General features: G+C 47.6%; 50 protein-coding genes and 1 pseudogene (2 of these 51 cut by a window edge). 17 read left to right on the plus strand and 34 right to left on the minus strand.

Annotation, left to right across the window (positions count from 1 at the left end; genetic code table 11):
• Positions 1-116: the final stretch of a DUF2164 domain-containing protein gene (locus MNQ98_RS27645; protein ID WP_241931037.1), read on the plus strand. Its footprint begins 139 nt before the window's first position; the window shows 116 of its 255 coding nt (coding positions 140-255); its start codon lies off the left edge, out of view; its stop codon occupies positions 114-116.
• A 169-nt stretch (positions 117-285) separates the two neighbouring features.
• On the plus strand, positions 286-834 hold the full coding sequence (locus tag MNQ98_RS27650; RefSeq protein ID WP_241931038.1) for a GNAT family N-acetyltransferase: 549 nt from the start codon (positions 286-288) through the stop codon (positions 832-834).
• Between the two features lie 161 nt (positions 835-995).
• Here MNQ98_RS27650 and MNQ98_RS27655 read toward each other — a convergent pair whose 3' ends face one another.
• The 15 genes from MNQ98_RS27655 to MNQ98_RS27725 all read right to left on the minus strand — a co-directional run bounded on the left by MNQ98_RS27655 (position 996) and on the right by MNQ98_RS27725 (position 22220).
• Positions 996-1649 (minus strand): MOSC domain-containing protein, encoded by a 654-nt coding sequence (locus MNQ98_RS27655; RefSeq protein WP_241931039.1) that lies wholly within the window; start codon positions 1647-1649, stop codon positions 996-998.
• A gap of 177 nt (positions 1650-1826) precedes the next feature.
• Entirely contained in the window at positions 1827-2321 is a 495-nt protein-coding gene (locus MNQ98_RS27660; RefSeq protein ID WP_241931040.1) for a GNAT family N-acetyltransferase, read from the minus strand.
• Positions 2322-2392: 71 nt separating this feature from the next.
• Positions 2393-5770, minus strand: coding sequence for a GH36-type glycosyl hydrolase domain-containing protein (locus tag MNQ98_RS27665; protein ID WP_241931041.1), 3378 nt, complete (start codon positions 5768-5770; stop codon positions 2393-2395).
• Positions 5771-5809: 39 nt separating this feature from the next.
• Positions 5810-7975, minus strand: coding sequence for a beta-glucosidase BglX (gene bglX / locus MNQ98_RS27670; RefSeq protein ID WP_241931042.1), 2166 nt, complete (start codon positions 7973-7975; stop codon positions 5810-5812).
• A 203-nt stretch (positions 7976-8178) separates the two neighbouring features.
• Positions 8179-8940, minus strand: a complete 762-nt coding sequence (locus tag MNQ98_RS27675; RefSeq protein ID WP_241931043.1) for an alpha/beta hydrolase — start codon at positions 8938-8940, stop codon at positions 8179-8181.
• 39 nt (positions 8941-8979) lie between these two features.
• Positions 8980-9969, minus strand: a complete 990-nt coding sequence (locus tag MNQ98_RS27680; protein WP_241931044.1) for a LacI family DNA-binding transcriptional regulator — start codon at positions 9967-9969, stop codon at positions 8980-8982.
• Between the two features lie 42 nt (positions 9970-10011).
• A complete protein-coding gene (locus MNQ98_RS27685) occupies positions 10012-10830 on the minus strand; it encodes a carbohydrate ABC transporter permease (protein WP_208917416.1) in 819 nt (272 codons plus the stop codon).
• A gap of 44 nt (positions 10831-10874) precedes the next feature.
• Entirely contained in the window at positions 10875-11762 is an 888-nt protein-coding gene (locus tag MNQ98_RS27690; protein ID WP_481856797.1) for a carbohydrate ABC transporter permease, read from the minus strand.
• Positions 11763-11885: 123 nt separating this feature from the next.
• Positions 11886-13139, minus strand: a complete 1254-nt coding sequence (locus MNQ98_RS27695) for a sugar ABC transporter substrate-binding protein (protein WP_241931046.1) — start codon at positions 13137-13139, stop codon at positions 11886-11888.
• A 458-nt stretch (positions 13140-13597) separates the two neighbouring features.
• The gene (locus MNQ98_RS27700; protein ID WP_241931047.1) at positions 13598-14830 is read right to left on the minus strand and encodes an MFS transporter; all 1233 of its coding nucleotides are present in this window, start codon (positions 14828-14830) and stop codon (positions 13598-13600) included.
• Positions 14831-15026: 196 nt separating this feature from the next.
• Positions 15027-16796, minus strand: coding sequence for a sensor histidine kinase (locus MNQ98_RS27705; protein WP_241931048.1), 1770 nt, complete (start codon positions 16794-16796; stop codon positions 15027-15029).
• The gene (locus tag MNQ98_RS27710; protein ID WP_241931049.1) at positions 16793-18367 is read right to left on the minus strand and encodes a response regulator; all 1575 of its coding nucleotides are present in this window, start codon (positions 18365-18367) and stop codon (positions 16793-16795) included. Before MNQ98_RS27710 ends, MNQ98_RS27705 begins: the two co-directional genes overlap by 4 nt.
• Before the next feature lie 183 nt (positions 18368-18550).
• On the minus strand, positions 18551-20248 hold the full coding sequence (locus MNQ98_RS27715) for an extracellular solute-binding protein (RefSeq protein WP_241931050.1): 1698 nt from the start codon (positions 20246-20248) through the stop codon (positions 18551-18553).
• A gap of 66 nt (positions 20249-20314) precedes the next feature.
• Positions 20315-21214 (minus strand): carbohydrate ABC transporter permease, encoded by a 900-nt coding sequence (locus MNQ98_RS27720; protein ID WP_241931051.1) that lies wholly within the window; start codon positions 21212-21214, stop codon positions 20315-20317.
• A gap of 28 nt (positions 21215-21242) precedes the next feature.
• A complete protein-coding gene (locus MNQ98_RS27725) occupies positions 21243-22220 on the minus strand; it encodes an ABC transporter permease (RefSeq protein ID WP_241931052.1) in 978 nt (325 codons plus the stop codon).
• A gap of 467 nt (positions 22221-22687) precedes the next feature.
• Here MNQ98_RS27725 and MNQ98_RS27730 point away from each other — a divergent pair, with 467 nt between their 5' ends.
• Positions 22688-23605: an aldo/keto reductase gene (locus MNQ98_RS27730; RefSeq protein ID WP_241931053.1), complete on the plus strand. Its 918-nt coding sequence runs from the start codon at positions 22688-22690 to the stop codon at positions 23603-23605.
• 105 nt (positions 23606-23710) lie between these two features.
• On the opposite strand, the gene MNQ98_RS27735 is transcribed toward MNQ98_RS27730, so the two are convergent.
• Both MNQ98_RS27735 and MNQ98_RS27740 read right to left on the minus strand, forming a co-directional pair.
• On the minus strand, positions 23711-25777 hold the full coding sequence (locus tag MNQ98_RS27735) for a molybdopterin-containing oxidoreductase family protein (protein ID WP_241931054.1): 2067 nt from the start codon (positions 25775-25777) through the stop codon (positions 23711-23713).
• Between the two features lie 283 nt (positions 25778-26060).
• Entirely contained in the window at positions 26061-26906 is an 846-nt protein-coding gene (locus MNQ98_RS27740; protein WP_241931055.1) for a formate/nitrite transporter family protein, read from the minus strand.
• Positions 26907-27137: 231 nt separating this feature from the next.
• Between MNQ98_RS27740 and MNQ98_RS27745 the strand changes: the two genes are divergently transcribed.
• A complete protein-coding gene (locus MNQ98_RS27745) occupies positions 27138-28544 on the plus strand; it encodes an amino acid permease (RefSeq protein WP_241931056.1) in 1407 nt (468 codons plus the stop codon).
• Between the two features lie 93 nt (positions 28545-28637).
• Here the strand turns inward: MNQ98_RS27745 and MNQ98_RS27750 are convergent, their stop codons facing one another.
• From MNQ98_RS27750 to MNQ98_RS27780, 7 genes are all read right to left on the minus strand, one after another.
• A complete protein-coding gene (locus MNQ98_RS27750) occupies positions 28638-29873 on the minus strand; it encodes an MFS transporter (RefSeq protein WP_241931057.1) in 1236 nt (411 codons plus the stop codon).
• Between the two features lie 137 nt (positions 29874-30010).
• The gene (locus tag MNQ98_RS27755; RefSeq protein ID WP_241931058.1) at positions 30011-30607 is read right to left on the minus strand and encodes a TetR/AcrR family transcriptional regulator; all 597 of its coding nucleotides are present in this window, start codon (positions 30605-30607) and stop codon (positions 30011-30013) included.
• A 255-nt stretch (positions 30608-30862) separates the two neighbouring features.
• Positions 30863-31477 (minus strand): DUF4352 domain-containing protein, encoded by a 615-nt coding sequence (locus tag MNQ98_RS27760; protein WP_241931059.1) that lies wholly within the window; start codon positions 31475-31477, stop codon positions 30863-30865.
• A gap of 154 nt (positions 31478-31631) precedes the next feature.
• A complete protein-coding gene (locus tag MNQ98_RS27765; protein ID WP_241931060.1) occupies positions 31632-32993 on the minus strand; it encodes an FAD-dependent oxidoreductase in 1362 nt (453 codons plus the stop codon).
• A 416-nt stretch (positions 32994-33409) separates the two neighbouring features.
• Positions 33410-33889 (minus strand): glutathione peroxidase, encoded by a 480-nt coding sequence (locus tag MNQ98_RS27770; RefSeq protein WP_241931061.1) that lies wholly within the window; start codon positions 33887-33889, stop codon positions 33410-33412.
• A 229-nt stretch (positions 33890-34118) separates the two neighbouring features.
• Positions 34119-34469 carry a DUF3243 domain-containing protein gene (locus MNQ98_RS27775; protein WP_241931062.1) on the minus strand — a complete coding sequence of 117 codons (351 nt, stop codon included), beginning with the start codon at positions 34467-34469 and terminating at the stop codon, positions 34119-34121.
• A gap of 93 nt (positions 34470-34562) precedes the next feature.
• Positions 34563-36257: a DEAD/DEAH box helicase gene (locus MNQ98_RS27780; protein WP_241931063.1), complete on the minus strand. Its 1695-nt coding sequence runs from the start codon at positions 36255-36257 to the stop codon at positions 34563-34565.
• Between the two features lie 137 nt (positions 36258-36394).
• Between MNQ98_RS27780 and MNQ98_RS27785 the strand changes: the two genes are divergently transcribed.
• A complete protein-coding gene (locus MNQ98_RS27785) occupies positions 36395-37012 on the plus strand; it encodes a hypothetical protein (RefSeq protein ID WP_241931064.1) in 618 nt (205 codons plus the stop codon).
• Here MNQ98_RS27785 and MNQ98_RS27790 read toward each other — a convergent pair.
• The 6 genes from MNQ98_RS27790 to MNQ98_RS27815 all read right to left on the minus strand — a co-directional run bounded on the left by MNQ98_RS27790 (position 36959) and on the right by MNQ98_RS27815 (position 42009).
• Positions 36959-38629: an ABC1 kinase family protein gene (locus MNQ98_RS27790; protein WP_241931065.1), complete on the minus strand. Its 1671-nt coding sequence runs from the start codon at positions 38627-38629 to the stop codon at positions 36959-36961. The genes MNQ98_RS27785 and MNQ98_RS27790 overlap by 54 nt on opposite strands.
• On the minus strand, positions 38630-38947 hold the full coding sequence (locus MNQ98_RS27795) for a phasin family protein (RefSeq protein WP_208917396.1): 318 nt from the start codon (positions 38945-38947) through the stop codon (positions 38630-38632).
• Between the two features lie 126 nt (positions 38948-39073).
• Positions 39074-39712 (minus strand): ThuA domain-containing protein, encoded by a 639-nt coding sequence (locus MNQ98_RS27800; protein ID WP_241931066.1) that lies wholly within the window; start codon positions 39710-39712, stop codon positions 39074-39076.
• Between the two features lie 126 nt (positions 39713-39838).
• Positions 39839-40660, minus strand: a complete 822-nt coding sequence (locus MNQ98_RS27805; RefSeq protein WP_241931067.1) for a uroporphyrinogen-III synthase — start codon at positions 40658-40660, stop codon at positions 39839-39841.
• A 147-nt stretch (positions 40661-40807) separates the two neighbouring features.
• Complete coding sequence (locus MNQ98_RS27810) at positions 40808-41638, minus strand: winged helix-turn-helix domain-containing protein (protein WP_241931068.1); 831 nt, start codon at positions 41636-41638, stop codon at positions 40808-40810.
• A complete protein-coding gene (locus tag MNQ98_RS27815) occupies positions 41614-42009 on the minus strand; it encodes a Fur family transcriptional regulator (RefSeq protein ID WP_241931069.1) in 396 nt (131 codons plus the stop codon). The genes MNQ98_RS27810 and MNQ98_RS27815 overlap by 25 nt, the downstream gene beginning before the upstream one ends.
• Before the next feature lie 183 nt (positions 42010-42192).
• Between MNQ98_RS27815 and MNQ98_RS27820 the strand changes: the two genes are divergently transcribed.
• The 5 genes and pseudogenes from MNQ98_RS27820 to MNQ98_RS29975 all read left to right on the plus strand — a co-directional run.
• Positions 42193-43188, plus strand: coding sequence for a D-alanyl-D-alanine carboxypeptidase family protein (locus MNQ98_RS27820; RefSeq protein WP_241931070.1), 996 nt, complete (start codon positions 42193-42195; stop codon positions 43186-43188).
• 52 nt (positions 43189-43240) lie between these two features.
• Positions 43241-43936 carry a response regulator transcription factor gene (locus MNQ98_RS27825; RefSeq protein ID WP_241931071.1) on the plus strand — a complete coding sequence of 232 codons (696 nt, stop codon included), beginning with the start codon at positions 43241-43243 and terminating at the stop codon, positions 43934-43936.
• On the plus strand, positions 43929-45032 hold the full coding sequence (locus MNQ98_RS27830) for a sensor histidine kinase (RefSeq protein ID WP_241931072.1): 1104 nt from the start codon (positions 43929-43931) through the stop codon (positions 45030-45032). The genes MNQ98_RS27825 and MNQ98_RS27830 overlap by 8 nt, the downstream gene beginning before the upstream one ends.
• A 134-nt stretch (positions 45033-45166) precedes the next feature.
• Positions 45167-46285 (plus strand): GGDEF domain-containing protein, encoded by a 1119-nt coding sequence (locus MNQ98_RS27835; protein WP_241931073.1) that lies wholly within the window; start codon positions 45167-45169, stop codon positions 46283-46285.
• 262 nt (positions 46286-46547) lie between these two features.
• Positions 46548-46750, plus strand: a pseudogene (locus MNQ98_RS29975) (transposase); the annotation flags it as partial.
• A gap of 57 nt (positions 46751-46807) precedes the next feature.
• Here MNQ98_RS29975 and MNQ98_RS27840 read toward each other — a convergent pair.
• A complete protein-coding gene (locus MNQ98_RS27840) occupies positions 46808-47749 on the minus strand; it encodes an aldo/keto reductase family protein (protein ID WP_241931074.1) in 942 nt (313 codons plus the stop codon).
• Between the two features lie 270 nt (positions 47750-48019).
• Here MNQ98_RS27840 and MNQ98_RS27845 point away from each other — a divergent pair, with 270 nt between their 5' ends.
• On the plus strand, positions 48020-49579 hold the full coding sequence (locus tag MNQ98_RS27845) for an FAD-dependent oxidoreductase (protein WP_241931075.1): 1560 nt from the start codon (positions 48020-48022) through the stop codon (positions 49577-49579).
• 104 nt (positions 49580-49683) lie between these two features.
• Here MNQ98_RS27845 and MNQ98_RS27850 read toward each other — a convergent pair whose 3' ends face one another.
• Entirely contained in the window at positions 49684-50982 is a 1299-nt protein-coding gene (locus tag MNQ98_RS27850; RefSeq protein ID WP_241931076.1) for an NCS2 family permease, read from the minus strand.
• Positions 50983-51174: 192 nt separating this feature from the next.
• Here MNQ98_RS27850 and MNQ98_RS27855 point away from each other — a divergent pair, with 192 nt between their 5' ends.
• The 6 genes from MNQ98_RS27855 (at position 51175) to ccmA (ending at position 56203) form a co-directional block, all read left to right on the plus strand.
• A complete protein-coding gene (locus tag MNQ98_RS27855; protein ID WP_241931077.1) occupies positions 51175-52038 on the plus strand; it encodes a sensor histidine kinase in 864 nt (287 codons plus the stop codon).
• Entirely contained in the window at positions 52007-52648 is a 642-nt protein-coding gene (locus tag MNQ98_RS27860) for a response regulator (RefSeq protein ID WP_241931078.1), read from the plus strand. The genes MNQ98_RS27855 and MNQ98_RS27860 overlap by 32 nt, the downstream gene beginning before the upstream one ends.
• A 78-nt stretch (positions 52649-52726) precedes the next feature.
• Positions 52727-54070, plus strand: a complete 1344-nt coding sequence (locus MNQ98_RS27865; protein ID WP_241931079.1) for a right-handed parallel beta-helix repeat-containing protein — start codon at positions 52727-52729, stop codon at positions 54068-54070.
• On the plus strand, positions 54067-54648 hold the full coding sequence (locus MNQ98_RS27870) for a nitrous oxide reductase accessory protein NosL (protein ID WP_241931080.1): 582 nt from the start codon (positions 54067-54069) through the stop codon (positions 54646-54648). The genes MNQ98_RS27865 and MNQ98_RS27870 overlap by 4 nt, the downstream gene beginning before the upstream one ends.
• Before the next feature lie 18 nt (positions 54649-54666).
• A complete protein-coding gene (locus MNQ98_RS27875) occupies positions 54667-55488 on the plus strand; it encodes an ABC transporter permease (protein WP_241931081.1) in 822 nt (273 codons plus the stop codon).
• Positions 55481-56203, plus strand: coding sequence for a heme ABC exporter ATP-binding protein CcmA (ccmA, locus tag MNQ98_RS27880; protein WP_241931082.1), 723 nt, complete (start codon positions 55481-55483; stop codon positions 56201-56203). Before MNQ98_RS27875 ends, ccmA begins: the two co-directional genes overlap by 8 nt.
• Before the next feature lie 214 nt (positions 56204-56417).
• Here ccmA and MNQ98_RS27885 read toward each other — a convergent pair whose 3' ends face one another.
• Together MNQ98_RS27885 and rsgA are read right to left on the minus strand one after the other, a co-directional pair.
• Entirely contained in the window at positions 56418-56990 is a 573-nt protein-coding gene (locus MNQ98_RS27885) for a MarR family winged helix-turn-helix transcriptional regulator (RefSeq protein ID WP_241931083.1), read from the minus strand.
• A 100-nt stretch (positions 56991-57090) separates the two neighbouring features.
• Positions 57091-57671, minus strand: partial view of a ribosome small subunit-dependent GTPase A gene (rsgA, locus tag MNQ98_RS27890; RefSeq protein WP_481856798.1) — the 3' portion only. The gene runs 478 nt beyond the window's last position; the window shows 581 of its 1059 coding nt (coding positions 479-1059); the start codon falls outside the window, past its right edge; it ends in the stop codon at positions 57091-57093.

A 57671-nucleotide genomic window follows, 5' to 3' on the forward strand; every position in this document is an offset into this window, starting at 1 on the left:
GTCCATACATATACAACCATGCCCTGGAAGACTGCAGACAGTTGGTCACCCAGCGGATGGTCTCATTGGAGGAGGATATCTACGCCCTCGAACAACAAGTGAAGCCTGTGCGCTGAGCTAAAGCTTCCCCCTTCAAGTCCATGTTCAAAAAGTCGGGTTTTCAGCACCGAGAAGGTGAACACAAGATTCGATGTCGAATCCACTTCTTGAATTGCTTCGTGATCAAAAGACGACTTTTTGAACTACCTCTTCAATCAACATTCTCAGAGATAAAGGAGTTGTATCATGTTTACCTATTCCTTGGATGATCATGTGGAACTGCGGCCGCTTGTACCTGAGCATGCACGCGCCCTCTTTGAACTTACAGATCGGTCACGTGACCGTCTGCGCCAATGGCTTCCATGGGTGGATTCCGTTACGGAAGTGGACCATACCACCAACTATATCAAGGGAGCCATGAAGCAGGCTGCGGATAACGGCGGATTCTCCGCCGGCATTTGGGTACGTGAAGAACTGACAGGAACGATATCGTTTCACGAGATCGATTGGCACAACCGGTCGGTCGGCATTGGCTATTGGCTGGATAAGCAGTTTCAAGGACAAGGTCTTATGACAAGCGCCTGCCGGGCTTTAACCGACCATGCCCTGATGCGTATGGGTCTGAACCGCGTGGAAATCCGCTGTGCTACGACCAATCGCCGCAGCCGAGCCATTCCGGAACGGCTCGGATTCGTCCTTGAAGGCGTTATCCGTGAGGCGGAGAAGCTTCCGCAGGGATTTGTCAATCATGCGGTGTACGGCATGATTCGAAGCGAATGGAAGCGGATGAGATAACAAAGTGCTTATATATACTGAAAAAGGCTTACATCTGCAATTGCCGCGTAATCATCATGAATTCTAATTAACTTATTGACCGAAACCGTCCTTCTTCCGCGATCCAGCCGAGGGACGGTTTCTTCACTTTTTATTATCAACGATAAGTGAAAGTACCACTGCTATTGCAGCTTTTCGATCCAACCTTCAAACTTGTGACGTACTTTTTCGGCTAACGCCTCAATTTCCACCATCCGCCGCAGTCCCGTTTCATCCTGTCTTCCGTTCGTTAGCAGTTTTAGAACCTCAAGAACGGTTACTTGCGCGGGATGGGATTCCAGCTGCACAAGCTGCGAATCCGCAGACACATGCCCCTCTTCCAGTACCCGCAAATAAAACCCGCTGTAGCCCGTTGTCAGAACCTGAGCAGGCATATCCTTTACTCCATGCTTCTGAGAGAGCTTGAAGCAAGGATAGCGCGGCTGGCTCACCTGCACAACTGCATCCCCGACCTTAAACACATCTCCGATACATACAGTATCTTCCAGCAAGCCTCTTACCGTCAGGTTTTCACCGAACGATGCATGTTCCATCTTCTTCCCCAAAACTTCCTCCCAGTAGGCATAGTGTTCAAAAGGATACACACACACCGCCTTATCCGGACCTCCGTGATTCACAAGATCAGCCTGTCCATCTCCAGTAAAATTAGCAGAACCCAAATACAGCGGCCCTTGAACCGGCTGCTTGTAGATGCCTGTCGACAAGTCTTTGCCGAGATAATCAACGGTTACAGGCTTGCCCACATTCAAGGACACAATGCCAATGCCTGCTGTCATAGAATAATCCCTCCGTCTTTTTCTTTTGATTAACTATAGTGCAGACACAAAGGCATTGTCTAGCCACAATGGAGGAAGAGAACAGACCGGTATTCAGCAGCAACCGTCCCTTAGTGACAGTGCATGATCGATGCATAGGAAAAAGCCCGGCAATATGCCGGGCAATTCTCAGAAATATTATATGAAGTAACTCATTAATATATCGTCCACGTAACGTCCATCCACGAAAAATTCCTGAACCAATCGGCCCTCTTCCTGAAATCCGCACGCTTTGTAAAAGGCGACCGCGCCCGGGTTGCAGGAAAGCACCCGCAGTCTGAGCTTAGTCTTGCCCTCCAGCCGGGCCATATCCTGGACTGCTTGTATAAGCCGGCGCCCAATCCCGCTTCGCTGATACGAAGGATGTATGGCAATATTCAGCTCGTACACATGGCTGTTACTCTCAAGCCCGGTCGGTGAACAGAATCCGACATATCCACATACGTCATCACCGCTGACAGCCAGGAGCTGAGATCCAGGCGGACAGTGCAGCAAGTAGTTATCCCTTGAGGTCCAGTGCAGCGGCTCAGGTGCCGTATTCCTGTCCCATACCAGATCGTCCAGCTCCATAAGATGAGCCGCATCCTTCATTTCGGAGAATCGGATCGTCACGGTTTGTAGACTGATACTCATCGTCTCATCCCCTCGTTTCGATAACAATCCTCCTTATTATATCAGCTAGTTTCAACTACATAATGAATTATTTATTTTTGAGGCAACCCGCAGTAAATTTCCACGGTGCAACCACTTCCGCTGTCTCCAGCCAGCCGCTTGAAGTCGTCTCTTGAAATGCGCACGCCTCCTGTACGGTAACGGTTCTGAAGCGTATCGGTATGCACATCTTGTCCGTTAATCGTAACGCGGGACGGTTCCACACCATCCACATGATAGCTGAACGTTACTGGAGCTCCAGCATATTGGAACTGGAACTGAAGACCATGCAGTGATTGAGGCAGAACCGGATCAATAACCAAATCCCCTCCCGCTTCACGGATACCAAGGGCATTCGAGATCAGCTGGTTCATGTAGATCCCTGGGCCGCTGGAGTAAATTCTCCATCCCCCTTTAACAGGAACACGACCGCTCCGCAGTTCACCAAAAGACTCTTGAGCTTCATAACGGGTGTTAAACTTCCCGTCCGAGCTGCTGAAGTAAGCATTGCTCTGACGCAGCTCCGCATTTGGCACAACCTCGGTAATACCGATCGGGTTAATACGCTCAAGCCCGCTCCATACCTCACTGCTCTTGCCGAGCTTTGCCATCGCCTCAACAAAACGGATGTGTGCATGAACGTATTGCAGACCGACTTCCCGGCCGAAATTCGCTGCCTGCTCCGCCCGCTTAAAGTGTGTGCTGACTCCACCCGCATACACGGCAGGACGATTCATCAGCCTTACCCCATCCGGGCAGAACAGTTGTTCACGGATGATCTCATAATGGCTCTCCGCCTGCTCAGGCGTTAACAGCTCACTAATCATGCTGCGCGTCATTGGCAGCAGACGGTACTGGATTCCCGTCTCCTGGTCTGTCGGATGAAGCAGTAACTTGCTCTGCTCCGGACTTTCCATATACACAAAACCAGGAATAACTTCCGACTTGAGTATATAACGGTTGAAATCACGCTGTATTCCTTCCGTCAGGCTTCGTACATGCTGGGCCATTGCCGGGTCGGCATTCTCCATGACACGAGAGAACTGATTCAAGGTCTGGTATGTCAAAGCTACAGTCCAACTGCTGACCATGTACTGTTTCAGCTGGGCATTGGCTGGCTGAAGCGTGTCGTCCCAGTCTCCGTCCCCATAAGAGGACAGATGTGTATCATGTAGGAAATGATTTTGAATGTATGCAAGTTGCTTCTTCACATGCTCAAGTACGGTATACCGTTCCTCCGTGAAATCGAAGCTATGTTTTCTAGTATAAGGAACAGTCAACTCCAGAACGCTGTAATCATTAGTAACTGCCAAATAATCGCCGAGCACCTTCAGCGGCCATACGATGATGTCTCCGTGACTCTCTTCCTGCTGAATAGCGGCGTATTTGTCAAACATGAACCACTGCGGCCAGTTGCCGTCATCTTCATATTGGTGGGAATACACCTCAAACAGAATATCCCGTACCTGTTCGTATTTATGAGTAGCCATAAAATATTCCACAGGTCCCTGGCACACATCACGTGTTCCCCAAGCCGCGCCGCCGTATTGCTCCAGACCGTGCGGAACGGAGTAATGAACGAACATATTGTGGGTATACCACCAGGCCAGAGCATTCACTTTGAACAAGCTGTCATCATGACCATCCTTAAAGCTCAGGTTGAATCCGTTCATTACGGAAGTGTAGAACGCGCGGTAGCTTGTTATTTCTTCTTCGGCTTGACGTACCTGCAAAGGAGCCACATCTTTATCAAGGCTGCCCTGAATAGTCATTGTCCAGTCGGCGCTTTCGCTGAGTTCTAATACGCTTAAGGAAGCACTGCCCGGTACGACGTTGCTTGCCAGACGGGTCTCGTCTGTAACATGCATATCGGTTCCCATCACCTGAAGGCGGTAATGAAGATCCGGGTACACGGATGCGCTGAGCGAAGTATGATCTGCTCGGAACGTAAGCACATCGTCTTCCTGGACCATATGATAAGGAACCTCATATTCATTGACATGCATCGTCATCTGATGGGTCACCAGATAACGGTAGGCTCTTCCGCTTTCGGAACGGACTTGCAATGTCACCTCAGGTGCTGCCGCAGCCGTAAAGTTCGTAATAATTAGCATGTCATCTTCCGTCTTATAGTACCACCGCACATAGTTAAAGCCGATCTCGAACAGTGATGGCATACTCAGCAGACGATATTTCCCATCGATCTCGATGTAGATCCGCTGTCCGGACGTTTTGGGCACGTTAAGCGAGTTCCGGGCGTTGCTCATCATTTTGTTGAAATTGGTGTTGCCGATAACCAGCTGTGAATTAAACAAGCCATACATATATGAAGTTGTCGTTATCGCAGAGCTGCCGAGTGACACGTTATTGCCACTCATCAGGATATGACCGTGCGGGCGTTCAACGCGAAGCTCTTTTTCCTTCAAGACGATATGTTCATAGGTATCCGTGAAAAATGAAAGCAGTTCCTCCCCAACCCACTCCTCCTGTCGGCGCACAGGGAACAAGACCTTCAGCTCATCTTCCGTCATTGGCAATGTACGCAAGTGATCTCCCAAGATTGATGAATACTCCACACGCGGGAGCTTCTCCCCAGCCTCTGTGATACGCTGTGATTCAACCTGCTGCCATACGGCCTGAAGCTCATCCTGGAATTCCAGAGATGTGACAGCATCCGGGTGATTGTCTTTATACATCCCGTAAAATACGAACCGGGCCGAGCCATCAAGCTTCACGCACGGTGACTGCAGGGCGGTATAAGCGAATTCATATTGATACACTTCATTCGCTAAGCTTTCCTTGTACAGAGCTTCTGGTGTATTCGTCTCTTTGTAAGAAAGACCGAAAAACTGAAAGCCATCTGTTGCATAACCGATCGCCTGAGTAAGCGAGCCTTGCTGGAGGTATGGGAATACACCGCCCTGCGGCTGATTTTGACGGGAACAGATGACGTATCCGTTCTTTTCCTGTTCAAACACGGCATGGTCGATATATTGGGATAAATATGCCTCGTTGGTCCGAACTACGCCTGGATGTGCGATCCCGATATCCTGCCCATACATAAGGTCGGCCTGAATCCCTTCCCCTTGAAGCTCAACATCCCAGAACCATATACCGCTGTCCGTTGGGGTGAACAAAACCTTGTAAGTAACACCACTAGCGCTTCCTTCCCACATCATCCGGTTATCCAGACGAGTGACAAGGCTTTTCGAATGCACACCCAGAAGCGGAACGGCCTCAATGCCGTTCGGGGTATGAATTCTTAAAAATAAATTGCTTACGGCACCGTCAATCGGATTCGTGAGCAGCTGGTTAATCATCATGTTGCCGTAAGTCGCTTGATAAAGATCACCACTTGGCAAAAACGAAAACGTCAAATCTCCGGCCTGGAGAACTACTTTTGAATCTCTCTTTTCAATCTTGGTTGTCATCGTTTCACTTCCTATCTGTAAAAATATATACCTTTATTTCTATTTCCGTAGTTTAAAATGTCGTGTCTCTGTGTCCTGGCTGTTCCTTCCAACCATGATACAGAACTGTCCTGCATCACTTTCGAAGGATAGATCGGAATGGTGATATCGAAGCTGTTCTTCCGGCAGAGTAAAGGTAACATCCTGTTGTTCACCCGGCTGCAGTAGCAACTTGCGGAAAGCCTTCAACTCCTTGAGTGGTCTTACAACCTCGCCTGACATATCACGGATGTACAGTTGTACCACCTCTTCACCAGCCATATCTCCGGCGTTCGTAACAGAGACTGTAATTTCAAGAGGCTCATCGGGTGACATTTCCTCAGCCGACAACTTCATTTTCCCGTAACTAAAATCCGTATAGCTGAGTCCGAATCCAAACGGCAGCAGCGGTTCATTCGGGATGTCCAAATACTGCGATACATAGCGTTCTTGCGCGTCTGGTGCGTCTTTCGGACGTCCGGTGTTAAAGTGGTTATAATACACCGGCACCTGTCCAACCGAATAAGGGAAAGACATGCTGAGACGGCCAGACGGATTCACTTCCCCTGTCAAAAGTTCAGCTACAGCCGCTCCGCCTTCACTTCCCGGATACCAGGCTTCCAGTACCGCATCCGCCTTATCCAGCACACCGTTAAGGTCCAGTGGTCGGCCATTGAACAGGACGACAACCATCGGCTTCTGCAGCGGTTTGAGACGCCTAATCAGCTCAAGCTGTGGTTCCGGCAGCGTAATGAATGCTCGGCTGCCCGCTTCTCCACTCATCTCGGAATCCTCACCCAGCGCAAGCACGATAACATCGGCTTCCTTTGCGGCCTTCAACGCCTCCTCCAGCTGCTGCTCGGTCATAGAGCTCACTCCGCAGCCTTCGGCTGTTATGAGCCTTCCTGAAGACAGTTTGAACCGAAGTCCTTGTTCCACTGTCACCGCGTCTTCTTTCGAGCCCGTCCATGACCATGGGCCCAGAATATCTCCGCTTGCAGCAAAAGGACCAATCAGCGCGACACGCTGCTCAGACTGCAGCGGCAGAACCGAGTTATTTTTCAGCAGAACACAGGATTTGGCTGCAGCCTCACGTGCTGCATGTCGATGCTCATCGCAGAATACGAGCTCCCGCTCAGCTTCAGGATCCGCCCCTCTCATCGGACGCTCAAACAGCCCGAGTCGCTTTTTCAAGGACAGGATACGCAGGACGGCTTCATCGATAAGACTCTCATCTACCCTTCCTGCACTTACAAGCTCCGGCAAATGGTGAATATAGCAAGATGTCATCATTTCAATGTCCACACCCGCCTGAATCGCCTTAAGTGCTGCCTCTGCCTCGTCTTCGGCTACCCCGTGGGGGATCAGCTCTTTCACCGCTCCCCAATCAGAGATCAGCACACCGTCAAAGCCCCATTCGCTGCGCAGCAAGTCACGCATCAATCGTTTATTGCCTGTAGCCGGAACCCCGTGCACTGTATTAAAGGCTGTCATCACCATCTCGCAGCCCTCATCCAGCGCTGCCTTGTAAGCAGGCAAGTAATACTCCCGCAGCTGCCGTTCCGACATGTCCACCGTATTGTAATCACGACCGCCTTCGCCTGCTCCGTAAGCGGCAAAATGCTTCACGCAAGCCGCAAGCCGGTGTACATCACCACTGAGGTTGTTTCCTTGAAATCCACGAACAAAAGCTCGGGCAAATTCGCTGTTCAAATACGGATCTTCACCGGTGGATTCCATCACACGTCCCCAACGGGGATCACGTACCAGGTCAACCATCGGCGCAAATGTTACATGAAGACCGGATACCGAAGCTTCAAGGGCAGCAATTTCTGCACTCCGCTCTGCCAGTCCGGGGTCCCAAGAGCACCCCATGGCCAACGGCACAGGAAAGATGGTCTTAAAACCGTGAACGATATCCGCCATGATCAGCAGCGGTATACCCAGTCTGTTGTTACGTAGATAAGCCTCCTGAACGGCTATGACCTTCTCCGCACCCGCCAAACCGAGCACAGAGCCGCTATTTCGCACGACTTCATCCGTTATGCCGAGCGATTCCATCGGTCCTGTAATCTGCCCGGATTCTTCAGCTCCTTCAAAAAAAGGAACGGCCAGCTGCATAAGCTGTGCAATCTTCTCCTCTAGCGTCATTCGCTCTACAAGAGAAAACAGTTGTTGATCTGCCATTCCCCATCCTCCTTTTGTCCTTGTCGGACACTGCAATGTAATATTCGAAACGTTTTGATTAAATACCTTCAACTCCGAAAAATCCAAAATTATATTGATTTTAAAGCATTATACCTCTTAAAACACCTATCAATAATCCGGTTAAGAAAGGGCCAATAACGCCTCCTTAATCGAAACGTTTCACAAAATAGGGACGCAAAAAATCAGGGCAGGGGCAGCCAATCCAGCACACGCTGGATTTTATAGTCCCAGTATCCCCATTCATGTTCACCCGGTTCTTCCTCATAAGTCACTTCGATCCCCAGGTTCTCCGCATATTGACGGAAGGTTTGATTGTCTTGATACAAAAAATCTTCCGTTCCGCAGCACTGATACAACCTTGGTTTATTCCCTTCATATGCCGCGAATTTCTCGGCCAAGAATAACAGATCGTCCCGGCTACCTTTCAACCTGTCCACATTACCAAAGAGCGCGCGGATTTCGGACTCCTGAAAGGCCGGTCCAGCAGCACGACTGGCAAGATCGAGCCCACCTGACAGGCTTGCGCCAGCTGCAAAACGCTCCGGATAACTCATAGCCAGCTTGAACGCACCATACCCGCCCATCGAAATTCCTGCCACAAAGGTGTCTTCTCTTCGGTCTGATATCGGAAAAAACGACTTAACAAGCTGAGGAAGCTCCTCGCTAAGAAACGTAAAGTATGGCAATCCGTTAGCCATATCCATATAATAGCTTCGTCCCACACCTGGCATAACCAATGCGATGCCCTTACTCTCAGCATACCGCTCAATAGACGAATTCCGCATCCACTCTGTGTGATCAGCTCCCCGGCCGTGCAGTAAGTATAGCACCGGTAGCTTGGAAGAATGGCTGGTTGGATCTAAGCCTGACTGCGGTAAAGATACAAGTATACTCGTAGAAAGTTCAAGCGTCTCTGCATAAAAATCACATGTAATCCATGCCATACTTCTTCACCTCCCTGTCCGGTACTTCGTTTATCAGAACTATTTTTTGCCTACGGATTCGCGCTCCATCATTTCGGTTGTCAGCATGTACTCCTTGTTCACTTCTTCACCACCCAGGATCTGAAAGAGCAAGTGTGCAGCAAGTGAACCCGCCTCACTCTTTGGCTGACGAATCGTCGTTAACGGCGGATTCACATACTCGGCAATTTGAATGTCGTCAAATCCGATGACGGATACATCTCCCGGCACGGATATCCCACTTTCCTCAAATGCCTTCAGTCCCCCGATCGCCATCTCGTCATTACCGTAAAACACCGCTGACGGAAGTGATCCCTGCATAATCATCATTTTAGTGGCATTATAGCCACCCTCACGCACGAAATTGCCACTGAGCCGCCATTTCGACTGTTCCTCTAAACCAGCCTCCGACAGCGCCCGCAAATATCCCTGATAGCGAAGCTGGCTGTCGTACGAGTCATTCGGACCGCTTATATAAGCAACACTTCTATGACCGGCGTCAATCAGGTGGCGGGTAGCGGTATAACCACCCTGCACACCGTCTACAAGGACATTAACCAAATATTCGCTCGATATTTCCCGATCCATCACAACAATCGGAAAGCGGGGTCCAGATGTCTCAATTAACACTTCGTCACGAATGTTAGGCGCGAGTATGATTGCACCGTCTGCCCGCTTCTCCTGCAAAAATTTGACTGCCGTGGAATCTCTACCGCCCATAGAACTGCAGGCAATCAGGTCATAACCATTGGTCAGTGCCACCTCTTGTACACTGCGGATCAGCTCTGAGTAATACGGTCCGGAAAGATCGGTCAAAATGAGGGCGATTGTCTTTGTGCGGCTACGCTTCAAATCCATGGCAAATCCGTTCTTGCGATAATTCAACTGCCTTGCCGCCTCAAGCACCTTTGATCTTGTCTTGGCACTCACCCTGCTGTCGCCACTTAACGCATACGAAGCAGTTGACAATGCAACCCCAGCAAGCTTCGCCACATCCTTTATCGTTGCCATTCCATTCCGCCCCTTCTATTCCAAGAAAAACTCTATCTATTGTTATTTCATACCGGAGATCGTATATCCTTCTATAATGTGCTTTTGGAAAAAAGAAAAAATGATAATGATCGGAACGACCATAAATGCCGCACCTGCCATTTGCAAACCGAAATCACTACCGTGCTGGCCTTTAAGGAGCTGCAAGCCGACGGAAAGCGTATAAAGAGATTGATCGTTCGCCATTATGAGCGGCCACAAAAAGCTATTCCAGGCGCCGATAAAAGTCAATATCCCTTGTACCGCAAATACCGGTTTGGTGATCGGGACAATAAGCCGGAAAAATATCCGCAGCTCTCCTGCTCCATCCAGCCGCGCTGCCTCGATTAGGTCCATCGGAATCGTCGTCATAAACTGACGGAACAGAAAAATACCGAAGGCTCCAACCAGACCCGGCAGCACAATGCCCGCCATCGTGTTCGTCAAACCCATTGCATTAATAATCAGGTAGACAGGTATCATCGTTACCTGCCCCGGAATCATCATCGTTGCAAGCACGAGGTAAAACAATTTTTTATTACCCGGAAACTCGAACTTGGCGAATGCATACCCTGCAATCGCATTGAGCATCAAGCCAATGAACCCAAAAAACACGATAATAAGTGTATTTCTCAGGTAAACCAAAAAGTCCATCTTCACAAACAAATCCACATAATTCTGAAAGGTAAAATCTTTCGGTAAGAGTGTCGGTGGAATCGCCGTAAATTCATTTTCCGGCTTGAATGAGGAAGTGATCATCCAGATAAACGGGATCATCATTAGTAATCCTCCTGCAATGAGCAGAGCCGTCATGAGTGTTTTTTCTATTCTTTTAGATGCCATGCTCTATACCTCCTTCGGTTACGATACGGTTTTCCCGCGTGAACTTAATACTCAACATCTTTTTTCTTCAAGGCGAATTGCGCCATCGTCGTGATAATGAGAATGATGAAGAGCACAAATGATCCTGCGGCCGCATAGCCGAAATTGCTGAGCTGGAAGCCGTTGTTGTAAATGAATAGCGCCATCGACATCGTTGCGTTGAGCGGGCCGCCTTTTGTCATGACCAGCGGCTCTTCGAAGAATTGAATCCAGCCAATCAGCGTTGTAATCGTTACAAAGAAGGTTGCAAAGCTAAGCAGCGGCACTGTAATAAAGAAAAGTTTTTGCCGCTTGTTCGCACCGTCGATCTCCGCAGCTTCATAATAAGAACGCGGGATACCCTGCAGTGCAGCAAGGAAAATAATCATGTTTAAACCGATAGATTTCCAGACCGCCAACAATATGAGTGACAGCTTCGCAAGTGTCGGATCGGTCAGCCACTGCTGTGCCGGAATTCCAACCAAGGACAATATATAGTTAAAGAGGCCATAATGGCTGTTGTATAAGTAACCCCAAACAACCGCGACCGCCACGATGTTCGTAATGGAAGGCATATAATAGACAACACGGAACGTCTTAAACAACCATCCCGTACCGTAGTTAAGCAGCAGTGCAGCGCTCATGGCAAGCAGTACAACGAGCGGCACCCCGATAATAACATAGAACAAAGTGTTATAAACGGATTTCAGGAAAACCGGATCTTTAAAAACATTAATAAAATTGTCGAAGCCGACGCCTTGAATGTTTGAGTAATCTGCCAAACCGGCAAGGTCAATATCCGTGAAACTGATGACCAGTGCAATGATGATAGGAATGATCGAGAACGTCAAAAGCAGCAGAATCGCGGGCGCAATAAACATATAAGGATACTTATATCGGTTAAAGCGCTTGATAAAGTTCTGCAATGTCATTCACCTCCTGTAAGTGTAGGTTTCCGGTAATACGTGACTCTCCTTGATGCAGTCAGGCCTGTTTCGTCCTATGACGAAACAAGCCGGGCTGCGTAACACTAATTTTTATTTCTTCGACAATAGCTCAGTAGCCTTCGTGTTCAACTGTTCCATTTCTGTCTTCATGTCAGCACCGCCAACGGTAACTCTCTCAAAGGCTGCGATTGCCTCTTGGGAAATGGCATCCCATTCTTTAATGAACGGAACTGGTTTGGCGCTTTCTAACTGCTTTCCGAATGTAGCAATGATCGGATCTTCAAATCGCGCGTCTTCCCATGCACTCTTTACAGCAGGCAGGTTTTTGGATATATCGTAGTTTTTCAGCTGCGTTTCTTTTTGGCTCATGAAGTCGATGAATTTAACAGCTTCTTCTGCGTTCTTGGTAGTGCTGAATACAGACAAGTTTGCGCCACCGAGGAATGATGAATTGCTTTCTTTGGCTGGAAGCGTTGTGGTAGCCCACTTCCCTTCAATCTCAGGTGCTTTCTCCTTGACGCCCGAAATCATCCAAGGCCCACTGATAAACATCGGAAACACTCCGTCTTTAAATGCAGCAAACAGATCCAGGTCGGTTGCGATCGGTGTCATTCCATCATCATAGAAGCTCTTCAGATATTCCATAGCTCCCATAAATTCTGGTTCGTTAAAGTGAGGCGTACGGTTCTCATCAATCATTGCGCTTCCATTCTGCCAAGCAAACATGGATAGATAGTTCATATCTTTAGCATCGATCGTTATAGCGTAGTTGCCTTCTCCTCTAGCTGCCAGCTTTTTACCCGCATCCTTCATATCATCCCAAGATTTCGGACCTTCCGGATAGCCGACTTCAGCCAAAGTGTCTGTACGGTAGAACAGTGCGCGTGTTTCCACGTAATACGGAATACCGACAACCTTGCCATCGTAACTCATCGTTTCTACGGCGCCGTCAAAATAATTTTCTTGTTTCAAACTCGGGTATTTATCCAGATATGGCGTCAGATCCAGCAGAGCTCCGGCTCCTGCAAATTCCGGAATCCAGGTTGTTCCCATCTGTACTACATCAGGTCCGCTTTTGGATGCAACTGCCGTAAGGAGTTTATCGTGCGCGCTGCCCCAAGGGATCGATTGAACATTCACCTTAATTCCAGGGTTTTTTTCTTCAAATTCATTAATCAAGGTCTTATCTGTTTCGTCGCCCATAAGCCAAACTTTCAATTCTTTGTCCTTGCCTCCGCTTTCTCCGCCAGAAGAACTATCAGATTCCTTTGAACCACATCCGGCTAAAACTGCTGAGAACACAAGAAGCGTTGCCAAGATCAGCGATAATGACTTCCTTTTCATTCTACATTCACCCCGTCTTTTTATTTACCTGCCTGTAAAACGTAAATTGAAAGCACTTACTTCGAAACGTTTCGATTTTGTTCGAAAAAATAAAGACGTCGGATAATGAGTTGATTTATAATCCTTTTGTCCCTTTATTGCTTGTATCAAGCACCTTCTCATGCTTTGTCCACGTATGCAGGTGCTCATGGAGATGATGTTATATTCTAGTTGATTGCTTGATAACTTAAATATTCGTGTTATGTTTTGAAACGTTTCGACAGGTTCATTATAGCGCCCTCTGAGAGCGATTTCAATATGCTTTTTAAATTTTTTAAAGTCTTTTTTTTGACATATGGTGTAACATCGTTTGCACAAATTACAAAAGCAGCAAGCTCTAATTTGCGCCTGCTGCTTTCATAACCATGTATGTTTCTCTATCACCTAGAGTAGTTAGAGCGTTCGAATGACTTGTACTTTTATGCGGAAATGCTCTCGTGAACTGGACGGCCCTTACTGAGCCGAGCATGAATAATAAATGACAAGAACGACATCACCGCCGTTCCCACAGCTAACCAGGCTACCGGGGTCAGTCCTCCGCCATCATAGAGCGTGCCCATGGCGAAAGGTCCGAAAACTCTTCCGGCCGAGCCCATGCCACCTGCCACTCCAATGTAGAACGGGGCGGCATTTCCGGCACGATCCGCAATGAATGCGGGTATCGCTGGTGAGATCAGCATTTCACCGAGTGTCGCAAGCACCATAGCCAGCACAAATCCCGGATAGTTGTTCATCACAACAATGACCATATATGCCGCTGCATAAAATACGGCACTTATCGTCATTTGCATCGTTTCGGTACGGGCGAACCACCGCTTGATGAGTGTCGTCAGCGGCTGGGCAGCAAAGATCAGAATGCCGTTAAGCGTCCACAAGTAACTGAAGGCGGTCTTTGGCATCCCTTCTGAAATAATATGTGGCGATACACCGGTATTCCATACCGACATACCAAACCACATAAAGAGCGACCCAAAACCCATGAACAAGTATATCCGGATGTTCCCCAAAAGCGCCCATGCACCAGGTCCTGCAGGCAGCGGTGTCTTCACCTTTGGATGATGGCCTTCTTCCTCCCTTTCCCCCGATCCGTCAAGACGGGTTAGATAGGTCAAGAAAAAGATTGCAAAACCGACTGAAGTCAATCCATTCGCCACAAAGCTCAGGTGGTACGAAATTTCGGCTAAGAACCCGCTCATGGCAGTCCCTAGAGCAATCCCGATATTATTGGCTACATAAATAACGTTAAACAGCTCTCCACGACGGTCGGCAAATCGGAAACCGATAAATGCCTGAATCGCTGGCAAGGATACCGAGTTACAAAAACCGATAAACAACATCATCGGGAGCAAGAAAGGCCAGAAGCCGTTAATAAACGGCAACGAGAACAGTCCGAGCGCATTCAGCGCCAGCGAGCCGACGATCAGCCTTTTCACACCGATCCTGTGATACAGCGCACCGCCAAACAATTGTCCGGCTATGCCCCCCACAGACTGAAGCAAAATAACAAGCCCCGCGTCTTGCATACTACGTCCGAGCTCATCAAACACATACATCGTTGTCAGCGGCCACATGAGTGAACCGCCGGCGGAATTCACGAGGCTCGCTACGAGAAAACCCCTTACTTCTTTAGGATACTGCTGTAAAAATTTCATCTGTCACTCCCGTTAACTCGTAAGAATTAATCTATCTCTACAAAAGAAAAAAGCCCCAATGGGCTTTTCTATTTTTCGTATAAGAAAAAAGTAGTCTTGGCCTAGAATATAGTATTGCTCAATTAGGCGTCTCAAGCAAGTACATTCAGTGACGCTTTACCTTAGCTACAACAAGGCGGGAAGTCTTTGAGTGTTGTTATTCTTTGCTTCTACTCTGCAGATTCCGCTTTCTTGCCGGTATACGGATTTGCACGGAGGTACCAATCCCGACCCGGCTGAAAATGGATACGCCATACTCATTACCGTAATGCAGCTTCACACGTTGATCGATATTCCGAATACCGCAGCCCATGTGACTATCATCTCGAGGATCAAATATTTCATCAATTCTCTCCTGCTTCATGCCTAGACCATCATCAATGATCCGGTATACAATGGAGTCGCATTCCTTCATTACAGAGATCCGAATATGAATCCGATCCCCGCTCCAGGCATGTTTCAACACATTTTCGATAAAAGGCTGCAAAATCAGCTTTACCGTTTCGTAAGACCATATATCCGCATCAATATCGAAGCTCACTTCCATACGCTGGCCGTATTTCACCTTTTGGATATCCAGATAAGCAATCGCCTGCTCTATCTCTGCCGCAATCGGAATCATCGTTTTTCCTGAATTCAAAGTAAGACGATAGAATTGCGCCAACTGCACGACCATGTTCTGAAGTTTTTCGGTTTCACCGAATTTTGCAAGCTGGTTAATAGACGACAACGTATTGTACAAAAAATGAGGGTTAATCTGAGATTGCAGCATTTCAAGCTCTGCTTCCTTCTTTTGCAGCTGGGTCAGATACACCTTATTGATTAACGCTTCGATATCCTCGCCCATTGCATTCAGAGCATTGGCAATCTGAGGGAACTCCCCCCTCCCGCGGTACGCAATCCGTTTATGCAGATCCCCTTCACGAAATGAATTAAGCACCGATACAATTTTCATAATTCGTTTGGAAAAATACTGAGAAATTAAAAATCCCGCATATGTAAAAAGCACCACGCACAGGATACAAATAATAATAAAAACGGTACGAACCCGCTTGGCTTCCTGTTCGATAATGTTAAGTGGAACTTGCGCAACGATCTTCCAGTTTTGCTGTGGCAGACTCTCTTCAATCGTCAAATAGTTCTGTTTATCCTCTTCAACCGCCTTTCCTGAAGTATATACGACATTCCCGACAGGGTCCACCGCCGACAGCATGCTGCCTTTTCCAAGCTTCGTGTAGTCGACACTTTCGAACAATTCTGAAATACGTACGCTAAACCGCATAATTCCCACTTCCTCAATTTCAAGCGGGTTTTGCATGTCAACTATACGGCGAATCAGCGAGATACGTCCATCCCTCTCATCCTCTTCGACCTGTTTCCACAACATCGTCTCATTATATCTTTCTGTCGGTATCGTAAAATACCAGAACTTATTAATAATATTGCTCATATGATAAATATCAATCGTTTGCTCGTTAAAGTCCTGATTGTTTTTATTCTTCCATATCGGGTAAATTGTTTCATTATGAAAATAGACAGACAGTCTTAAATTTAATCCCACGGCTTTTGAGGCACTCTCCAGCTTCGGTGTAATCACCTTGTTCATTCGAGTATAATTGTTGGAGCCCGTCTCCTTCTTCCGAATACTCTGGATCAGGGCTTGATCGTCGTAGAGCGTGAAGGATGTTTGAACGATATCATCGACTTTATAGGCTACATTATCACGTATCTGCATCAATGTTCCCTGGATGTTCACACGGGTCTGCTTACGCATGGAAGCGTCATACATAGAATGGGATATATAGAAGTTTACCGAAACGAGTAACAATATAAATATCAAAAAAGTCAGTATCAGCTTGTATCCGATCGGTATGTATCCCGGCCTCTTTTTATTAGCTGTGATGGATGGCATGGAGCGCATAATCATTCATTCTCTCTCTTTCGATATTCCATCGGAGTGATACCGAACTTCTCCTTGAATTGCCTGCTGAAATACGGAAGATACCGATACCCTACCTGATCTGCCACTTCATAGATTTTCATTCCGGGCTGTCTTAACAGCTCACATGCCTTTTCCATGCGAAGCTGCACTAACAGTTCATTAAATGTATTTCCTGACTTCTCCTTGATCAGAAAGCCAATGTGACTGGGAGAAAAAGAAAAATGCTGCGCGATATCTTTAATCGTAATATTCTCACTCATTCGCTCTTTCATGGTGTTGATAACATTTCGAATGAATTTGCTGTCCTTCGAATTGGTTTTCTCATACAGCCTCTCGGAAATTTCAAACATACGCTGTCTAAACCATGAACGTATATCACTGACAGTTTCAAACTGCATCAAAATATCCAAATGATGAATTTCCATGCCCAATAGCTCAAACAAGTCTTCATTTCTACTGCTTAAATACTGATCCAGCTTCCAAATAATATAGTTGGACATATTATGAACGGTAAATCGGGAGCGCAGACTCGTTATCGTTCCGAACAATTTTTCGAGCTCATCACAGATTTGAACAAGTTCGTACCCCTCCATCGCGTTCAAAAGGGCGGTCATCCGCTCGTCTAGCATACGTGCATCAAGCATCCCCGGTTCAGCACTTACATCCTCGTACTTAATCACACTTCCCTTACCCAGGAACATCTTCCCTTCAACTGCCTCTACTGCCTGCCGGTACGACATTTGTAGCTGATCCATCGCGTGCGCAGGTTCCCCAATTCCCGTTGTAATCGATGACGATAGATGTTGCTGTACTCTTTCGGTCAATGTACTCACCATTCGATTGGCCGAATCGTCTTCAAGTAATAATGCAATTCGTTGAGAAGAAAACTTGCAGTAGGGGATCATGCCGAGACCAGTTATACTTTCGTGAATTTGCTGCAAAAATATCCTCGACATTTTCCGCTGCGAAGTAAAGTCCCCTGCTTGTCTCCAAGGCAAATTATCCAGCTCCATAACCGCTACGCGAATCGGCCAATTCATCTGATCGAATCCATAAGACATCGTTATCTTGGATAACGATTCCTCTGATTCCTCTCTTTCGAGCAAACGAATGAGAATATCGCTTTTGACAATAGGTATCATCTCGTGATACGCCTTCTCCACCTCGCGCTGTTTGATTTCTTCATCCAGATCCCGCTTTACCTTGAGCAATGAAGAAACCAATTCGCTGTCATTCATCGGTTTTAACACATAACTATAAGCCTTCAGGGACAACGCTTGCTGTACGTAACTGAATTCCTGATAACCACTGACAAATATAATCCGTATATTAGGTTTGCGTTCAAGCGCAATGCGCGCAAGCTCAAGTCCAGACATGTAGGGCATATTGACGTCACTAACTAAAATGTCAATGGTTTCCTTCTCTATAATTTCACAAGCCGACAGTGCATTGTTTACGCTCCCCTTCACTTCCATGCCGAGATCGGACCAAGGAATAAATCTCTTCATCCCTTCCAAGTCAAGTTCTTCATCATCCACCAACAGTACCTTGTACATGGAATCCCCCCCAGATCATTGTCGGAACCTATCCTATAAATCCGCGATCATATCATTATCATACTTGACAAGCTGCCTTTCAGACACTAAAAAATAAGAAAATATTGGAGAAAAAATAGAGATATCCCAAAGAATCCAATAGATTCTTTGGGATGTCATCAACACTTTATTGGCTCAGTTCCATTATTTTTTATTCATTTTAGTCAAGTTATCCTGCCATTTAGCAGTACGCCATTCCAGAAGTTTCTCATATCCAAGTCCCATTAAATCATTGTTGCCCTGATCGAGAATTTGGTCGACTTCTTCGTCACTTTTGGCCATAACTGATTTGGCGTAAATCTCCAGGAACATTTCATCGACGGATGTCTGAATAACTCCTTCTTCAGACTCCGGATCCGGATTAAGGTTAATAAATTCCGTAACGTTATATTGGGTAGGCCAAGTGATCGTTTGCTGATAACGCGTTCTCCAATCCTGCTCCTCGAACGGAAGCTTTGCCATGTATTTGTATTTGGCAGGATCAATGTAGCTCGTATTACCTACAAACATAACCGGTTCATTCTTGGTTTGAATTTCGGCTACTTCTTTCGGATCATAAGTCTCAGGGAAATTCGGTTTGCCTTCTTCATCAAAACCTTTCCAGTTCTTGCCCTCTGGACCAAAGAATTGAACGTTCATACCTTCTGGACTTGTATACCAGTCAAGGAAAGCGAAGATCGCTTCTGGGTCTTTGGCAGCTGTTGTAATATACGCCGCGTTCCATCCAAAACTCGTGTACGTGCCTGGGTAAATTTTATTCTTATCCAGACCCGGCTTGTGTATTGGCCAGATCATGAAATATCCGCCGTTCGGATCGTTTTTGATTAATTCCGGTTGCGCTTCACCAGCAAACGTTGTCGGACTGGATCCGGCAAATACGGCTACTCTTCCTGTCATAACTTTTTCTAATACTTGGTCTTCGGTTTGGTTAAAGGCGTCTTGAGAAATGAGTTTCTCTCTATACAACTTAGCGATGTATTTCTGAGCCTCGCGGAATACCGGATCAGTCAATACGGACGTCAGTTTGCCGTCCTTCGGAACGGCGCGCAAGCCACTGTTGAGATAAGTATAAAGTGCACCTTCACCGAATGCTGTGTACAGAACACCCAGTCCTTGCATATCCTGTGCACGATGCGGCTCAAAAGGAATAATGCTGTCACCGTACTTCGCTTTTACTTTGACCAGGTAGTCGTACAGATCGTCGGTTGTTTCGAGCTTAGGTTTTCCCAGCTCTTCATAGATTTTTTTATTAACAACGTAACCTGCATTACCAAAAGGATTGGCTGAATACCAGTTCGGGAACATATACAGCTTGCCATCTTCTGCACGAAGCATGTTAAGATCGTCGCCCATCCACGTTTTCAAGTTAGGGTACTTATCCAGATACTCATCAAACGCTACCAGCTTTCCTGCCTTGAGAAGTCTTTCCATATCCGGATGATTACGATCCGTCCAGATCATTTCAGGCAGCTCATCCGACGCCATCATCGCACTAAGCTTTTGGGAGTGGGCTCCTGCTGCCGCGATCATATTGATTTTTACCTGCTTTTCCTCACTAAGATATTTACCGATAGGAGTGCTTTCATATTTAGGGAAATCGGAATTATTATAGTGGGCGTAAGCCGAAAATTCCAACGGTTTTTCTCCAAGCACCCATTTGCTATCTGTATTTTCAGCTGGTGGTTCTTTGTTTTCGTTGTTTTCCTTCTTTTCCTCGTTCTTCACTGTTGTTCCAGGATTGGACGTATTGCCGTCACCGGACTTACTGCATCCAGCTAGTGCCGTAACCAGGACCAGAAACAGCGATACCATGACTAGTAGCGGCTTTCTCATCTTTCTCATTCACTAAACCCCTCTCATTCTTGAATATATATGTTCAAAGCTATTCGCCTTAAACCGTTCCCCATGCTACTCTTTCAGTGAGCCTACCAGTACGCCTTTGACAAAATACTTTTGCAAGAAAGGATATACTGCGATAATCGGCATGGTCACAACGATCATCATCGCCATTGTGAGCGATTTCGAAGTGATTTGCTTTGTCTTCTCCATAAGTGCAACCGATGCGCTATCCAGCAAAGAGCTCTGCCCGGATACAATATTGGCATTCAAGGTTTGACGTAATATCGTCTGGATCGGCAACAATTTTTCATTGGTGATATAAATGCTCGGCAAAAACCAGTCGTTCCAGTGGGCAACAGCTGTCAACAGAGCCAGCGTAGCGATAACCGGTCCAGACAGAGGAAGAATAATTCGAAAGAATATGCCCCATGTACTGCAACCATCAATATTTGCGGATTCTTCCAATCCGACCGGAAGACTCTTGAAGAAAGTACGGAAAACAATCATGTTCCACACACTGATCAAAGACGGAATAATGAATACCGCAAACGAATCCATCATGCCAAGTGAACGGATCAGGAGGTAGGTTGGAATCAACCCACCACCAAAGTACATCGTGAAAACAAAGAACACCATGTAGTAGCTACGTCCGATCAGGTATGTGCGGGTCATTCCATACGCCAGGAGTGCAGTCATAAATATGGAGCTTACCGTCCCGACAATGACACGAGCCACAGATATTAGAAATCCGTTTATCAAACGTTCGTCTTTCAATATGATTTCATAGTTTTCCAATGTGAACTCTCTTGGCCAGAAAGTGATCCCGCCCTTGGCGGTATCTACGCCCACGTTGAATGATACGGCGATCGCATTCCAGAACGGATAGAGAGCCGAGAAGGCGAGTAAACTGAGCAAGGTATATATCACGACAAGCATGACCTTGTCGTTAAAGCTAATTCTTTTTAACATGTTGTACCTCCTACGGGCGGACTGGTTCTTACCATAAGCTGTTACCGGATCTGCGGGCTACATAATTCGCAATCGTAAGCAACCCGATACTGATGATTGCCTTGAATAATCCGATAGCAACCGCATAGGAATACCGGTGCGTCCCGAGACCCACGCGATATACGTAAGTGTCAATAACGTCCGAAACCGGCCTCAGCACCGGATTGGTTGCCAAGAGCAAGATGTCTTCAAAACCTGCATTGAGCAGATTTCCGATAGCAAGAATCATGAAGATAGCGACTACTGGTATGATGGAAGGTAGCGTAATGAGATAAATCTGCTTAAACTTGCTTGCCCCGTCAATATCCGCAGCTTCATACAAATGCGGATCGATACTGGCAATCGCCGCCAGATACACGATAGAAGAGAACCCGATTTCTTTCCACACATTGACCGAAACCAGGATTGACCAGAAATATTCTTTCAATGAGAGGAAGTTGATCGGGTCGTCTATCGCTCCTACTTGTTGCAGAATCATGTTTATGCTTCCATTCTCCGTGGAGAGCATGGCCATGGTAAGACCAGCCACGATAACCCATGAAAGAAAGTGAGGCAAATAAGTGATGGTCTGAATAATTCTCTTGAAAAACATATGGCGAACTTCATTCAGCATAAGCGCGAGTATAATTGGCGCCGGAAAACCGATACAAAATTTCAATAAACTGATGATAATCGTATTGCGGATCAGCCTCTCAAACTCCGGTGCGTTGAAAAAAGCTTCAAAATGCTTAAATCCTACCCAGGGATTTTCCCAGATGTTCGAGCCTGTGAACAGGTTGTAATCCATAAATCCGGTTAACACCCCGTACATCGGCAGATAGGAAAATATGAAAATCAAAATAATTCCTGGAATGACCATCAGCTGGACATCCCATTGCTTCAAAAAGCGTACTATGAGGCTTTTGTTGTGAGCCTTAAGCTGCCGGGACACCGGTGGTTGCTGCTGTTCTGTTGTCGCTTGCGGCATGTTCTTCCTCCCGTGTTCAATTGATATAGATACCTGCGGATACTTCAGAAAGCGTCTCTATTCATCTGTAAGTAACCGTTTGCAATGCACTTAAGAACATTCTACCTTTGGGAATTTATTGAAACTATATAATAAAACCCCGATTTTTTATACTTCTACGGGATTTTTTGAAAATTGCTTATTTAAAAAAGTATAAAGAAGAGCTGTCCTGTCCTATCAACTTGATTCATAGCTTGTCCCTAAAAACGAGCACGAGCTACTTTTTTTCATCATGAGACACGGTTAAACCACGCTATCTGTAAGATTTCCCATAGAAATATCGAGAGTCGCTCAATTGGCGACAGTGTCTTGTAAACCACTAAAATAGATGTCACAATTAATAGAATACAAGCAATGTCTGCAAAGACCTCACCAAACCGTTTGAGAAAAAAAACAATGTGCATTTGATATGAGGAGGACACAAACTAATGAGAACAATGAAACTTGGAAGCAGCACATTAGAGATACCGGTCGTTGCGGTCGGCTGCATGCGCATGAACTCACTGGAGAAAACCGAGGCTGAGAAATTTGTTCAGTCAGCTCTGGAAGAAGGTGTAAACTTCTTTGACCATGCGGATATTTATGGTGGTGGAACATGTGAGGAAATATTTGCGGATGCAATCGATATGAATGATGATATTCGTGAAAAAATCATCCTTCAATCCAAGTGTGGAATTCGACAAGGGATGTTCGACTTTTCCAAAGAGTATATTTTAGAATCGGTGGACGGTATCCTTAAACGATTGAAGACTGATTATTTGGACGTTTTGCTTCTACACCGTCCAGATGCGTTGGTTGAGCCTGAAGAGGTAGCAGAAGCTTTCGATCTTCTTGAAAGTTCGGGAAAAGTCCGGCATTTCGGTGTTTCCAATCAAAATCCACTTCAAATCCAATTGCTGAAGAAGTCGGTGAAGCAGCCGCTTGTTGCAAACCAATTGCAATTAAGCATCACTAACGCCAATATGATTTCTAATGGAATTAATGTAAATATGGAGAACAACTCTGCTGTAAACCGGGATGGCAGTGTACTTGATTATTGTAGACTTAACGACATTACCATTCAACCTTGGTCACCATTCCAATACGGATTCTTCGAAGGTGTATTCCTTGGAAACGACAAGTTCCCGGAGTTAAATCAGACGATTGATAAAATGGCGGAGAAATATGAAGTTAGCAACACGACCATCGCAATCGCTTGGCTTTTACGCCATCCAGCACACATGCAACCAGTCATCGGCACGATGAATATCGATCGGTTAAAAGATTGCTGTAAGGCAAGTGAGGTATATTTGACACGTCAAGAATGGTACGAGATTTATCGTGCAGCAGGCAATGTGCTTCCTTAAAGCAGTGCGCTCAGTTGTGTGACAAAAGGGGATGTCCCAAGAGGTCTATTGACCTGGGACGTCCCCTTTTGTCTGTTATAAGACGCTGCGTGTACGCATCGTTCCTTATATGTGAAGCTTTACCTCAACCACAGTCGAGAAGAAGGTAGCACCTTCACCGAGATCAGACAGCCGATCTGATGTGAGAGCATTGGCCCGCTGCTTGCGCCCCTCACCTTCCCACCATAGTCCCTGGCTTACAACGGTACCAGGCAGCATTTTATCCGTCACCTTGGCGCGTACCTCATATGTTCCACGATCATTATATACGGTAACCCACATGCCATCCTCGATGTCCCTCTCTGCCGCATCTTCCGGATGGATTTGCAGAAAAGGCTCCTTCTCCAGCTTCTGATGCTTAGGAACATTAGCAAATGTGGAGTTAAGGAAGTTATGGTTCGGCGGCGAAATAAACATCAGTGGGTATTTATGGCCCCGCCCCCGACGAATGCCGTCATATCCTTCTTTCAGCGGTACATAGGTCGGCAGCGGCGGAAGCCCTGCTGTCTCCATTGCAGTCGAATACAGCTCGATCCGGCCTGATGCCGTCGGCAGGTTGTTCAAGTACGAGGCGTATGGCGTCATATCCAGCTTCACATGACGGTGTTCTTTCAAACCGCTCAAGGTAACCCCGTTCAGGTACGGATTGTCTGGATGATCCAGGGCACGAGCAATCATGTCTTCTTCACTTTCAGAGAAAGCAGCCTCATTAAAGCCCATTGCGCGTCCCAGAAGAGAGAATAGTTCCACATTACTTTTGCTCTCACCCTGAGCTGGAATGACTGGTTCCTGTAATTGTATATATTGATGCCAGTAAGAAGCGAACACATCGGTATTCTCGAAAGAGGATGTCGCAGGCAGTACGATATCGGCGTACTTGGCCGTATCCGTCATAAACAAGTCATGCACGACGGTGAACAGATCCTCCCGTTCAAATCCGGCACGCACCCGCTCCGTATCCGGTGCCACAACGAGCGGATTGCTGCAATAAACGAACAGCCCTTTGATAGGCTTGTCCGTCATAGCAAGTGCCTCACCAATCCGATTCATGTTAATTCTACGGGCTTCCGGATTCGGGCGCAGATCCGACCGTTCCAGCGCATCGCTGTTCATGCTGCTATATCCGCCGTTCATTTTGGTTGCACCGCCGCCTTGCTTCAGCCAGTGCCCGGTAAGACCTGGCAGACAAGTGATACTGCGCACGGCCATACCGCCGTTGTCGTGATGCTGAAGTCCATTGCCAATATGGATATGAGCGGCCTCTGCCTGGCCATACATAGCCGCCAATCTTTCGATATCGCTGGCAGGAATGCCCGTTACTGAGGATACATATTCAGGCGTATACCCTTTCACATGCTCCCTAAGCTCCTCATGTCCCAAGGTGTATTGCTGCATAAACGCCTCGTTCACCAGACCATCCCGGAACAAGATATGCATGATACCAACAGCAAGCGCCGTATCGGTTCCCGGATGAAGCGGAATAAACCAATCCGCCCACTGCCCGGTCTGGTTTCTGTGCACATCAATAACGACCACCTTGGCCCCGTTTTTCCGTGCTTTCTCAGCCAGCACAACCTGATGCATATTGGTGCTGACAATGTTGCCGCCCCAGACGATAATGACATCCGCATGAACGGTCTCTTCCGGAATGGTCCCTCCGTTAAAACCCATTACCGACTTCCAGCCTTCATTTCCAGCTGAATTGCATATGCTCTGCTTCAGCTTGCTCGAGCCGAGAGCGTTGAAGAACCTCCGGTCCATTCCGTCTACGCCAAGCACGCCCATATTACCATAAAAGCTATACGGCAAAATACTTTCGGACCCATATTCCTTGGAAAGCGTCTTAAACCGCTCCGTAATTTCCGACACCGCTTCATCCCAGCTGATCCGCTCAAAAATCGCAGCGCCTTTTGGGCCGGTCCGGCGAAGGGGATATAATATGCGTTCCGAATGATACACCCGTTCCGCCATGTTCCGTACTTTGTTGCAGATTGCGCCCTGTGTGACAGGATGCTCTGGATTTCCAGCCACCTTCACAATTTTCCCGTTCTCTTTATGCAGCAGCAGGCCGCAAGTATCCGGACAATCCAGCGGACAAACCGCTGGGAATACGCCATTCTCCTCATGAATCATTCCGTTATCTCCCCCTTGAAGTAAGCTGCATAGATCCTTTTATCTTAAAACGAAGAAGGCTTTTTCGTAAAGTGGACACATTTTTTAAACTTTTTATAAAATTCCTTCTTCTTATGTGTTTCAGCCTTCAGCCAGCTGGGTAAGTTCGTAACAAGAGCATGTAAGAGGAACCAGACCCTTTCTCTTATTGCCGTATCATGGACTACTCCCAAAAAAATTCACCATGCCAGGTTTCTTCCCCCGAAACCTGGCATGGCGAATTTTTTTTGTATGCTTTTATAAATTAGGCGTGTTTCTTCTTCAATTCCGATGAGTAACCCGCTTTAGCCGGAGCTTGCCCCTGATCAACCGCTGCCGGTTTACCATCCTTCAGGTATACAGCCCAGTATGCCAATGCTACGAATATCGCACCTCCGACCATATTGCCAAGCCAGACAGGAATAAAGTTCATGAAGTATTCTCCCCAGCTGAAATAGCCTTCAAAAATCGCCGCTGGAATCAGGAACATATTAGCTACCACGTGCTGAAATCCGATTGCTACAAAAGCCATGGTCGGAAACCAAATTCCGAGAATTTTACCGCTCATATTGTCAGACCCGTAGGAGAGCCATACAGCCAGTGCTACGAGCCAGTTACAACCGATACCGGAAATGAACGCCTGCAGGAAGCTATCATCCAGCTTATGTCCTGCCAAATCCACCATCTTGTCTAGATAAACACCACTGCTCGTCAATCCAACGACATGCCCGAAAAAGTAAGCCACAAATATCGCGCCTACAAAATTGCTCAAGGTGATGAGGGACAGATTCTTAAGCGCTTCGCCCCAAGTAATTCGCTTTGCCACTTTAGCCAGTGATATCGCCATCATATTGCCTGTAAGCAGTTCCCCTCCGGCAAGTAAAACTAAGATGAGTCCGATCGGAAACACGGCTCCACCGATTAAGCTGACTATTCCGCCCAACTCTTTAGGTGTACCGGAAATTACACGTATATTAAGTAGATAACCTAGCGCAATAAATGCTCCAGCCAAAAAGCCAAGAATCAATACGGTCAAAAGTGGATTATGTGCTTTTTTGACCCCATTTTCCACTGTAATCTCCGCAATCTGTTGCGGCTTATGGTATGCCATCCCTCTATCCCCTTTGTACTATTTATCTTAAAAGTTATCTATTTTATTTCATTTTAACGTAAGTAAAAATTTTCGAACGTAAATTATGTCACGTTTGTGTACTGTAATACATTCCCTGGACTACTACACCGCTTTAAGGCTTTAATTCGATTTATTTTTTCTTTATAATGACTGAATGGATGGGTCATACATCGGGAAATCTATCTAAATAACATCTAGGAGACTCCATTTATGAATTTGAAACAAAGTCTGCTTCGCAAAAAACCAATCCCCCTTCTGCATGGCGGTGAGGTTCGTTCCTCTTTGAAAAAACAGCTGGGCGCACTGGACCTCATCGTCCTTGGCGTCGGCTCTATTGTGGGGACAGGAATCTTTGTATTAACAGGCGTAACAGCGGCTACCCATGCCGGACCGGGACTTATTCTCTCGTTCCTGCTGGCCGGAGTTATCTGCGCCTTCTGCGCGCTCTGCTATGCAGAGTTCGCTTCAACAGTGCCCGTATCAGGAAGCGCCTATACCTACAGTTATTCTACTTTTGGAGAAGGATTCGCCTGGATTTTGGGCTGGGATCTTGTTCTGGAGTATGGCTTTGCCAGTGCACTCGTCTCCAGCAGCTGGTCCGGTTACGTTCAGAGCATACTGGCTGGATTCGGCATTCATCTGCCGACGGCGATCAGCAGTGCTTTTAACCCTGCCGAGGGCACTTACGTTGACGTTCCAGCCATTATCATCGCTTTGGTTGTCGCTTGGATCATTTCCCGCGGTGCCAAGGAATCTACCCGTCTAAACACGTTTATGGTATATCTGAAGGTGGGCGTCATCCTGCTGTTTATCGGAGTCGGTATGTTCTATGTCGAACCAGATAACTGGACTCCCTTCATGCCCTTCGGATTCGGAGGGGTTATGACCGGTGCAGCTATCGCTTTCCTGGCGTATATCGGATTCGACGTCATTGCAACGGCAGCGGAAGAAGTGAAACAGCCGCAGAAGAACCTTCCGATCGGCATTCTCGGATCGCTCGCCATCGTATCCGTTCTATATGTAGCTGTTACCGCTGTTCTGACGGGTCTTGTTCCGTATGATCTGCTGAACGTGAAAGACCCTGTCGCTTTTGCACTGCTTTATATCCAGCAGGACTGGATGTCGTACTTTATATCGCTCGGCGCCATCGCGGGTCTGACTACGGTGCTTATGGGAGTTATGTTCGGGCAATCCAGACTGCTGTATTCACTGGGCCGGGATGGACTGCTGCCGAAAAAAATGAGCTCCGTTCATCCCAAATCAAAATCGCCGAAATTCAGCACTTGGGTAACCGGTATCGGGGTCGCACTGTTCTCCGGCCTCGTTCCCCTTGGTAATCTGGCCGATCTCGCAAGCATCGGAACGTTGTTTGCCTTCATCTCCGTATCGCTCGGGATTATCGTGCTGCGCAAAACCCATCCGGACCTGAAACGCACATTCCGCGTGCCCTTTGTACCGTGGCTTCCGCTGATTGCAATCATCAGCTGCGTATACTTGCTGACTACGCTGCAGCGTATCACCTGGATCGGCTTTATTGTATGGCTCGTGATCGGGATAATCATTTACGCCGCTTACGGATACCGGAATAGCAGACTTGGTAAAGATGAACCGTCTTAATAAGATTTCTTCCTTCTATATAAAAGGGACCATCCCAAGCACACTCAGTGCCTTGAAGATGGTCCCTTTATATTGTGTTTTAGTGCTGTATCCTTACGCCTCCTTAGCCACACCTTGCATAGATGATGCCGGCTCAACTGAGAAAGGAAGTCTCAGGCTGACTACGGAAGCGAGTAAAAACAGAATACCTGCCGTGAAATATACAACGACGATGGAGGTGGAAGCCATGAACATGCCTGTGCTTCCTGACCCAATCAGTAACATGGCGGTAAAGACCGGAGTCATGAGCCCGTTTAACCTTCCTACAAATTTCTCATCCACCTGCCGAATCATAACGGCCATCAAGGCGGTCTGGGCCATCGCCAGAAGCAAGCCTGTCAGGAAACGCATCGTTCCGGTCAGGCCCGGCCATATGGACAGTACCTCAACAAAAGTGGATATACCCAGAAAGGCAAGTCCGCTGAACAACAGAACAGAACCTTTCAACTTCCCGGCGATAATTGCAGCGATGACACCGCCGATGAGCATGCCAAAGCCTTCTAACGCTGTGAACCACTGTACGCTTGTCATATCCAGGTGAAGCCGTTCCGTAATGACAAAAATATCAAGCGGCTGAATTAATCCGGAACCCAGTGCCAGGATGACATAAACAACAAGCATCGTTTTAATCAACTGGCTCGTTCTGATATAGGAGAATCCTTCACGGAGCTCTTTCATAAACGAGCTATCGGATGACGCCTCCACACCTGTTGAATCGTCGATCGAAGACGGAATGAAACTGATTAGAATCGCCGACACACCGAATACCGCAAGCAAACTGAGGAGCGATGCCTCCAGCCCGAAAGTCTGGTAAATCGTCGTCCCTACAATCGGCCCCGCAATAATAAAGAGAGACATCATCGTCTGTGACAGCGCCGTTGCGGCCGGAACTTGTTCATCCGGTAAACAGCGTTTAATTATTTTCATTGAAGAGGGCTGCGAGAATTGGGACACCACCGCTGATATGAGTGTTACACCAAAGACGGCCTGCCAATATCCCGCCATAACGACAAACAAGACGAGGAGTATGGACAGAAAGCTGAGTATATCCCCCCAAAGCATCGTTCGCTTGGGACGCCAACGATCCGCCAGAACGCCTCCAATAATTGAAAAGATGAATATTGGAGCATATTGGATCACGGTCAACAGAGATACCGCAACCGGACTATTGCCGCTTTTCTCCATAATAAAGTACAGCAAAGCCATGTTACGAATCCAGATGCCGACATTTTGTAAAAGGTCAGACATCATCAGAAGAACAAACGAACGGTTCGTAATCAGATGTTTCATAGACATTTCCCCCTATAACAAAATTAAACCGACTGGTCGGTTTATATTAAATCGACGAAACAGTATACCCGCTCGTTTAAGCCGGATACTGTCCGCGACAATTACACTTAAACAATTAGAGACTATAGCTGGTTCAGCTATTGAACACTTTTCGCCCCCATCACCCCGTGGAGAAAGTAACCGACACCTTTACGGTACAATAAACGCAATTCTTCAGTAGAGCGTTCATATAGAGAAGTGGAAAGTCCGTCCAGCATCGATGCAAAAATAACTGAAATTTCATCAACATCATTTTCTGGCAAAAATCCCTCTTTAGCACCCTCCAGAAAAATTTCACGATACAGCTTCCGTGGTCCTAGCACAATGGTAAGAATCTGATCCAACAGACTCTTATTATCCGGATTGCTGATATAAAATTCCTCTCCTACCTTTGCGAGCGGGTTCTGAAAGTCATCCACCATATGTACCGCAATACCGTATAATTTCTCCTCAAAGCTCGTAAAACTGCTTTGTTTCTCTGTCCAAGCATCCATCCACTCCCGGTTCTGCCGTGCGAGAAGCTGAAGAAAGAGCTCTTCTTTGCTTTCAAAGTGATAGTAGATGCTTCCTTTACTGACACCAATGTAACGGACAAGCTCATCCATAGAGGTCGCAGCATATCCGCGCTGGATAAACAGTTCTTTCGCTTTGTCGAGGATCAGGTCGCGTTTTCTGAGTGCTTTATCGGTAGTCAATGCAAACCCTCCCTTACAAGAAAACAGTCACTTCTTCAATTTAAAAAGGTATCTATTTATACTGAAATAATCAATACCCATCAAATATTTATACCCTCTCACCAAAAAACCGACTGTACGGTTTAATTCTAAAGGAAATGTGTTTGGATGTAAAGAGACACCCTCCCCATAGTTTTACCTAAAATAAGGATGCCGTATATCTGGCATCCTTATTCATACGTTTATGATCGATATCGTTTAACCAAAAAAGTCGTCTTATTCAATGGTCCACACAGCTTCTCCATCCTTTAACGGAATCATATATGTCAGCTTGAGACCCTTGACCTCCTTACTTACCTCGTATGGGATCTCTCCCTGCAGTTTATCACCCGGGGCGAGCTTGCCGTCCAAGCTTTGCTTAATATCGGAAGTGACAACAGGCATATACATCTCACCGCTGTCATCAGACAAACTGAACGAAAGAGCCGAGGAAACAACCAGTTCCTCATCTCCCGTGTTCTCCACGCTTATATCAAGAACTTTCAGAACGTTGCCTTCCTGAGGCTTCAGGTAATCATCGCCATTCGACTCCCTGACGGAATGAACGGTAACGATCATACCGTGATAGTCAAGTGCTTCTCCGATGCTTGCAGGCTGATCTGAAGGAGCCTTGGCAACCGTCTCCTTGGAAGCTTCCTCAGAGTCCTCCACCTTCTCTACCGCCTCACTTTCCGGCTTGCTTTCCAATTCACTTCCAGCCTCTGTCCCCTGATTCTGTACTACTGTGGTTGTGAGTGTCTCCCTAAATTGTTCTTTATCATTGGTGCATGCAGCGGTCAGCAGCAGACCGCAAAATGCTACAGTTAAGATCACTATTTTACGGGTAGTCATCGTCTCTCATCCTCCATATTCAAATTCTGTTCTCTTCTCTAACATGGATTAATTCGCCATAAACTTCCATAATCCTGCCAATTATACAAAAAAGCCCCCCTTGCAAGGAGGCTCCATCAAACGTAAACAGAAATATTCTATTGCTTCAACATGCTTATGCGTGAACCGGCTGTCCTGCCTTCACCTCAGGCAATGCCGCGAGTCCTACAGTATTCAGGAAGTTCCAAGGCTTGTTGTAATGCGGCTGGAAGAAGAAGTCGATAAATGCAAGCTGGTCTATCGTCATCCCGTTCTGGATACATACCGACAAAGTGTTTATGGATTGGGTCAGATCCACTTCGGATATGATCTGCGCACCCAACATCCGGCGGCTGTCTTTTTCAAAGACAACCTTCAGGGTTACCGATTCAAAAGTCGGCATAAATTCGGGACGGTAATGATCGGTAATGGTGACCGTGTCCACATTCATTTTTTCACCTGCACAAGCTCCTTCGGTCAATCCCGTGGAAGCAATGTTGTGTTCGTAAATTTTCAAACCAGAGGTTCCTTGGGTTCCCATGTATTCTGTCGTCGGCTGTACAAGATTGCGCGCTACCAAGGTCCCCATCCGGACGGCATTCGTTGCCAGAGGGATATAGGCCGTCTTCCCTGTTGGATTATAATGTATGGAGCAGCTATCTCCAGCGGCAAAAACGTCTTTTTTGCTAGTCTGCATATATTTGTCTACAATAATCGCTCCATTCGGGAGCATATCCACCTGACCCTTCAGCAGTTCCGTGTTCGGGCGGAAGCCAATGCAGAGAATGACCAAATCGGTTTGTATTTCCCCTTTATCCGTAATGACACGGCTGACTTTTCCGTCTTGCCCCTGGAATGATTGAACTGTCTGATTCAGTGCCAACTCTATGCCCTTTTTCCGGAATGACTCCTCAATTTTCCCGCTGAACTCAGGATCCAAATATTTATTAAGAATCCGCTCCTCACTGTCAATCAGCGTCACCTGTTTGCCGTTCATCTCGAAGGCTTCTACAAGTTCGACACCGATGTAGCCTGCACCCACTACTGTAATATGCTTGGCATGCTTCGCTTTTTCAATAATGGTATTGGAATGGTTGTAGTTTTTGCAGAGCAATATATTATCAAGATCAATTCCATCCAGCTTCGGAACAATCGGCCAGGAACCGGTCGTAACAATCAGTTTGTCAAAAGAATCCTCAAAGCTTTCACCCGTCACAGTATTACGGACCTTCATTGTCTTGGAATCCGTGTCCACAGATATAACTTCATGAAGCATCTTGGTGTTCACACCAAGCTCACTTAGCTTATCCGGCGAAGAATAAAACAATCCGTCCGGATCTTTAACGACACCTCCTACATAAAGAGCAATACCGCAGGACAAAAAGGAAATATTATCATTACGCTCATAAACGGTAATTTCGGCATCAGGATAAAGCTTGGCTGTGTTGACAATGGCTGCCGTTCCGGCATGTGTACATCCGATAACTGCTACTTTCATGGGTAGGTTCCTCCTCAGAATAAATCTTTATTTGTTTAAGATGGTCTGTTTGGTACAGAATCATGCTTGATCTATTGTGAATTATTTCACCTTTGATTAGTCTTTATTCTAGTGTGATTTATTTCACATTGCAATAGGCATGTCGCAATCGTCATACTTTGTTCACAATTTCACATACTATATGTGAAGTGACGTCTTGACAATATATAGGATAATATTGGATTTTTTTATCCCAGAACATGAACGCTCTAATGCCACTTGCACGCCACACCGTGCGATGGAACCTCGGGCATTGCCCAGTTTCACTCACTCGCATGCTGTTCTGTAGCAAGCAAAAAACCACCGGATACAGGCTGCAAGGCCTGTTCCGGTGGTTCTTGTATTAATGATGTGCAGCAAGCGTACGCAGCTAGTCCTTACCCAAGCAGTGTCTCGATCGCTTCTTTCATCACTTCAGGCGATTCTTTCGGTTCAAAGCGCTGAACTACTTTCCCATTACGGTCCACCAGAAATTTCGTAAAATTCCATACGATTTCACCATCGGGTGTGTCACCCGGCTGCTCATTTTTCAAATGCCGGAACAGCGGATGGGCTTGTTCACCATTCACGTCCACTTTGGCGAATACTGGGAATGTTACACCATAATTCAGCTGGCAGAACGATGCTGCCTCTTCACTCGTACCGGGCTCTTGTCCACCAAACTGATTGCACGGAAACCCCAGAATCTCAAGGCCTTGATCGCTATACTGGTCGTACAATTTCTGAAGCTCTCCATATTGCGGTGTCAGTCCGCATTTACTGGCTGTATTAGCAATAAGCAAAACCTTACCTTTGTAATCCTCCAAAGAAACATTGCGTCCTGCCGAATTTGATGCATTCAATTCGTAAAGAGTCAAATCCATTCCCTCCCCTTCGTTTAGAGGACAAGGCTCCTGTATTTGGAAACTTGGGAACCTTTATCATCTCTTGCTAACCATCATACCGAAAACGATATCTTAAAAACAAATACCAGAATCAGAAAAACATCAGATAAGAATGCAGTATACTCCGAAGTTTATACTTTCTTATTCTCTTAAAAAATCCCTCCCCGGTCTCAACCGGAGAAGGATTAAGCAATTCTAATGATTAATGTGCAGTTCCACCTTGAGCCAGTTTCAGCAGCAGATGAGCCAGATTATGCTGTTCCTCCTGCGTTCCGACTTTCCACAGCTCCTGCAAAAGCTTTTCTTCACTGTTGCGGGGTTCTTCGTTCGTTGCCAAATATCCAGCCACTTTCTCGGCAGCTTGTGCCAGCTGTTCCTCGTTCAGGCCGATACTTTGCGCAAGTTGAATACGTTTGTGTAAATACGATTTGAAAGAATCGAAATCATTTAATATCCGATCCTTCTCCCCATCGTCAATCCGGTTTATTGCGTCATCCATCTTACTCATATCCAGTTCGCCGTCTTTTTTCACTACATGATTATGTTCAGACATGGTAACGCCTCCTAATTTTTGACTATGGTAACGTATTTTAATTAACCTGCTATGCCAAGCTTGAATCAAGGTTTACACGTATATGCCTACTTATTAACGGTTTCTGCCCCGCCGTCCGCCGCCCTGACTTCTTCCTCCCTGACGGCTGTTAAAGCTGCCACGATCCGGTCCGTTCGAGCTGCGCCCGCCAGAAGCTCTGCCTCTGCCTGCGTCCTCCGATTTACGGGCTGAGCCAGTTCCGCTCTGACTCCGGCTGCCTTGTCCTCTGCCAGCGTCCGGTCCGCCTTGACCCTGACCTCGGAATCCACCAGCACCCCGGTCCATACCATACTGCCCGCGGCCCCCAGATGTGCCGCGATCTGGGCTGCTTTGGCCTCGGTTACCCGGGTTCTTCCGCGCGCTGCCGGTACCGCCCGACAATTCATTCCGGCCGCCCCGCCCTTCTTGAGCACGGCTGGCATTACCGCCACGTCCTCCGGCATCCGGACGTCTGCGTCCCTCACTCCGATCATAATCCCGTAAAGCCGATATATCCCGGCCCTTACGACCACTGCCGCCACGGTCAGACGTTGAACGATCCCGATCACGGGATGATCCGCTACCCGTTCTCCGTGGTTTATCTTTATCCAGACTACCCTTAGGGGAGGCTTCTCGCATTTCACCGCTCTGTCCATCCCATCGTGTACGTTTTAACCGCATCGATATACCATGCTCGATGCGCTCGAGATCACCGCTGTCCTTCGGAGCCGCAAACGTCACGGCGACACCGCTGCCACCCGCGCGCCCCGTACGGCCAATCCGGTGGATGTAACTCTCAACATCATGAGGCATATCATAGTTAAACACATGGGTGACACCTTCCACATCCAAGCCCCGTGCCGCAACATCGGTTGCCACCAGAAGTTGAAGCTTCGCTTCACGAAACCGCTTCATGACGGCTTCACGCTTCGCCTGTGACAAATCACCATGCAGCTCGTCCGATTCATAGCCATGAGCCAAAAGCGCTTCGTTCAGTGTCGTCGCCCGGCGCTTCGTCCGGCAAAAAATAATCGCCAGAAACGGTCGGTATTGTTCAATCATGCCTCGGAGCGCATCCTGCTTCGCCCGATCGCTGCACTCTACGACAACCTGCTTGATCTGCTCCAGCGGGATCGGGGAAGTACCTTTTACAACGATGTCCACCGGCTGATTCATATAATTTCCAGCCAGCTGCTTTACACCTGCCGGCATCGTCGCTGAGAAGAGCATCGTCTGACGGCGATACGGCAAAGCCGCAATAACGGCCTCAACTTCATCCAGAAAGCCCATATGCAGCATTTGGTCAGCTTCATCCAATACGAGCTGTTTGACACCGCCAAGCTCAAGTGTGCCCCGGCGCAAATGATCCAGCAGCCTTCCTGGCGTGCCGATGATAAGATGGCGCCCGCCCTCCAGTTTACGCAGCTGTTTCTCCACATCCTGGCCGCCATATACAGCCAGTATCTTAACTCCGTCCTGCACACCTGAAGTAAGCTTCCGCGCTTCCTCCGTAATTTGCAATGCGAGTTCACGTGTCGGAGCCACAATCAGTGCCTGCGGATACGAGCGCTTCGGGTCGATACGCTGCAGAATCGGCAGCATAAAAGCCAGCGTTTTGCCTGTCCCGGTACGTGCACGGGCAATGACATCTTTTCCATCCAGCAGCAGCGGAATGCTCTCCAGCTGTACCGGCGTCGGCACGGTAATTCCTTGTTCTTTTAACGTGCGTACCATTTGTTCGTCTATGCCCAGTTGTTGAAAGTTCGGCAAACGTTCCACCTCATTTATATTATTTCCCGGTATAATCCGGATTCATTAGAATGACATTCGGAAAGAAACTGACAAATGTTCCTCTCTCTGGTAATGTCAATATGTAGCTCACTTATTTCGTTCAAGGAGGTCCAGGTATGAATGCACTTGAGCTTACACTAGCCTTCTTTGTACTGATGGTGCTGTTCGGTATTATGAATATAACCATCAATTATATTACAAGGCGCGATGGTGAAGAGCCTGTCCCCCTGCGGGTGAAATTGTGGCTCATTCCCGTGCTGTCTGTATTTATTATCGTACCGATTGCACTATTTTCTGCTCTGTTTACAATCATTTTTCAAATGGACGGTGACTACCGTCAAGTGCTATCTTATGAAAGCCTGGGGAGCCTGTTCAGCTTTTCTCTGATTATTCTGCTCGGATTTCTTCTGTTCGAGAGTCTCATCCATCCCATCAGCATTGCCTTGCTAAGGCTGTGGGTGCGACGAGATGTATCCGTGTACGCTAAACAATCGGTCACAATCATCACGGACACATTCATCCTATACTTCATCTCGTTACTCATTCCTGGCGTTCATATCGGTGGACTGCTTGAGGCTCTTTCAGTCGCAGTATTCTACCATATTATCGAATGGGTGCTTATGGGTGTCCAGACATGGATTCAACACCGCAAGCGAACCCGTTCCATACAATCTTCCCGGCTAGAACCTTCCCGATTTGAAAATAGCGTACAGCAGCCACACCACCATGAGTAATGCCACGACAAATCCGATCTCAATCGCTGGAAAGCTCCACAGCATCGTCGGCTGTCGGCTTAAGGATGCGCCGATGATCAATCCGACCATGATAATGCTAAAAGCCAAGAGCGCGACACTAAACGACAATCGGTTGCTGATCTGATCCAGCTTGCGCATTAGCTGCTGCAGCTCTGGCACACTGATCTCCACCTTCAGCTTTCCCTTGCTGATTAGTGCCGACAACTGTTTGGCTTGTCCAGGCAAGTCCAACAAACTCTCCGCAAGATTGGTAACACCGTCCAGCACTTTACGGCCGATTCGCCGGGAATTGAATCGTTCCTTCAACAGTTTCCTTCCGAACGGTTCAGCCATATCAATAATGCTGACCTCAGGGTCAAGATGCTCAATAACACCTTCAAGTGTCAGCATCGCTTTTCCCATCAGTGTCAGATCCGGGGGCAATGCAATCCGGTGACGCTGGGTCACCCCAAACAGATCACTCAGCGCCTTACCAACACGCACCTGTGCAAAAGGCACATCATAATACTCATTTCTCAACCGTTCCAGATCGGCCCTTAGATGTTCAAGGTCACAGTCTTCCGGTACGATTCCCATCCGAAGAACCGCACGGATCATGCCCTCCGTATTCCGCCTCATCAGCGCAATAACGAGCCCCGACAGATGATCCTTCATATCCTCGCTCAAATGGCCGACAAGGCCGAAATCCAAAAATATCAGCTTTCCATCTTCCTTCACCAGCAAATTGCCGGGATGAGGGTCGGCATGGAAGAAGCCTTCGATAAATATCTGATGGAGCATTCCCTCAATTAAATGCTCGGCAGCGGCCTTCAGGTCGTATCCCTTGTCTGCCAGCTCCTTACTGCGGCTTAGTGTAATACCTTCCACATATTCCATCATCAGCACACGGGATGTCGTGTATTCCCAGTAAATAGCCGGAACTCCAATGACTTTACTGTCACTGAACTGGGCTGCAATCTTCTCCGCATTCCTCGCTTCATGACTATAGTCCATTTCCGTCATCACGGCACGGGTAAATTCATCCACCATCCGGTCCACCCGGTACTGCTTTACCCAATCCCAATGCTTCTCAGCCAATGAGACGATATCCTTCAGAATTTCAAGGTCTCTTCCGATCATATTCTCGACCCCGGGACGCTGGACCTTGATCGCTACCGCTTCTCCACTCATCAACCTCCCGGCATGCACCTGACCAATCGAAGCTGCAGCAAGCGGGCGGTCCTCAAATGATTGAAGCACCTGGTCAATAGGCGTACCCCATTCTTGTTCAATCAGGGCTCTGGCACTTTCTGAGGAGAAGGGGGGAACACGCTCCTGCAGCTTCACCAATTCCTGGATGATATGGTCAGGAAGCAAATCTGAGCGTGTGCTGGCCAATTGGCCGAATTTAATGAAGGCCGGGCCGAGATCTTCGAGGACCCTTCGGATCCTCTCTCCCAGCTTGATGCTCTGCGGCTCCTCCCGTGATATCCACTTTACAGGGAGGGAGAGAATATGGAACAGCCCCATCTCCTCCACCATATAGCCAAAGCCATGACGCATAAGCGCCATGGCGATTTCCCGGTAACGGCCGGCATGCCTAATTCGGACAGCCATTTATTCGGACCGTGTCCCTTCCAGCTCTGCAACTTTCATCTCCAGAGCCGTGATGCGCTGTTCCAGGCTGGCAACATCGTTCTCTGAAGGGACATCCAGTTCGGACAGAACCCGTTTCACTTGGTCATAAATAATTGATTTGATCTGAGACTGCTCTTCCTCGCCCCGCTCAATGAGTCGGTTTACTAGCGCTTTGGATTCATCGGGAGCCAGTTCTCCCCTTTTGACCAAATCATCTACAATTTTTTCTACTTTTTCCTTGCTGACTACGGTAAGGCCTAATCCTAACGAGATTGCTTTCTTAAAAAGATCACTCATCGCTTTTCCCTCCCGATCGTTGTCTTTGTCGCATTGAAATCATTATAACCTGAATACATGCAAGAAAAAACGGTCACACGTCCATCATTGCCGAAAAGGTCCTTATTAACCCTTGCTTATGATTGTTTATCCTGGAAACCGCGACGCCCACTTTGCAGCCTGCGTGATCATAGATCTTACCGAAGGCTGCAAGAACGACGGCTCGTGATGGCCCGGCATCAGAAACACAACTCTTCCAATTCCGTAAGTGTGGCACCAGGCCGCTGGCCAAAAATCGCCCTCATATTCATACTGAAGCAGCACCGTTTTATCCGTAAACGGATCGAATATGAACCGGTATGGTTCTTCTTCAAGCTCAAACGGATCGATGCCCTGCATAATGTCATGACCCGGGGCAGCCGGTGTAAAAGATAACTTCTGAATCGGCGGATGGCCGTCGAAGCGACCACCGATTAGTTGGGCCAATTCATAACGGTTTGCCAGTGTAATGCCATTATGCAGTACCAGCAGTCCGCCGCCTCCGCTCACATACGAAAGCAGACCCGCCGTCTGCTGAGGTGATACCTTCTCATCCCACAAATCGCTATAAGCAATGCAAAGATCATAGGGATACAGATTGCTTTCCTTTAGCATTTTATGATTTTCGGTACACTGTACCGTGAACATATCATTGAGTAGATGAGAAATTTGCGTGTCTATTCCTTGCAACGGATGAAATTTAGGGTGCGTGTAGCTACCAATTAATAGTGCTTTTCTTCTTTCCATTCTTTAAATCCTCCTTACATTATGATATTAGCCGCTTTGCTACTATGGCAGCGTTGGTCTGTTCACATCGAGATCAAGGGGCTTAGTACCAATTTTCCCGTTCTGCGCTGAGCATAATCATAGCCGTCAAGAAGAAATCGACGCCCCAGCGAAATATCGTCCCAACTCAACCATCATGCTGCCCATTCGTTCTTCTTCCGGCACCACTTTCACTTCAATGCCTTCCTCTCTCAGGCCCTGAGCCGTGACTTTGCCAACAGCCGCTGCGGTAACCTTGCCGCTGAAAGCTTGTACAAGCTCCTCGAACTTGCCCTGACTGCGGGCAAACTCCGACAGAAATCGGAACTGCGGCGCGCTGGTGAAGGCAACCGCATCAACTTTACCTTCAATAATTTCATTCATCAGCAGCTCAAGATCCTGCTCTTCTGGAGGGATATGCTTGTATGGCAAGATCTGAACGATCTCGGCTCCTCTTTCCTGCAGCCATGATACCAGCTTCGGTGCCGATTCACCGTGCAGCTGCAGCATAACACGTTTTTCGGTCAAATCATGGGATTCAAATGAGCGAATCAAACCCGCTGTGCTGCCATCATCGTCTCTTACAACCGGCACAAGCCCGTGTTTTTTCAAAGCGTTTACTGTCTTGTACCCTCTTGCGGCAATCGGTGTACCTTCTATGATCTCAAGTAATCTGTCGGACACTTCCATCTGTTCCGCTGCCGCCATAATGGCCTCAAAGCCGATCCCCGTTGTGAACACATTCCAGGCCGGAGGCTCGCTCACCCAAGCTGTAATAGACTCTCTCAGTGCCTCATCATCCAGAAAAACTGTTCCCTGCGCTGGACGCAGCACAGGTGTTCCGCCCATTTTCTCCACCAATTTCGCCATGTCCGATGCCTTGCGGGGGCCCGCCAATGCAATGACTTTCCCCTTCATATATTGAGCCATAATTTCGCCTCCCGTTCTTCTCTTCCCTCTTATCTGCTATGTTTTGTTATTTTAATACAGTATACTTGCCCTGCCCGTTTATATAAAGACACTTTGGTCTTATTTACGTTATCATCCATAGATCCGCCAACAAAAAAAAGAGAGAAGTCAATCCGCCAAGCGGTATCCGACTCCTCTAACTGTTGCGATATAGCGCGGTGAGCCCGCATTATCATTAAGCTTTTTCCGCAGACTTTTAATATGAACATCGACCACATTGCTGCCCCCAAGAAAATCGGTATCCCAGATTTCACTCATCAGCTCTTCACGGGTGCGGACAGCACCCTCACTGTCCATGAGAAGGATAAACAGACTATATTCTGTCTTTGTCAAATGTATAGGTGTTTGTCCTCTCTGTACGATCATTTTGTCCCGGTCGATCCATAAATCCTTATACTTATTCAGGCTGACATCCGTAAGATCTCCAGAGGGAGATGCCGACATGGAATGCACCCGAATGGCTCGCTGAACCTGATACAGCAGCGCTTCCTTGGAACGTGGAGGCCACACCATAAGCTCTTCCTGTAGCAGTCTGCCGCCTGCCCGGCTCATGAGCTCTTCGCTCACGAGATACATCACCGGAACATTCAGACGGTCTGCCAATGGAATCAGCAGATTCCGCTCACCTTCAAATTCCACCATATCTCTACATGCTGTCATATCCACCAAAATCAAACCCGTATTGAGTGCGGACTGCAATAGCGGCTCCCACCGCCGCATCACCATGACGTCAAAGCAGTTCTCCGACAAGGTCCGGACCAGCTCATGTACACGGCCGGGGGAACGGCTGATCATGGCCGCCCGGAATAAAGACACCGGACATGTTTCTCCTGTCGGCTCCTCCGGAACAAGTCGGCTATATGGATTCCCTGCCTGCCATCCCTCCATCGGATATATATCGTTCAATCTTTCAATTATTTCTTCCGCTTGATTTGACACTCCGGACACACCCCCCCAAACACTACGTGAGCGTGATTTACATCGTACCCCGTTTCTTCCGAGACGGTTTCGGCCCAGTCCTTGGGAACTTTGGTCATGACCTCATCCACTTTGCCGCAGACCTCACACATAATATGCTGATGCTCATCGGTACGGGCATCATAGCGGCTCGCACTTTCACCAAGCTTCAATTCCCGGATAAGCTGCTTATCCGTCAAATAGCGAAGTGAGTTGTACACCGTACCGTATGCCAAATTATTACCTTTCTCCATTAGCCGATTCATGATGTCCGCGGCAGTAGGATGATCCTCTGACTGCTTAATCACATCGTAAACTGCTTGACGCTGTGTCGTTAAATTTAATGATTTCAAGGTATTCACCCTTTTAATTTATTTTTAGATCAAGTATAAATCTTAATCCTTCTAAGGTCAATCATACCCGTTCAAGTTGATGCGAACTAATCTTTAACATTTCTTAAGAATCAATTTATAAATACTTAATTCCATTTGTCTATACTAGTGGATATTACAGAAACGAAAGAGGAGACAGTCGTAATGGAATCTATATCTAAACAATCATCCGCTGCACAAAATTTGCAGAACCCCCGGGTTCGACCTTGGCGGCAGAACAGAAGAATACAATCCAAGCTCTCCCTTATGCTTCTCACCTTGGGCGTCATTTTGATTGCAGTATACATAATAAAGATATTCATCCCTCCACAATTAAAAGTGCGGGCAGCCGTACTGATTAACGCCGATACCGGTAAAGTTCTATATTCACATAACGCCGATCAGGCACTACCCCCAGCCAGTATGTCGAAGATGATGACCGAGCTTATTGTCCTAGAGGCTGTCGATTCCGGACAACATTCATGGAATGAGGATGTATCTGTCAGCCATTACGCCGCGGAGGTACCGGGTTCTCAGATAGGTATAGCGGCAGGTGAAATCTACAGCTTGAAGCAGATGTTTGACGCACTTGTCATTCACTCCGCAAACGATGCCGCTGTAGCGATCGCAGAGCATCTAAGTGGATCCGAAACAGAATTTGTTTATCTAATGAACGAGAAGGCCAAACATATCGGCTTATCCGCCAAGACGGTATACGCGAACGCTTCAGGCCTTACATCCGGTGATCTCAGCGGTTTTGCAGAAGCCGCTTCCTACTCGGATACGGCAATGACCGCACGGGACGCAGCTTTGCTTACGAGATGGCTTCTTCAAACTTATCCGGATGTACTGGAAGTGACCGGGCAAAAAGATATTTACATCCCCCAAAGGGAAATATCGCTGCATACGACCAATCTCATGCTCCCTGGTGAAGCTCACGCTTATAACGGCATTGACGGCTTCAAAACCGGGTACACATCGCAGGCAGGCTACTGCTTCACCGGAACATCTAAACGCGGCGGCAGCCGGCTAATTTCCGTCGTTATGGGTGCAGGAAACTCCAAAGAACGCTTTACCGAAACTAGTAAGCTGATGGATTATGGATTTCGCAGACAGAGTGCTTTTTGGGATACCCTAACGTCCGTTTTTTGGGTAAACTGAATCTATTGCAGAACTAGGAAACTAATGGGGCTTAAATAATGGAGGATCGTTTATGCGAAGCATATTAGTTGTAGATGATGATAAAGAAATTGCCGGTTTGATCTCCATCTATTTAGAGAATGAAGGATATCAAGTCATCAAGGCTCATGACGGGGAAGAGGCGATTTTACAGCTGGAGCAAAACCAAGGCTCTATCGATCTGATTATACTCGATGTCATGATGCCCAAGTTGAACGGAATGGACGCCTGCCGAAAGATTAGGGAAACATCGTCTATTCCCATATTGATGTTAAGCGCCAAGAGTGAAGATATGGATAAAATACTGGGGCTCATGACCGGAGCCGATGATTATATGATCAAGCCCTTCAATCCATTGGAGTTAACGACCCGAGTGAAATCGCTTCTAAGGCGTTCTCTGCAGTATAACGCTGAGCATCAGGCTTCGGTTCCTGCAAGCCTGTACTTGGACGGACTCGAGATCAACCGCTCCACACATGAAGTAACAGCGAACAGTCGAGAAGTATCCCTCACAGCCAGGGAATTCGATATCCTGTATCTTCTTGCGCGTCAGCCGGGTAGAATATTCAGCGCGGAAGATATTTTTCAACAGGTATGGAAAGAAAAATATTACGTCTCAAACAATACCGTGATGGTTCACATTAGTAATCTGCGGGACAAACTTGAAAAAGAGCTAGGTTATAAGCTTATTCAGACCGTGTGGGGCGTCGGGTATAAGATCAATGCGTAAATTTCAGTGGAAAATTATTAACCTCTTCTTCATAAGTGGGGCGCTGACCTTGCTTATTTTGTTCGGCATTCGTCAAGGGGCAAGGATACTCGGCCGGAAATACTGGAATAACACATGGGTGGATCAGCTTTTTTTGGTGAACCGATTCCTTGAGCATTTTTTCGGGTTTCCCATTCTTGCAACGATCAGCGGCATCGCGCTGTTTGTGTGCATTGTGCTGCTGCTCAGCCGAAGAACGATCACCACGATGAATCAGCTGATAGAAGGCACGAATCGGCTTGCCCGGGGCGAGCTGGATCAGGAGATCAAGGTGAAATCTGATGATGAGTTCGGATTGATGGCTGATCACATTAACCGGATGGCCAAGCAGCTCAAACTTTCCATGGAAGAGGAACGCATGGCCGTACAAGCTAAAAACGAGCTGATTAGCAACGTATCCCACGACCTGCGCACACCGCTCACTTCCATTATCGGCTATTTGCGACTGGTCAGCGAAGACCGGTATAAAGACGAAGTCGAGCTTCGGTATTATACAGACATCGCTTTTGAAAAGTCGACGCGACTGGGCAGACTGGTGAACGACCTCTTTGATTATACACGTATGGGATACTCACCCCTGAACCGTGCAGACATTAACCTCGTGGAACTGCTCGGCCAGCTTGCTACTGACTTCTCCTTAGCAGGTCATACACGTCAAGACAACGTTCAAGTAATGTTTACGGCAACTGAAGAAAAAATAATAATTGCAGCAGACGGGGACAAGCTGATGCGAACCTTCGAGAATCTGCTCTCCAATGCCATTCGGCACGGCAAAGATGCCGGAAGGATTGACCTGACGGTCAACCGGGATCAGCACCATGCCATCGTGCAAGTTATTAATTTCGGGCCGCCTATCCCCTCCCATTCCATAAACCATATATTTGAACGGTTTTATCGCGCGGACGCCTCTCGTACTGATCAAACCGGCGGAGCCGGGCTTGGCCTTGCCATTGTCAAAAGCATTATCGATGCGCATAACGGAACGATTCGTGTCAGCAGCAGTGAGGCGCAAACGATGTTTGAAGTCCGTCTTCCATTTAGTAGCAGTTCAAAATAAACAGCCGCAACTTAAACTTCATATTCGACATCCAATTCCATTGTCCGATAATATAGGAAGTAACGTTTTCTTTTTACATCCCTATGAAATCCATGCCGTTCATTTCGGTGTGTGAGAGGAATGGAATGCTTCTTATGATTAACATACTTTTTACGAATTTCTGTGTATTTGTAACCTTCATATATGTCTCGGGACTGTTATCCCAAAAATATGTTGTCGGTGTACAGTCCCCCTCCTTTATCGTAAAAATAAATGCGGGACTGCTCTTTGGGATTTACGGCATCATATTAATGTACTATTCTTACCCGATCAATCCGTTGCTTTTTGCCGATCTACGTCACCTGGCGATTGTGGTCATAGCGAGTTATATGGGCTGGCTGCCATCCCTTATTGCAGGAATTCTGGTCGCGGCTGGGAGATTGCTATTATTCGGTCTGACTGACTCCTCGGCAATCGCTGCCGAGGGCATGTTCCTGATTGGGATCCTATGTGGGCTCATCTCTAGCTTTCGATGTAACCGCCTGATCAAAATGATGATCATGAACGTTACGGGTATGCTCGTCATTCTGGTGGTCATGATGATTAATTTAAAGTCACAGGGTAGCGTCTTTGAATTCTTTTTAACCCAATTAATCATCTCGGTGCTCGGGACGTTAGTCATCTACGCCCTTACGGAATATATCAACACCTCCAACAAGCTGTTTCTGCAAATGAAGAAAAACTCGGAAACCGATTATCTAACCAATCTGAACAACTTGCGGCAGTTCGAACAGCTTCTGTCCGAACGCTTTCTTGAAGCCCATCATTTCAATGAACGGCTCGGAGTCCTCGCAGTCGACATCGATCACTTTAAAAAAATAAACGACACCTACGGCCATGCGGTCGGAGACGCCGTTTTGCAGCAGCTCAGCAGGGTGCTGAAGGATCACACTCGTTCATTTTGCGAAGTGTCACGCACTGGCGGTGAAGAGTTTTCGATACTCGTTCCTGAGGCTTCTCCGGCTGAAGTATCGCTACTTGCCGAGAAGATCCGAGCCGCCGTGGAGGGCCATTCCTTTGATCCTGGAGACGGGACAAGGCTCAAGATAACGGTCTCGATCGGCGCTGCTGTACATCCGGATACGATACAAGCTTCGGATGCCGGCGATCTGCTTAAGCAAGCTGACCGGGAGTTATACCGGGCGAAAAACGGTGGCCGGAATCGGATCTGTACCGCGGCTACTCTTAGCCGGCATACAAGATTAAATGCTTGATCTAAATGCTGATATATAGTAGGGGCAGTCTTTACTTCTGTTGGAAGACGCTCCGCGTACGAAACATTCCTCCCATCGCTGTTGCCCCCAAATTTCTTGAATGGTTTTGGTAGAGGGGGAAATTCGGGGGCAAAGGCGATCGCTCCGCTTGTCCGGAATCGCTTCGTCCCCTCCGCTGCTTCGTGCATATCCCACTAAAAAAGACAAAAAGAAATCGCCCTCCGGTAAAATGGAAGTGTCTAGCAACCATTTAAAGGAGCATCGACAAATGATTGAACCGAAAAGTGTGTTTGGACAAATGAAAAATAACCGGAAATTCCGGCGTTTCCTGCCTCGGGACCTGTCGAAAGTGAGTGTGAGTTAGGGTTGCTTTCACTTGCCCACAATCTGCTCAAGTGGGCCACTATGACCCAAAAAGGTCGAGTACAAGAACATCTAGAGCCTGTCTCGAAACTTTTTACATAGAAATGGAAAATAGAGCTGTCCCTCGGTAGAAAATCTACTTTTGGGACAGCTCTATTTTTATTTCTTTAGAATATCTTCAATAGCCGTCAACGTGTCAGACGACAACTTGATGCCCGACGCTTTTACATTCTCCTCTACCTGCTCCGGACGGCTTGCTCCAACAAGGGCACTCGACACATTGCCCTGACGTAAAATCCAGGCCAACGCCAGCTGTCCTACACTGATGCCAAGCTCGTCCGCAATGTGGCCAAGAGCCTGTACCTGACTGATACGCTCTTCGCTGATCTTAAGTCGGTCCGACCCGAGTTTGGACGCGCGGCTATTCTCCGGCACATCCTCCTGGGATGCATATTTGCCTGTCAGAACGCCTTGCGCCAGTGGGGAATATACGACCTGACCGATGCCCTTCTTCTCGCCAAGCGGAATAATTTCATCCTCAATACCGCGTTCAAACATGTTGTACAACGGCTGGTTTACGACAATCCGGTCCAGCAGATAACGGTCCGCAACCGCCAATGCTTCTTCCATCTGAGCCGCGGTCCACATGCTGACACCGACATACAACACCTTACCCTGACGAACCAGATCATCCAGTGCACGGAGTGTTTCCTCAACCGGTGTTTCCGTGTGGAACCTGTGGCAATAATAAATATCTACATAGTCCGTGCCAAGGCGTTTCAAACTGGCATGGCACTGCTCCATAATATGCTTACGGGATAGTCCCTGATCATTAGGTCCATCCCCCATCTTACCAAACACCTTGGTAGCAAGTACGTAAGATTCACGCGGAAATCCCCTCAACGTCTCTCCGACAACCATTTCAGCAGCACCTTGTTCATAGACATTAGCCGTATCGAAGAAGTTTACACCCATGCCATAGGCTGTCTGGATTGATTTCACAGCATTCTCCCGTTCAACGTAGCCGCCGTACGTCAGCCAGCTTCCCAGACTGATGTCACTTACCTTTAATCCGCTGCTGCCTAATCTTCTGAATTCCATATTCGGAACCTCCTTGTGCAAAATAGATACCCACTCTTATTTTAACATAATCTTCCACAATTGATAGTGCTTAACGTCAGCGGTTGTACCCGGAGGATCTGATTTTTGTATGGACATCAACAAGGAACTGGATACGGGGATACATCTCTTTCCATTGTGCTTTTGAAGTAGATAAGCTCGACTCGTTTCTTTTTCCCCGACCGTGGTAATAATGGATGACAGGTATATGAGATCTGGGCATACATTTTGCATAGAGGGGGCTTTAATAGAATGAATGAACAGGTTCGGATGGAACAAGGACTTCCGCAATACCCGAAATCCCTTTGGAGAGCAACAACGGAACTTCCTTCTTTTCCACGGCTGGCGGAGGATATTGAGACCGATGTAGCTGTCGTGGGTGCCGGTATCACCGGCATTACTACCGCTTATTTGTTAGCAAAGGCAGGAAAAAAGGTAGTTTTGCTCGATGCCGGACGGATTTTGGACGGAACCACCGGATTTACAACTGCCAAAGTAACTGCGCAACACGGTATGATCTATCATGAGTTGATACAGCATTTTGGCGAGGAAAAAGCACGGCTCTATTATGATGCCAATATTGAAGCGATGAATTTTATCGGGAATCAGATCGGTGAATGGGGCCTTGACTGCGGCTGGGAGCAGGAAGATGCCTATATTTACACTTTGGATGAGAAGAAAACGCGCTCACAGCTGGAGGATGAGTTCAAGGCATATGAGAAGCTGGGCATTCCCGGAGAATGGCTGGAATCCATACCGCTACCTATGCCGGTACGCGGAGCGATTAAGATGCCTGGACAGCACCGGTTCCATCCGCTTGCCTATTTGAAGCGAATGGTTGAGGAATTCCTCAAGATGGGCGGAGTGATCTACGAGAACACCGCTATCGGGGACGAAGCGGAAACCGAAGGGCCGATTACGATCAAAACCCAGCGGGGGAATCACAGCATTACATGCCAGTTTGCCGTGTCCGCATCACACTTTCCTTTCTATGATGGGATGGGGAAGGGGTTTTATTTTACAAGACTGCATGTAGAGCGTTCCTATGCCCTTGCTGTGAAACCGGAAACGGCTTACCCGGGTGGTATGTACCTGAGTGTCGACAATCCAACCCGTTCCTTGAGATCTGTCTCCCATAACGGTGAGGAGTTGGTGATCGTCGGAGGCGAGAATCATCCAACCGGCAAAAGTGAATGCACACACAGCCATTACGAAAATTTGGAGAAGTTTGCCGGAGAACTCCTCGGTGCCCGCCATATCCCGTTCCGCTGGTCGACACAGGATCTGATTACCTTGGACAAGCTGCCTTACATCGGACCCATCACCTCGAAGCAGGACCGGATTCTGGTGGCTACCGGCTACCGGAAATGGGGCATGACGAACAGTGCGGCCGCCGCAAAGATCATTACGGATCAGATTCTAGGCAAGGACAATCCTTACACGGAACTGTATACACCTTCCCGATTCAATGCCGACCCGGCGCTAAAAACATTTATTGTACAAAACGCCGGAGTCGCCAAAGAGTTTATTTCCGGCAAAGTAGATATGACCAACAGCAAGATTGAAGAGCTTCAGGTAGGTGAAGGCGCTGTCGTCCGTCATAACGGCCAGCGAGCCGGAGCCTATAAGGACGAGCAGGGGAATCTGTATCTGGTTGATACAACTTGTACGCACTTGGGCTGTGAAACCGAATGGAATGAAGGCGAGCGGTCATGGGACTGTCCATGCCACGGCTCCCGGTACAGCTATGACGGTGAAGTGCTGGAGGGTCCGGCGATTGACCCGCTCAAAAAGCTAGATCCCTACGAATAATCAAACCAAAAAGGCAAGCTCAAGAGGACACTTCCGTCCGCATGAGCCTGCCTTTTTTCTAATTTAACCATATTCATATAGCCTAACTGTCTTTCTAAGTCTCTCTAATGTGCGAAAAAAATAAGCTGAATCAGGAACAGAACCGCGAATACATACACGAACGGATGCACATCACGAAACTTCCGTTTGGCGATTTTCATAACCGGATAAGAGATAAAACCGAGAGCGATACCATTAGCGATACTGGATGTCAGCGGCATGCTGATAATGACCAGAAAGGCAGGAAACGCCTCTTCAAAATCGTTCCACTCAATATCCGAAACGCTGCGGATCATCATACAACCGACGATAATCAAGCTTGGTGCCGTAATAGCAGCCACTCCGGACAACGAGCCGATCAACGGGCTGAAAAAAGCCGCTGCGATAAATAGAACCACTACGGTGATGCCCGTAAGGCCTGTCTTTCCACCTGCTCCGACGCCTGCCGCGGATTCCACCGTAGCTGCAGTCGGGCTTGTCCCGAACATAGAGCCGACAATGGTGCCGACAGAGTCCGCTGCAAAGGCGCTTCCGGCACGGTCCAGCTTGCCGTCTTTCAGCAGGCCAGCCTGCTTCAGAATAGCGAGCATGGCGCCTGTCGTATCAAACAGCATGACGAGCAGAAACGAGAACACTACACTGTACAGCCCGTACTCAACAACATCGCCGATCGAAGTGATCGGGTTGTACACGAGAATGCCCTCGGGCAGTTTCGGCATGGAAATAAAGCCCTGATCAAAATGCAGCTGACCGGTCAGCCAGGCGATAATTCCGGTAATGATCATTCCGATAAACAACGCACCTTTAAAATTCAGGGCAAGAAGCGCGATTGTTACGGCGATTCCGACCAATGTCAAAGCCACGCCAGGCTCCGTAAAATCGCCGAGTGTGACCAGATTGGTCTCATGGTCTGCAATAATACCGGACAACCGCATACCGATAAAAGCAATAAACAGCCCGATCCCCGCTGCAATCGCATGCTTCAAGTTTTCAGGAATCGCTTGAATCAGCTTCGTACGAAGCGAAGTTAAAGAGATTAGTAGAAAAATAATCCCCGAAATAAATACGGCCGAGAAACCTACCATATAAGGGATATCATGTCCTCCGATAACGGAATACGTAAAGTAAGCGTTCAGCCCCATGGCTGGCGCAATCACGATCGGATAGTTCGCAAACAGTGCCATGAACAGGGTGCCGATGACAGCTGCAGCAATCGTTGCTGTAAAACTTTGATCAAAAGGTACTCCAGCGTCCTTCAGGATCATCGGATTGACGATGATGATATAAGCCACGGTCAAAAAGACCGTAAGGCCCGCCAGCACCTCGGTTTTTATCGTCGTATTGCGTTCTTTCAACTTGAACATGGTAACATCCCTTCATGCTGTGATTTTTCCATTGTAGAGCACAAACGATAAATCACACAACGACTTATTTTCCCACAAAATGATAAAACTAATCAGTCTCGCGTTTAGGTCCATCGGGCAATTGAAAAAGCCGCCATTTGGAATTAGATTATATGAAGGCTCACAACTAATTCTGAAACGAAGGTGAAACCTATGAGTTATAAAATGATCAAAATTCTCATTCTATTTATTCCAACGCTTACGATCGGCGTATGGGAGTTTGTCCGCCATGAATATTTGCTCCCCTATATTTCGATGGAACTCGGGAACTGGCTCGCGCCGATACTCGTTTTTCTCGTTAGCATTACGCTCCTGCTCAAGCTGTTCGGCAAAATGGAAGAGCTCCAACAACAGCTGCTGAAAGAACAAGCCGCTAAAACTGTTTTGCAAGAACGTGAGACAATGGCCCAGGAGCTGCATGACGGAATCGCCCAATCTCTGTTTCTTTTATCCGTCAAAGTCGACCGCATTAAAAATGCCGACAACACTGAAAATCCTACCTTATACACCAGCCTGCGGATGACGACCCAGCAGATTAATGAATACGTAAGGCAAGCCATTAGCAGCCTTCGTCAGCCGCCACAGAGCGAAACTCTTGTCTGGCAGAGTTCCATACAGCATTTAGCCGAGAAGTTTGAAGATGAGAGCGGCCAGCGCGTACGCCTGGATTGGAACATTCGGGATGAGGATCTTTCGACCAAGGAAAAGGTTGAACTATACTCTTCCATCCGCGAAGGTCTTCAAAATATACGAAAGCATGCCGATGCAGAGCTCATTTCCATCGAAGGAGCACTAGTACCCGGCGGATGGAAGGTGCTGATTACGGATGACGGAAAAGGTTTTACCGGACAACCTATAGAATATCCCGAACGCTTCGGCTTGAAAATTATGAAAGAACGAGCCGAAAGGCTGGGATGGCTTATGAAATTATTCCGAGAAGGTCAACAGACTATTTTATCCATTGAAAAAAGAGAAGGTGACACTTATGCAGCCCATTCGAATTCTGATCGCGGATGATCATAAACACGCAAGACAAGGCATACGGGAAATTCTTGAGATGGACTCGGCGTTTGAAATCGTTGCAGAAGCTTGGAATGGAGAGGAGGCTCTCCTGTATACGGAAAAATATATGCCTAACATGATCCTTATGGACATTAATATGCCGGGCATGAGCGGACTGGAAGCAACCCGGCAGATCAAAGGGAATTACCCTTATGTCAAAATCATTATCGTCACGGTCTCAGATGACATCGCCGATCTGTTCGAAGCTATAAAAAAAGGTGCCCAAGGGTACCTGCTCAAAAATTTAAATCCAGAAGCCTGGCTGGAGTATTTGAAGGCAATCGCCCTGGATGAAGCCCCCCTGTCACGCGAGCTTGCCGTCCAATTGCTTAAGGAATTCTCCACCAAGCCGCTAGCAGCATCGGAACATTCTCCGCTGACGATCCGGGAGCAAGAGATATTGGAGCAGGTTGCCAAAGGAAAGACAAACCGGGAAATATCTGAGGATCTCATCATTTCAGAGCATACGGTCAAGAACCATCTGAAAAACATTATGCAAAAGCTTCATCTGGATAACCGTGTTCAGTTGACACGCTATGCCTTCGATCAGGGCTGGGTCAAATGACTCTTTCGAGTCATACCCATGAAACGCGCATTTCTTTAGGATAGATAGGGAACAGTCGGAACCGGAAGGGGGAACTTGATGCATGCCATAAATTTTAAACGTACGGCATTCTGTGTAATTCTGCTGCTGTTTCTCATCACAGCCATCCTTCCCTTGATCGGTACCGCCAGGGCCGAGGAAGAAGCCATAGCCTTGCAGCCGCTGATCGACAAAACACCGCGAGGGAAAGTGCTACAGTTGGGCTCGGGCACTTACAGTGGGCCCGCAACAATTGACAAACCGCTCACAATAAAGATGGAAAATGGCAAAATTGTGAACGAAAGTGAACAGCCTGCGCTGATCCTGAATTCCGGTGATATTACACTAGATGGCCTGACCATTGTCAATCTTTATCAAAATGCTGCTGTTCCAGCTGTCCTTGTCGGTTCATCCGGTAATAGACTTCAATCTCTCACGATAAAGACACTTGGTAGCGGCATCCACCTGCGGGCGGCGCATAACAATGTGCTGACGGACAATATCATCGTCGGAGAGAAAATGCGCAACCGGGATCCAGCAACGGTCCTAAGAGGAAATGGAATCGACCTGTTCGAGTCCGATGACAATACCATTAAGGGAAATACGATTGACCTCATGCAGGACGGTATTTATGTGGAGTCAGGCAAGTCATTAATCGTGCAGGAAAATAAGGTATCCCGTTCTCGCTACGGCTTTCATTTCATGTTCACGGAGGATCTGCTCTTGAGCAGCAACAATGGCTTGATGAACGTGACCGGAGCAATGGTGATGAGTGTCAGCAACGCAAAAATACGGAACAACCATTTCAGGAAGCAGAACAGTAATGTCCACTCTCAAGGGCTTCTGCTGTATGACGTGAACCAATCCATCATCGAAGGAAATGAAGTGCAGGGGAACCGTGTCGGCCTGTTCATCCAGCAATCCCGGGACAACCAGCTGACCCATAATCAGGTGACGGGCAATTTCATCGGATTGCAAATGCTGGACTCGAACGACAACCATCTGAGCGCCAATACATTTCTGTCCAATGTCGTTCCGGCCCAATCTGTAAACAGTTCGGACAATAATGCGGACGGAAATTATTGGGACGATGCTCAGGTTCTCGACCTAACTGGGTTAGGGTTCAGCGATCTCCCATACGAGATCAATCCTTTTTTTCTAAAAGTGACCGGATCCGTACCTGCATTTCAGCTATTGTTCCATTCGCCGGGCTTACCGTTTCTCGAACAGCTGTTTCACACCGGAACGGAAGACTGGTTGAAAGACATGTCTCCGCTTCTGAAGCCAGTGGAGGCTCCAGCCGGAGACGGGATCACTGCTAACTACAAAATCGCAGCGCTCTCTGTCCTGCTGCTGGCCATAAGTTTATTTTCAATTTATCGTTATGGGGGAAGTCAATCATGAAAAAAATGCTCACCATGATTACACTATGCTTGGCCGTAGCTATTTCCACAGGCTGCGGCAAGGAAGAATACAAGGCCGCGGACATCGACGAAAATGTGGATAAATGCGAAGTATGCCAAATGCAGGTCGGGGACAATGAGTACGCTGTCCAAATCCAGCTTAAAGATAAAAAGACATTGAAGTTTGACGACCTAGGAGATCTGTTTATTTGGAAGCAGAAAAATGGGACCGAGCAAATCGGAGCCCAGTTTGTAAGAGACCATCATACAAAAGCATGGATCCTGTTGGAAAATGCCACTTACGTATATGACAAGAGCATTCGGACTCCAATGGCTTATGGGGTCATTTCCTTTGCGGATAAAGCCGATGCTGAGAAGTTCGTTAGTGAACAAGGCAGCGGACAGATCATGACCAGCGAGGATCTTGACGGGCACAAATGGGAGTCTGACAAAGAAATGATGAAAAAAATGCATGGTGATGGTGGCCACAACGGGGACATGAAACATGACGGTGAAGCTCATGAGGATCAGGAGCATGAGGGACATGACGATAGCCAGGAACACAAGGAACATAAATAAGATGAGGAATTCCCTGATATGCGCGCCATAAGGGTAATCGCCCTCCGGGAAATAAAGCTTGGTTTTCGCAACCCCTGGTCTTATTCCTTCATGGTCCTGTTCGCCCTGTTCAGTCTGGCACTCCTGGCCATACAGTCCCAGCAGGGAACCGTAGATTATTCCGGAACGACCGGTGCGATGATCAACCTGATTCTTTACCTGCTCCCACTCATGACGCTGTTGCTTGGTTCCTTCTCTATTACGGCGGAGAAAGAAGAAGGCGGTTGGCAGCTACTGTCGACGTATCCCCTGAGTTCATCCTCCTATCTGATGGGAAAATTCACGGGAATGACGTATGTTCTGCTCATCATCGTATTTATTGGATTCGGCTTATCTGGGCTCATCAGCTCGTTGGTTACCCATTCCTATACATGGAAATCGTTTATGCTGTTTCTCATGTTCTCTGTGCTGCTTGTTATTCTGTTTCTCGGCGTGGCTATGTTTATCGGGACCCTATGCAAAAACCGCTGGCAAGCGTTAACCTACAGTGTAGCCATCTGGTTCTTCTTCGTCCTGGGCTGGCCTACCCTGCTCATTGCCGTGCTTGGCCTGGTTCCGTACACGCTGATCAAACCGCTGCTCCTTCTGCTTGAGTTCTTAAACCCAGCAGAGATTTCCCGGCTCTTTCTAGTCATTAAGCTGGGCGGCGGTTCAGTTCTTGGGCCGGAATATTATAAATGGGTTAATTGGATGTATCAGCCTGAGGGAACCGTCACTTTTTTGTTCGTGTGTATTGTGTGGATAGCCGTTATGTTCTCGGCCGCTGTATTTATGCTTGAGAGGGGGAGAAGACATGTCTGACAAGGTGCTTCAGCTCGAAGAGGTGACCAAAATAATCAAGACACAGACCATTGTCCAGCCTGTCAGCTTCTCTCTGGAGCCCGGCGATGTGCTCGCCCTATGCGGCGGCAACGGTGCCGGGAAAAGTACCATTCTTCGAATGATAACCGGCATAGTCAAGCCCACTGCAGGAACCATCCGGGTAAACGGGTTGCAGTGGGCTAAAGACCGGAAAACCTATGCGGACAGCATCGGCTATATGCCGGATGATTTTCAGTTTGGGGATGCCCTAACCGCTCAGGAGACACTGCAGTTCTACGCCTCCTTAAGAAACGCACCCAAAGAGAGGGTCACGGAGTTGCTTCAGATGACCGGACTCAAGGAGTTCCGGCATAAGAAAGTATCGGCCTACTCCAAAGGAATGCGTCAACGGCTGCTGTTTGCCCAGGCCATGCTGGCCAGGCCCCCTTTGCTCATTCTGGATGAGCCCACCAACGGACTGGACCCTTACTGGATGGATTCCTTCTCTACTCTTGTGCGACAAAACGCGAAGGAAGGACAGACCATCGTGTTCTCCACTCATCAGTTAAATGTTGCAGAACAGACGGCTGATCAGGTCATCTTTCTAGATGCCGGCCAGGTCCGGTATTCTGGAAGTGCAGACCAGCTGAAGCAGCAGTACCGGAATACCGGCGGCTTATATGGAGCTTTCTCCGATCTGGTCGCAGTATATTGACCCAAATGAACTTCTTCTTCATCAATATATGATCCATGAAACACTGGAATCGAATTTTGCAAAATGGTGAGACAAAAAACCACCGTACGGTGGTTTTTTTCGTGTTAGGTTAGCCCGCTTCCTGTGTACCCGCTGATTGTACAAATCTGAATATAGCCGATTTAGACGCCAGATATCTGGCGGGGCAATGGAACATATCATTCCGCCTGCTCCTCTATTTCTTCGTCTCTGACGAGTTCAACTTGATTTCAGTCTCACTCATATATTGGTATACCTTCGTTAACAGCCGGGCTAGCTCATCGCTATCCTCTTCTCCCAAATGTGCGACCAGGCCTCTGAAATTCACCTTGAACGCCTCATGCGCCTGACGGACAATTTCCTCTCCTTCATCTGTCAGTTTAACACGGACCGCGCGTCTGTCCTTCTCATCCATGACACGCTCTACGAGACCCTTTCCTTCTAATCCGTTAATAAATTGGGTGATCGTCGGTGAAGTCACCCGCATGTAATTGCTGATCTCGGACACTTTGAGGCCCTGACCACCCTCAGATCGTTCCTCAAAACCTTGCTCCGCATCAGACTTTTCCTTGTATTTCAGCGTCATCAGAACCTTGATCTCACCGGATGTATATCCAGAAATCGATATATGGTCCCAATTCTTCTTACGGAACAGACTGAAGCTACGCATAAGCCTTCCTGCTGCGTCGCTGCCGAAAGCTTCCTCCTCTTGGTTGGAATCCCCTTCGCCCGCGAAGCCGCAAGCTTGCCGTTTGTCTGTCTCTGACATGACGCACCTCTCTTTCGACATAAATGGACAGTATGCCTATTAATTAAGCGACCCAAATATACAACTGAAAATGGTTAAAGTCAAAGCGATACCTTAACGATCAATCGTAATCATAACCGTCATTCGAGAAAGAGTATCCGCCTGCTCTTCTATCCCGCCGGGATTTAGATGAATGGGGCCGCCCATGTTCTTTCTGTCGCTTCGAAGCGCTGTTCTCCTTCTTAGCAAGGTATGCGAGCTCTTTTTCCGTTTTCTTATAATTGACAAAGCGCCCCAGGTCCAGCGTTCCATCATCCAGCGCTTGCTGGACGGCACAGCCGGCTTCCGATTCATGGCGACAGTCATGGAAACGGCACTGTCCAGCCAACTCTTCAATGTCCGAGAACGTCTCCCCCCAGCCACCTGCCGAGTCCCACAGCTGAAGCTCCCGCATCCCCGGCGTGTCCACCATAATGGCTCCCCCCGGCAGAAGGAAAAGCTCCCGATGCGTCGTAGTATGCCTGCCTCTGGCATCCTCTTCCCGAATACCTTGGACACGCTGGATCTCCTCGCCGGAAAGCCAATTGAGCAGTGTGGATTTACCTGCGCCGGAGGAGCCGCTAATCGCAACCGTATGTCCAGGTATAAGGTATGGTGAGATATCCTCTTTCCCCTGATCCAGCACGGAGCTTACCGCGTGAA

Source organism: Paenibacillus sp. N3/727, from assembly GCF_022637315.1.
Lineage (GTDB): Bacteria > Bacillota > Bacilli > Paenibacillales > Paenibacillaceae > Paenibacillus_AQ > Paenibacillus_AQ uliginis.

Coding starts and splice junctions, on each gene's coding strand:
- MNQ98_RS27650 (WP_241931038.1), top strand. CDS start 286: ATGTTTACCTATTCCTTGGATGATCATGTGGAACTGCGGCCGCTTGTA.
- MNQ98_RS27655 (WP_241931039.1), bottom strand. CDS start 1,649: ATGACAGCAGGCATTGGCATTGTGTCCTTGAATGTGGGCAAGCCTGTA.
- MNQ98_RS27660 (WP_241931040.1), bottom strand. CDS start 2,321: ATGAGTATCAGTCTACAAACCGTGACGATCCGATTCTCCGAAATGAAG.
- MNQ98_RS27665 (WP_241931041.1), bottom strand. CDS start 5,770: ATGACAACCAAGATTGAAAAGAGAGATTCAAAAGTAGTTCTCCAGGCC.
- bglX (WP_241931042.1), bottom strand. CDS start 7,975: ATGGCAGATCAACAACTGTTTTCTCTTGTAGAGCGAATGACGCTAGAG.
- MNQ98_RS27675 (WP_241931043.1), bottom strand. CDS start 8,940: ATGGCATGGATTACATGTGATTTTTATGCAGAGACGCTTGAACTTTCT.
- MNQ98_RS27680 (WP_241931044.1), bottom strand. CDS start 9,969: ATGGCAACGATAAAGGATGTGGCGAAGCTTGCTGGGGTTGCATTGTCA.
- MNQ98_RS27685 (WP_208917416.1), bottom strand. CDS start 10,830: ATGGCATCTAAAAGAATAGAAAAAACACTCATGACGGCTCTGCTCATT.
- MNQ98_RS27695 (WP_241931046.1), bottom strand. CDS start 13,139: ATGAAAAGGAAGTCATTATCGCTGATCTTGGCAACGCTTCTTGTGTTC.
- MNQ98_RS27700 (WP_241931047.1), bottom strand. CDS start 14,830: ATGAAATTTTTACAGCAGTATCCTAAAGAAGTAAGGGGTTTTCTCGTA.
- MNQ98_RS27705 (WP_241931048.1), bottom strand. CDS start 16,796: ATGATTATGCGCTCCATGCCATCCATCACAGCTAATAAAAAGAGGCCG.
- MNQ98_RS27710 (WP_241931049.1), bottom strand. CDS start 18,367: ATGTACAAGGTACTGTTGGTGGATGATGAAGAACTTGACTTGGAAGGG.
- MNQ98_RS27715 (WP_241931050.1), bottom strand. CDS start 20,248: ATGAGAAAGATGAGAAAGCCGCTACTAGTCATGGTATCGCTGTTTCTG.
- MNQ98_RS27720 (WP_241931051.1), bottom strand. CDS start 21,214: ATGTTAAAAAGAATTAGCTTTAACGACAAGGTCATGCTTGTCGTGATA.
- MNQ98_RS27725 (WP_241931052.1), bottom strand. CDS start 22,220: ATGCCGCAAGCGACAACAGAACAGCAGCAACCACCGGTGTCCCGGCAG.
- MNQ98_RS27730 (WP_241931053.1), top strand. CDS start 22,688: ATGAGAACAATGAAACTTGGAAGCAGCACATTAGAGATACCGGTCGTT.
- MNQ98_RS27735 (WP_241931054.1), bottom strand. CDS start 25,777: ATGATTCATGAGGAGAATGGCGTATTCCCAGCGGTTTGTCCGCTGGAT.
- MNQ98_RS27740 (WP_241931055.1), bottom strand. CDS start 26,906: ATGGCATACCATAAGCCGCAACAGATTGCGGAGATTACAGTGGAAAAT.
- MNQ98_RS27745 (WP_241931056.1), top strand. CDS start 27,138: ATGAATTTGAAACAAAGTCTGCTTCGCAAAAAACCAATCCCCCTTCTG.
- MNQ98_RS27750 (WP_241931057.1), bottom strand. CDS start 29,873: ATGAAACATCTGATTACGAACCGTTCGTTTGTTCTTCTGATGATGTCT.
- MNQ98_RS27760 (WP_241931059.1), bottom strand. CDS start 31,477: ATGACTACCCGTAAAATAGTGATCTTAACTGTAGCATTTTGCGGTCTG.
- MNQ98_RS27765 (WP_241931060.1), bottom strand. CDS start 32,993: ATGAAAGTAGCAGTTATCGGATGTACACATGCCGGAACGGCAGCCATT.
- MNQ98_RS27775 (WP_241931062.1), bottom strand. CDS start 34,469: ATGTCTGAACATAATCATGTAGTGAAAAAAGACGGCGAACTGGATATG.
- MNQ98_RS27785 (WP_241931064.1), top strand. CDS start 36,395: ATGAATGCACTTGAGCTTACACTAGCCTTCTTTGTACTGATGGTGCTG.
- MNQ98_RS27790 (WP_241931065.1), bottom strand. CDS start 38,629: ATGGCTGTCCGAATTAGGCATGCCGGCCGTTACCGGGAAATCGCCATG.
- MNQ98_RS27795 (WP_208917396.1), bottom strand. CDS start 38,947: ATGAGTGATCTTTTTAAGAAAGCAATCTCGTTAGGATTAGGCCTTACC.
- MNQ98_RS27800 (WP_241931066.1), bottom strand. CDS start 39,712: ATGGAAAGAAGAAAAGCACTATTAATTGGTAGCTACACGCACCCTAAA.
- MNQ98_RS27805 (WP_241931067.1), bottom strand. CDS start 40,660: ATGGCTCAATATATGAAGGGGAAAGTCATTGCATTGGCGGGCCCCCGC.
- MNQ98_RS27820 (WP_241931070.1), top strand. CDS start 42,193: ATGGAATCTATATCTAAACAATCATCCGCTGCACAAAATTTGCAGAAC.
- MNQ98_RS27825 (WP_241931071.1), top strand. CDS start 43,241: ATGCGAAGCATATTAGTTGTAGATGATGATAAAGAAATTGCCGGTTTG.
- MNQ98_RS27830 (WP_241931072.1), top strand. CDS start 43,929: ATGCGTAAATTTCAGTGGAAAATTATTAACCTCTTCTTCATAAGTGGG.
- MNQ98_RS27835 (WP_241931073.1), top strand. CDS start 45,167: ATGATTAACATACTTTTTACGAATTTCTGTGTATTTGTAACCTTCATA.
- MNQ98_RS27840 (WP_241931074.1), bottom strand. CDS start 47,749: ATGGAATTCAGAAGATTAGGCAGCAGCGGATTAAAGGTAAGTGACATC.
- MNQ98_RS27845 (WP_241931075.1), top strand. CDS start 48,020: ATGAATGAACAGGTTCGGATGGAACAAGGACTTCCGCAATACCCGAAA.
- MNQ98_RS27850 (WP_241931076.1), bottom strand. CDS start 50,982: ATGTTCAAGTTGAAAGAACGCAATACGACGATAAAAACCGAGGTGCTG.
- MNQ98_RS27855 (WP_241931077.1), top strand. CDS start 51,175: ATGAGTTATAAAATGATCAAAATTCTCATTCTATTTATTCCAACGCTT.
- MNQ98_RS27860 (WP_241931078.1), top strand. CDS start 52,007: ATGCAGCCCATTCGAATTCTGATCGCGGATGATCATAAACACGCAAGA.
- MNQ98_RS27865 (WP_241931079.1), top strand. CDS start 52,727: ATGCATGCCATAAATTTTAAACGTACGGCATTCTGTGTAATTCTGCTG.
- MNQ98_RS27870 (WP_241931080.1), top strand. CDS start 54,067: ATGAAAAAAATGCTCACCATGATTACACTATGCTTGGCCGTAGCTATT.
- MNQ98_RS27875 (WP_241931081.1), top strand. CDS start 54,667: ATGCGCGCCATAAGGGTAATCGCCCTCCGGGAAATAAAGCTTGGTTTT.
- ccmA (WP_241931082.1), top strand. CDS start 55,481: ATGTCTGACAAGGTGCTTCAGCTCGAAGAGGTGACCAAAATAATCAAG.
- MNQ98_RS27885 (WP_241931083.1), bottom strand. CDS start 56,990: ATGTCAGAGACAGACAAACGGCAAGCTTGCGGCTTCGCGGGCGAAGGG.